General features: G+C 73.3%; 25 protein-coding genes and 1 pseudogene (1 of these 26 running past the window's edge). 9 read left to right on the top strand and 17 right to left on the bottom strand.

Annotation, left to right across the window (positions count from 1 at the left end):
• Positions 1-266: 266 nt before the first annotated feature.
• Positions 267-1,070: a DeoR/GlpR family DNA-binding transcription regulator gene (locus tag J5Y04_RS34700; protein ID WP_209416526.1), complete on the bottom strand. Its 804-nt coding sequence runs from the start codon at positions 1,068-1,070 to the stop codon at positions 267-269.
• Between the two features lie 662 nt (positions 1,071-1,732).
• Here J5Y04_RS34700 and J5Y04_RS42455 point away from each other — a divergent pair.
• The 3 genes and pseudogenes from J5Y04_RS42455 to J5Y04_RS34710 form a co-directional block, all read left to right on the top strand.
• Positions 1,733-1,840, top strand: a pseudogene (locus J5Y04_RS42455) (MerR family transcriptional regulator); the annotation flags it as partial.
• Positions 1,841-2,301: 461 nt separating this feature from the next.
• Entirely contained in the window at positions 2,302-2,484 is a 183-nt protein-coding gene (locus J5Y04_RS42460) for a GyrI-like domain-containing protein (RefSeq protein WP_307853457.1), read from the top strand.
• On the top strand, positions 2,481-3,494 hold the full coding sequence (locus tag J5Y04_RS34710) for a BtrH N-terminal domain-containing protein (RefSeq protein WP_209416527.1): 1,014 nt from the start codon (positions 2,481-2,483) through the stop codon (positions 3,492-3,494). Before J5Y04_RS42460 ends, J5Y04_RS34710 begins: the two co-directional genes overlap by 4 nt.
• 173 nt (positions 3,495-3,667) lie before the next feature.
• Here J5Y04_RS34710 and J5Y04_RS34715 read toward each other — a convergent pair whose 3' ends face one another.
• Complete coding sequence (locus J5Y04_RS34715; protein ID WP_209416528.1) at positions 3,668-4,738, bottom strand: LacI family DNA-binding transcriptional regulator; 1,071 nt, start codon at positions 4,736-4,738, stop codon at positions 3,668-3,670.
• Between the two features lie 69 nt (positions 4,739-4,807).
• Here J5Y04_RS34715 and J5Y04_RS34720 point away from each other — a divergent pair, with 69 nt between their 5' ends.
• The 4 genes from J5Y04_RS34720 to J5Y04_RS34735 all read left to right on the top strand — a co-directional run bounded on the left by J5Y04_RS34720 (position 4,808) and on the right by J5Y04_RS34735 (position 9,154).
• Positions 4,808-5,959 (top strand): Gfo/Idh/MocA family protein, encoded by a 1,152-nt coding sequence (locus J5Y04_RS34720; RefSeq protein ID WP_209416529.1) that lies wholly within the window; start codon positions 4,808-4,810, stop codon positions 5,957-5,959.
• A 61-nt stretch (positions 5,960-6,020) separates the two neighbouring features.
• Entirely contained in the window at positions 6,021-7,169 is a 1,149-nt protein-coding gene (locus J5Y04_RS34725; RefSeq protein ID WP_209416530.1) for a dihydrodipicolinate synthase family protein, read from the top strand.
• Positions 7,170-7,232: 63 nt separating this feature from the next.
• Positions 7,233-8,069, top strand: a complete 837-nt coding sequence (locus J5Y04_RS34730) for a sugar phosphate isomerase/epimerase (protein WP_209416531.1) — start codon at positions 7,233-7,235, stop codon at positions 8,067-8,069.
• Complete coding sequence (locus J5Y04_RS34735; RefSeq protein WP_307853458.1) at positions 8,066-9,154, top strand: glycerate kinase; 1,089 nt, start codon at positions 8,066-8,068, stop codon at positions 9,152-9,154. The genes J5Y04_RS34730 and J5Y04_RS34735 overlap by 4 nt, the downstream gene beginning before the upstream one ends.
• Before the next feature lie 64 nt (positions 9,155-9,218).
• On the opposite strand, the gene J5Y04_RS34740 is transcribed toward J5Y04_RS34735, so the two are convergent.
• Positions 9,219-10,529 carry a cytochrome P450 gene (locus tag J5Y04_RS34740; RefSeq protein WP_209416532.1) on the bottom strand — a complete coding sequence of 437 codons (1,311 nt, stop codon included), beginning with the start codon at positions 10,527-10,529 and terminating at the stop codon, positions 9,219-9,221.
• A 94-nt stretch (positions 10,530-10,623) separates the two neighbouring features.
• Between J5Y04_RS34740 and J5Y04_RS34745 the strand changes: the two genes are divergently transcribed.
• Both J5Y04_RS34745 and J5Y04_RS34750 read left to right on the top strand, forming a co-directional pair.
• A complete protein-coding gene (locus J5Y04_RS34745; RefSeq protein WP_209416533.1) occupies positions 10,624-11,244 on the top strand; it encodes an L-threonylcarbamoyladenylate synthase in 621 nt (206 codons plus the stop codon).
• Between the two features lie 160 nt (positions 11,245-11,404).
• Positions 11,405-12,079 (top strand): 4'-phosphopantetheinyl transferase superfamily protein, encoded by a 675-nt coding sequence (locus J5Y04_RS34750; RefSeq protein WP_209416534.1) that lies wholly within the window; start codon positions 11,405-11,407, stop codon positions 12,077-12,079.
• A gap of 182 nt (positions 12,080-12,261) precedes the next feature.
• Here J5Y04_RS34750 and J5Y04_RS34755 read toward each other — a convergent pair whose 3' ends face one another.
• The 14 genes from J5Y04_RS34755 to J5Y04_RS34820 form a co-directional block, all read right to left on the bottom strand.
• Positions 12,262-13,593 carry an acyltransferase family protein gene (locus tag J5Y04_RS34755; RefSeq protein ID WP_209416535.1) on the bottom strand — a complete coding sequence of 444 codons (1,332 nt, stop codon included), beginning with the start codon at positions 13,591-13,593 and terminating at the stop codon, positions 12,262-12,264.
• Positions 13,594-13,680: 87 nt separating this feature from the next.
• A complete protein-coding gene (locus tag J5Y04_RS34760) occupies positions 13,681-14,589 on the bottom strand; it encodes an SDR family oxidoreductase (protein ID WP_209416536.1) in 909 nt (302 codons plus the stop codon).
• Between the two features lie 49 nt (positions 14,590-14,638).
• Complete coding sequence (locus tag J5Y04_RS34765) at positions 14,639-15,604, bottom strand: acyltransferase domain-containing protein (protein WP_209416537.1); 966 nt, start codon at positions 15,602-15,604, stop codon at positions 14,639-14,641.
• Between the two features lie 67 nt (positions 15,605-15,671).
• Positions 15,672-16,928 carry a beta-ketoacyl synthase N-terminal-like domain-containing protein gene (locus J5Y04_RS34770; protein ID WP_209416538.1) on the bottom strand — a complete coding sequence of 419 codons (1,257 nt, stop codon included), beginning with the start codon at positions 16,926-16,928 and terminating at the stop codon, positions 15,672-15,674.
• Positions 16,909-17,157, bottom strand: a complete 249-nt coding sequence (locus J5Y04_RS34775; protein WP_148641266.1) for an acyl carrier protein — start codon at positions 17,155-17,157, stop codon at positions 16,909-16,911. The genes J5Y04_RS34770 and J5Y04_RS34775 overlap by 20 nt, the downstream gene beginning before the upstream one ends.
• Positions 17,158-17,169: 12 nt before the next feature.
• Positions 17,170-17,913 (bottom strand): polyketide synthase, encoded by a 744-nt coding sequence (locus J5Y04_RS34780; protein WP_209416539.1) that lies wholly within the window; start codon positions 17,911-17,913, stop codon positions 17,170-17,172.
• 3 nt (positions 17,914-17,916) lie between these two features.
• Positions 17,917-18,699: an enoyl-CoA hydratase/isomerase gene (locus J5Y04_RS34785; RefSeq protein ID WP_209416540.1), complete on the bottom strand. Its 783-nt coding sequence runs from the start codon at positions 18,697-18,699 to the stop codon at positions 17,917-17,919.
• Positions 18,687-19,946 carry a hydroxymethylglutaryl-CoA synthase family protein gene (locus J5Y04_RS34790; RefSeq protein ID WP_148641269.1) on the bottom strand — a complete coding sequence of 420 codons (1,260 nt, stop codon included), beginning with the start codon at positions 19,944-19,946 and terminating at the stop codon, positions 18,687-18,689. The genes J5Y04_RS34785 and J5Y04_RS34790 overlap by 13 nt, the downstream gene beginning before the upstream one ends.
• A 48-nt stretch (positions 19,947-19,994) precedes the next feature.
• The gene (gene fabD, locus J5Y04_RS34795) at positions 19,995-21,098 is read right to left on the bottom strand and encodes an ACP S-malonyltransferase (protein WP_245206065.1); all 1,104 of its coding nucleotides are present in this window, start codon (positions 21,096-21,098) and stop codon (positions 19,995-19,997) included.
• 475 nt (positions 21,099-21,573) lie between these two features.
• Positions 21,574-22,920, bottom strand: coding sequence for a PfaD family polyunsaturated fatty acid/polyketide biosynthesis protein (locus J5Y04_RS34800; RefSeq protein ID WP_209416542.1), 1,347 nt, complete (start codon positions 22,918-22,920; stop codon positions 21,574-21,576).
• 107 nt (positions 22,921-23,027) lie between these two features.
• Positions 23,028-32,417 carry an SDR family NAD(P)-dependent oxidoreductase gene (locus tag J5Y04_RS34805; protein WP_209416543.1) on the bottom strand — a complete coding sequence of 3,130 codons (9,390 nt, stop codon included), beginning with the start codon at positions 32,415-32,417 and terminating at the stop codon, positions 23,028-23,030.
• Position 32,418: 1 nt separating this feature from the next.
• On the bottom strand, positions 32,419-42,081 hold the full coding sequence (locus J5Y04_RS34810) for an SDR family NAD(P)-dependent oxidoreductase (protein ID WP_209416544.1): 9,663 nt from the start codon (positions 42,079-42,081) through the stop codon (positions 32,419-32,421).
• A complete protein-coding gene (locus tag J5Y04_RS34815; RefSeq protein ID WP_209416545.1) occupies positions 42,074-50,827 on the bottom strand; it encodes an SDR family NAD(P)-dependent oxidoreductase in 8,754 nt (2,917 codons plus the stop codon). Before J5Y04_RS34815 ends, J5Y04_RS34810 begins: the two co-directional genes overlap by 8 nt.
• Before the next feature lie 11 nt (positions 50,828-50,838).
• Positions 50,839-57,671, bottom strand: partial view of an SDR family NAD(P)-dependent oxidoreductase gene (locus J5Y04_RS34820; protein ID WP_209416546.1) — the 3' end only. The gene runs 7,291 nt beyond the window's last position; 6,833 of the gene's 14,124 nt are visible here — the last part of the coding sequence; its start codon lies off the right edge, out of view; the stop codon is at positions 50,839-50,841.

The raw sequence follows: 57,671 nt of genomic DNA on the forward strand, positions 1-57,671 counted from the left end.
GCCTCACCGTCCAGGGCATCAACTCCTTCTGGCAGAACGTCGCCCAGGGCGCCCTGCTCGTCATCGCCGTCGTCATCCAGCAGCGCCGCAGCGGAGAACGCGCCGTCGGCCTCCCCGCCTGACCCCGACGCCGGCCCCCGCGCTCCCGCGTCCGCTCCCGCCCGAGGCCGGAGCGGACGCGGGAGCGCGGCCACGTCCGGTCGGGGCCGCAGGCGATCGCCGGCCCCGGACGCCCGTCCGGCGCGCTGCGGCGGATGCCGGCGGTGCTACTTCGCCGGGGAGTCCACGACGACCAGCTCGCCGACGCTCTCCGCCAGGACCGACTGCGCGTCGGGCGGCATCCCGGCATCGGTGATGAAGCAGCCCACCTGGTCCAGTCGCGCGAAACTGCTCAGGCCGATCGCTCCCCATTTCGTGTGGTCGGCCACCACCACGACCTGGCGCGCCCTGGCGATGAATGCACGATTCGTCTGGGACTCGGCCAGACCGGGACTGGTGAGACCTTCCTCCTCGGTGACGCCGTGGGTTCCGAGAATCAGCTGATCGGCGTGGAGCGACATGATCGTGTGCTCGGCGACGGGCCCCACGAGAGCCTGGGAACGGGTCGAGGAGCCTCCGGTCAGGAGAACGACCGGGGCCTGTGCACCCGGTGCGGCGTGACTCCGGAAGAGCACCTCGATCGGAAGCGAATTGGTGAGAATCGTCAGATCGGGGATGCCGAGGAGCCGCTTGGCCACCGCATAGGTCGTCGTCCCGCCGCCGAGGGCCACGACGCTGCCCGGCCGGACGAGACCGGCGGCGGCAGCGGCGATCTCGGCCTTGGCCGTGGACTCCAGCGTCGACTTCGCGTCGAAGCCGGGTTCCTCCGTGCTCCTGGAGGCGGTGACCGCTCCCCCGTGCACCTTTTCCAGGAGGCCCTTCCCCGCCAGTACGTCGAGGTCGCGGCGAATGGTCATGTCCGAAACGTCGAAAGCCGCGACCAGGTCCGCCACCCGAACGGCGCCGTCGCGCTGAACCGATTCCACGATCAGTGCACGGCGCTGCTGGGCGAGCAATCCCTGATCCGCCACGGCACTCCCCGCATTCCCGATGCTCGTTCGACGGGCCGAATATAGCGCAGCGCCCGTAGGCGGTTCAGGGGTCGGCCGTCCGCAGTGCGACGTTCCGGAAACGCCCGGAACGCCGGCGGACACGCCCCTACCGCCCGCGCACCGTCCGAAGCGCGATGCCCCGGTCCCTGCACGTTCCGCCCCGGGCTCCAGCCCGACCGGGGCAGCCCGACTGATCGTTCCGGCCAAAGCGCCCCGTACAGGGTAACCGCTTTCCAGTTCTCCCGCCGTCCCGCGCCCACCGCCCCGCCCACGGGCGCCCCCGACGGCGGATCCACCACCGGCCCGGAGACGGCGACGCGACTGGCACCGAGCAGCCTGGGCACACCGTCCGAACCTCCCCCGGCGGTGACGACCGCACCGCCCGGGCGCGCAGGCCGGCCCCGGACGAGCAGACCCGGCCGACCGTGCTCCGTCCCGCTGCCGGTCCGGCACCGCCCCACGGTGCCCACGGTGCCCTGCCGGAGACCGCGCCCGAATGTTCGAGACGACGGCAGCGAGCAGGGCGTCCTTGAGTTCACCGACTCGGCGCTGGACTCTCCCACCGTGGGAGGGTCCACCATGATGGCGTGCGAGACGAACTCCTCACCATCGGGCGCTTCGCCCGCCTGTGCCGCCTCAGCGTGAAGCAGCTGCGGCACTACGACGAGTTGGGGCTGCTGCCTCCCCTCCGCGTGAACGCCGGCTCCGGCTACCGCTACTACGCACCCGAACAGGCCCGTGATGCCCTGACCATCGCCCTGCTGCGCGAGATGGATCTTCCCTTGGCCGTGATCGCCCGGGCACTGGCTGCCGGGCCTGAGCGCAGGGCCGCGATCCTGCGCGCCGAGCGGGATCGGCTGGCCGAGCGGATCAGCAGGGACCAGGCCCGCCTGGAGATGCTGGAGCGGCTGGCAGAGGGCGGTCTGCCCGGCTACGAGGTGACCCTGGGCAGAGAGCCGGAGCGACGGCTGGCGGTGGTGCGAGCGGTCTGCACCCCCGCGGAGATCGGGACCAGGGTCGAGGAGTGCGTAGGTCGACTGCTGCCCGTGCTCGGCAGGACGGGAACCGCGTGGGAGCCGCCGCTGTGGGGGCTGTACCCGCTCGACCTGGAGGAGCGGATGGAGATCGCCGTCGGGGTGCGGACCCCGCGGGGGAGGCCGTACCCGGCCTGGAATTCGAGGAGCTGCCGGGCGGACTCGTTGCCGAGACCGTGCACATCGGGCCCTACGCGCAACTTCCCCTGGCCTACAACGCACTCTTCGCCGCCGTCCACGAACGCGGACTGCGCCCGCAAGCACCCGTACGCGAGGCGTATCTCGTCGGACCGGCAGAGGCACCACAAGAAGAACTGATGACCCGACTGGTCATCCCCGTCCAGGAGAGCACGGCATGACCACGGTATTGGACATCGACGCCCGCGGCACGCAGCACTGCGAGACGACGGCCCTGGGCGTGCTGCTGCGGCACCAAGGGCTCGATCTGTCCGAGCCCATGCTGTTCGGCCTCGGCTCCGGCCTGTCCTTCATCTACTGGGACGGCAAGAACATGGGCTTCCCCTTCCTCGGGGGACGGGTCAAGCCCTTCGACCTCACCAGAGACCTCGCCACCAGGCTCGGGCTGGAACTCCTGACCCAGGAGACCACCTCCCCGCGCAAGGCATGGGACAACGTGGCGGCCGCCATCGACGCCGGCCACCCCGTCGGACTCCAGCTCGACAGCTACCACCTGGACTACTTCGACTCGAAGGTCCACTTCGGCGGCCACGTCGTCGCCATGTACGGCTACGACGACCACCGTGCCTACCTGGTGGACACCGACCGGCAGGGCGGAGCCGTCTCCACCAGCCTGACCAGCCTCGCCCGGGCCAGGGCCGCGCGTGGCCCGATGACTGCCAGACACCGGTCCTTCGCTCTCACCGCTCCAGGCAACCTGCCCGCCCCGCACGGACGGATCGTCCCCGCCATCACCGCGTGCGCCGACGCCTTCCTCGACCCGCCCATCGCCAACCTCGGCCACCGCGGAATCGAGAAGGCCGGCAGGCTGGTACGCACATGGCTCCAGCGCACCGACAACCCCCAGCGAGATCTGCCGCAGGCCGCCCTGTTGATGGAGAAGGCCGGCACCGGCGGCGCCCTGTTCCGCAACCTCTACCGCGACTTCCTCGCCGAATGCACCGATCTGCTCGACAGCAGCCACCTGCGCACCGGCCACACGCTGTACACCGAGGCGGCCATCCTCTGGACGGAGGTCTCGGCACTGATCAGGAAGGCTGGTGAATCGGGCGACGAGCAGTGCCTCGTCCAGGCCGGCTCGGTCCTCGGCGATCTCTCACGCGTGGAGCGCGAGGCCATGCAAGCACTGAGCCGCCTCGGGAACGAGCCCCCGAGCGTGATCCGGCCCTGAGAGCCTGCAAGAAAGCCTTCGTTTGTCGAAGACCGCCGATCCGACGGCCTGAAGGCCCCCGGAGCCTTCAAAGACTTCCTCGAAAACCCCGGTGGTTCGACAACTCCGGTCCGGCGCCCGCCGGGGGTGGTGGTGTCGCCGCCCGCCACTCCCCGTCCGCGACTCCCCGCCCGTCACTCCCCGCCCGCGCCACCCGCCGGCGCCGTGCTGCCGCGCGCCACCAGGGCCACGCCGAGCGGCGCCTGCCGGGCCGGTGAGGCGCCGTCCGCGATCAGCTGGACGGCGCGCTCGCCGGCCTCCTCCAGTGGCAGACGGACCGTGGTCAGCGACGGCCGGAGGTCCACCGCGAACGGCACGTCGTCGAAGCCGATGACGGACACCTCCTCCGGGACGGCCCGCCCGAGGTCGTCCTGCAGCGCCGTCAGCACTCCGGCCGCCATGACGTCGCTGAGGGCGAGCACCGCCGTGACACCGGCATCGGCGGCGAACAGCCCGAGCGTCGCCTCCCGCCCGCCCGACCGGGTGAAGTCGGTGAACACCACTCTGCTGTCGGGGAGTTCACCCCCGAGCCGGGCCCACGCCGCCCTGATCCCGGCCAGGCGCCGGTGGACGGTGAGCAGGCCCGCGGGGCCGGCGACCACGCCGATCCGGCGGTGGCCGAGCCGCCACAGCTCGGTCGCCGCGATCTCCGCCCCGCCGCCGTGGTCGAGCGGGACGAACGGCTCGATGCCGCGTTCCCCGATGCAGGCCACCTGGCCGCCGTCCGACCGGAACGCGTCCAGTTCCGCCGTGAACCGCTGCGTGAGGTCCCGGTCGACCGAGCCGCTGCCCGCGATCACCAGGGCGCGGGCGCGCTGGGCCCGGAGGCCCCGGACGTACTCGATCTCCAGCTCCGGGTCGCCGGCGGTCGCGGCGATCATGACCATCAGCCGGTGCCGTTTGGCGGCGCGCATGGCGCCGGCGGCGATGGCCGAGAAGTACGGGTCCGCGATGTCGTGCACGAGCAGGCCGACCACGGAGGTCGAGGAGCGGGCGAGGGCCTGCGCCGGGGCGTTGGACACGTAGCCGAGCTCGCGGGCGGCGCCCTCCACCTTGTGGCGCAGCTCCTCCCCCACCGTGCGGGGACCGCCGTGGAGCACCCGCGAGGCCGTGGCGATCGAGACCCCGGCGTGTTCGGCCACGCGCTGGAGGGTCACGGCTCCGGTGGATCGCTTGGCACGGGTGGTTGACCTCGGGTTCGACATGCTCGTAACGTACCGCGGTAAGCGCTTACCAAGAATTCCCCACCCCTCCCCCAGACCGAAGGAAGCCCCATGTCCCGCAGAGTGATCGGCATCGTCATGAACGGTGTCACCGGTCGGATGGGCTACCGCCAGCACCTCGTCCGCTCCGTCCTGGCCATCCGCCAGCAGGGCGGCCTGCCGCTCGGCGACGGCGAGGTCCTGTGGCCGGAGCCGATCCTGGTCGGCCGCAGTGCCCACAAGCTCAAGGAACTCGCCGATCGCCACGGCCTCACCCACTGGACCACCTCCCTCGACGAGGCCCTGGCCCACCCCCTGGCGGAGGTCTACTTCGACGCCCAGGTCACCCCGGCCCGCGAGGCCGCCCTGCGCGCCGCGATCGCCGCCGGCAAGCACGTCTACACCGAGAAGCCCACCGCGGAGTCCCTCGCCGGCGCGCTCGAACTCGCCGCCCTCGCCCGCGAGGCCGGGGTCTGCAACGGCGCCGTCCAGGACAAGCTGTTCCTGCCGGGCCTGCTCAAGCTCAAGCGGCTGGTCGACGGCGGATTCTTCGGCCGGATCCTCTCGGTGCGCGGCGAGTTCGGCTACTGGGTCTTCGAGGGCGACTGGCAGGACGCCCAGCGCCCGTCCTGGAACTACCGCGCCGAGGACGGCGGCGGCATGATCCTCGACATGTTCCCGCACTGGCGCTACGTGCTGGACCACGTCATCGCCCCCGTCCGGTCCGTGTACGCGCACACCGCCACCCACATCCCGCAGCGCGTCGACGAGCAGGGCCGGCCCTACCCGGCCACGGCCGACGACGCCGCCTACGGCATCTTCGAGCTGGAGGGCGGCATCACCGCCCAGATCAACTCCTCCTGGGCGGTGCGCGTCGACCGCGACGAACTGGTCGAGTTCCAGGTCGACGGCACCGAGGGCAGCGCCGTCGCCGGGCTGCGCAACTGCCGCGTCCAGCACCGCGCCACCACCCCCAAGCCGGTCTGGAACCCCGACCTGCCCGCCACCGAGCCCTTCCGCGACCAGTGGCAGCAGGTGCCCGACAACGGCGGGTTCGACAACGGCTTCAAGATCCAGTGGGAGCTGTTCCTCCGGCACGTCGTCACCGGCTCGCCCTACCAGTGGGACCTCCTGGAAGGCGCCAAGGGCGTTCAGCTCGCCGAACTCGGCCTGCGTTCCGCCCGCGAGGGCCGCCGCTTCCCCGTGCCCGACCTGACGCTCTGACCTCCGGCCCCGCACCCCGACACGCTCCGGCCCCGCACCCCGACACGATTGCGTTGACACCATGACCGTCATCGACCTGCCCGGCCTCGGCCGCCACCGGATGTCCGAGCCCACGCACCTGCCCGCCACCGCCGCGCCGGCCACCTCCCGGATCGCGTACGCCGCCGCCCACGTCGTCGCCGACCCGCTCGGCGGCAACGCCGCCGGCGCGCCCGCCGTCGTCGACTGGGACGCCACCCTCGCGTTCCGCCGTCACCTGTGGTCCCTCGGCCTCGGCATCGCCGACGCGATGGACACCGCCCAGCGCGGCATGGGCCTCGACTGGCCCGCCACCCGCGAGCTGATCATCCGCTCCGGCGCGGAGGCCCGCGCCACCGGCGGTCTGCTCGCCTGCGGCGTCGGCACCGACCAGCTCACCCCCGGCGACCACCGCCTCGACACGATCGCCCGCGCCTACGAGGAACAGCTCGCCGTGGTCGAGGACGCCGGCGCACAGACGATCCTGATGGCCAGCCGGGCCCTGGCCGCCAACGCCCGCACCCCCGACGACTACCTGCGCCTCTACTCCCACCTGATCGCCCAGTCCGAGCGGCCCGTCATCCTGCACTGGCTGGGCGAGATGTTCGACCCGGCCCTGGCCGGCTACTGGGGCTCGCCCGACCTCGACAGCGCCACCGCCACCGTCCTGGCACTGATCGAGGAGCACGCCGACCGGATCGACGGCATCAAGGTCTCCCTGCTGGACGCCGACCGGGAAGTCGCCCTGCGCCGGGCCCTGCCCCCCGGCGTGCGCCTCTACACCGGCGACGACTTCCACTACCCCGAGCTGATCAAGGGCGACGAACTCGGCCACAGCGACGCCCTGCTGGGCGTCTTCGACCCGATCGCCCCGGTCGCCGCCGCCGCACTCGGCGCCCTCGACGAAGGGGACCTCGACCGGTACGACGCGCTGTTCGCCCCGACGCTACCGCTCGCCCGGCACCTGTTCGCCGCGCCGACCTACCACTACAAGACCGGCATCGTCCTCCTCGCCTGGCTCGCCGGCCACCAGGAGCACTTCACCATGGTCGCCGGCGCGCAGAGCGGCCGTTCCGTCCCCCATCTGGTCGAGCTCTTCCGGCTCGCCGACGCGGCCGGCGTCCTGCCCGACCCGGACCTCGCCGCCGACCGCATGCGGCGGTTCCTCGCCGTCGCCGCACCGCTCGGCTGAGGAATCCCCCCTCCCGGCCGGTGGCCGCCCCTCCCTCCCCCTGCCCGAAAGGAGCCCGGCACCATGACCGGACTCAGCCGTCTGTCGCTCAACCAGATCACCACCAAGCGGTGGAGCCTGCCCGAGGCCGTCCGGGGCTGCGTGGACGCCGGCATCCCGGCGATCGGCCTCTGGCGCGACAAGGTCGCCGAAACCGGGCTCGCCCGCTCCGCCAGGCTCTGCCGCGACGCCGGCCTCACCGTCAGCACCCTGTGCCGCGGCGGCTTCCTCACCGCCACCGGCCCCGCCGAGCGCCGCGCCGCCCTCGCCGAGAACCTCCAGGCGATCGAGGAGGCCGCCGAACTCGGCACCGACACCCTGGTGACGGTCGTCGGCGGCCTGCCCGACGGCAGCCGCGACCTCGCCGGAGCGCGCCGGGCCGTCGCCGACATGATCGCCGAACTGGCCCCGCACGCCGGTGACTTCGGCGTCCGGCTGGCCCTGGAGCCGCTGCACCCGATGTTCTGCGCCGACCGCGCGGTCGTCTCCACCCTCGGCCAGGCCCTCGACCTCGCCGGGCCCCACCCCGCCGCCCAGGTCGGCGTCGTCGTCGACAGCTACCACGTCTGGTGGGACCCGGCCCTGCCGGAGCAGATCGCCCGCGCCGGACGCGAGGGCCGCATCGCCTCCTACCAGGTCTGCGACTGGACGCTGCCGCTGCCCGCCGACGCCCTGCTCGGCCGCGGCCACGTCGGCGACGGCCACATCGACTTCCGCACCCTCACCGACCAGGTCACGGCCGCCGGCTACACCGGCTGGATCGAGGTCGAGATCTTCAACGAGCGGATCTGGGACACCCCCGGCGAGCAGACCCTGCGCACCCTGGCCGAGCGCCACCTCACCCACGTGGCCGCGTCGTGAGGGTCGTCCTCGCACCGGACTCCTTCAAGGGCACCGCCACCGCCACCGAGGCCGCCCGGGCCCTGGCCGACGGCTGGCGCTCCGTGCGGCCCGGCGACGAACTCGTACCGCTCCCGATGGCCGACGGCGGCGAGGGCACCCTCGACGCGGTGAGCACCGCACACCCCGGCAGCACGCTCCACGAGGTGGCCGGCTGCACCGGGCCGGACGGCGCTCCGGTGACCGGGCGCTACGCCCTGCTCCCCGACGGCACCGCCCTCGTCGAACTCGCCACCGCCAGCGGGCTCCCGCTCCTCGGAGGCCGGCTCGCCCCGCTCACCGCCACCACCCGCGGCACCGGCGAGACCATCGCCGCCGCCCTGGACGCCGGTGCCACGGCAGTGACCGTGGCCCTCGGCGGCTCCGCGTCCACCGACGGCGGCGCCGGCCTCCTCGGCGCCCTCGGCCTGCACGTCCGCGGCCGCTCCGGCGCCCGGCTCCCCGACGGCGGGGGTGCACTCGCCGCACTCGGCAGCATCGACCTGAGTACGCTGCGGGCCGCCCCGCCGGGCGGCGTCCGGCTGCTGACCGACGTCACCAACCCACTGCTCGGCCCGGACGGCGCGGCGGCGGTGTACGGCCCGCAGAAGGGCGCCGGGGCCACCGACACCGCTCTCCTGGAACGCGGCCTGCGCCGGTTCGCGGAGCTCCTCGGAGGCGACCCGGACCAGCCCGGAGCCGGCGCGGCCGGCGGTACCGCGTACGGCCTGGCCGCGGCCTGGGGCGCCCGCATCACGCCCGGCGCGGCCGCCGTCGCCGACCTGCTCGGGCTGGACGCGGCCCTCGCCCGGGCCGACGTCGTCGTGACCGGCGAGGGCCGCTTCGACGCCACGAGCCTGCTCGGCAAGGCCGTCGGCGAGGTGATCGCCCGCGCGGAGCGTGCCGCCGTGCCGGTCCGCGTCGTCGCCGGCGACTCCGCCGACGAACGGGCGCTCACCCTCGTCTCCCTCGCCGGGGACGGCTCCGACGCCGCGCGGCGGGCCGCCCACTGGCTCCTCCGCGCCGGGGCCGCCCTCGCCCGCTCGTTCGATCCGGCGACGGACTGAGCGGGCCGATCCGCGTCCCCGTGGGTCGTGTCACCGGCCCGGCGCTTCGATCGCGGCCGGCTCCTCAGCCGCGCGGGTGCCACCGAACCGGCAGGTGCTTGAGACCGTTCTGGAAGTTCGACACCAGCCGGTCGGGCACCGCGCCGGGGACGAGCGCCAGCCCGGGCAGTTCCGCCAGTACGTGGCGGAGCATCGCCGTCATCTGCAGGCGCGCCAACCGGGCGCCGACGCAGAAGTGCGGGCCGTAGCCGAAACTGACGTGGTCGTTCGGGGTCCGTGTGACGTCGAAGCGGTCCGGGTCCGGAAAGACGGTCTCGTCCCGGTTCGCGGAGGCGTGGTAGACCACCACCTTCTCGCCTCGCCGGATCCGCCGGCCTCCCAGCCCGACGTCCCGTGTGGCGGTGCGCCGGAAGTCCACCACGGGCGGCCAGTGGCGCAGCATCTCCTCGACGGCCGAGGCGGTCGACTCCGGTCGCCGCAGGAGCAGCCGGTACTGGTCGCAGTGGGTGAGCAGGGTGTGCAGACCCCCTGGCAAGGCGTTGCGGACCGTCTCGTTGCCGGCCACCGCGAACAGGAAGAACATCGTCTCGAACTCCGTGGCACTCAGGCCGGCTTCCCGCATGCGGGCGACGATGCTGCCCGGCGGCGGATGTTCGGCGAGGGCGTGGGCGTACGCGAACATGTCGGCGAGGGCCGCGCGGGAGCGCGGGTTGAGCGGGCGGCCGTCGGGGGCGGTGAGGACGGTCGGGCGGTGGTCGAGCGCGGCGCGTCCCATGTCGGTGAGCCGGGACGGGTCGGCAGTACTGGACCGGGCGTAGTCCGGGTCCTGGTAGCCGATCACGCGGTTCGACCAGTCGACCAGCAGCTGCCGGTCCTGCTCCGGCACACCCAGGATCAGGGCCAGCGTCCATACGGGCAGATCGGCGGTGACAGACACGAAGTCGGCCTCGCCGAGCGGGCGGATCCCGGCGACGAGTTCGGCGGCGCGGCTCTCGACGGCGGTCGCCAGCGCGTGCAACGCCCGCGGGGTGAACGCAGCCGCGACGGCCCGGCGCAGCCGGGAGTGATCGGGAGGATCCTGGTTGAGCATCATCGTCCGGGCGAAGTCCAGATCGGCCGCCGAGTCCGGATCGCGGATCTGCGTCCCGCCCAGGTGCGAGGAGAACACCTCCGGCGTGCGCAGCACGTGCTTCACGTCCGCGTGCCGCAGCACCGCCCAGTATCCCGGCCCGGCCGGCCACTCCCCCACCGCCGGCTCCTCCACCCAGCAGACCGGTGCCTCGGCCCGCAGCTCACGGAACAGGTCGTACGGCACGCCCTCGGCGTACGTCCCGGGGAGGAAGAGCCGGTTCGCCCGCGCCTGATCGAAGCCCATACCGACCGACCGTACGCCGCACCCCGGCGGCCGGCCAGAACGCCGGACGCCGCGGCTGCGCCCATCGGTCGCCGGGATCCCGTAGGGTCGGCCAATGGCGAAGTACTTCGACGTTCATCCAGAGTCTCCCCAGCCGCGCACCATCAGCACCGTGGCCGCAAGTATCCGGTCCGGTTCCCTCATCGCGTACCCGACCGACTCCTGTTTCGCCCTGGGCTGCCGGTTGGACAACCGCGACGGCCTTGAGCGGATCCGGTCGATCCGGCGCCTCGACGAACGCCACCACTTCACCCTGATGTGCGTGGACTTCGCGCAGCTGGGGCAGTTCGTCCAACTCGACAACAACGTCTTCCGCGCCGTCAAGGCCGCGACGCCGGGCAGCTACACCTTCATCCTCCCCGCCACCAAGGAGGTTCCCCGCCGGCTGATGCACCCGAAGAAGAAGACGGTGGGTGTCAGGATCCCCGACCACACCGTCACCAGGGCCCTGCTCGCCGAACTCGGTGAACCCCTGGTCTCCAGCACCCTGATCCTCCCCGACGAGGACGAGCCGATGACCCAGGGCTGGGAGATCAAGGAGCGGCTCGACCACGTGCTGGACGCCGTGGTGGACTCCGGCGACTGCGGCACGGAGCCGACGACGGTCGTCGACTTCTCGGGCGGCGGGCCGGAAATCGTCCGGCGGGGGGCCGGCGACCCCACCCGCTTCGAGTGACGGGGGCGGGGCCGGACGGGGCCGGACGCGCCCGCCGGCCCCTGGCCACCGGGCCGCGCGGCCCCGGAACGGTGCCGTGCGGGCAGGAGGGCCGGGGTTGACGCCGTGTCACGCCGGACGGAAGACTCCTCCGGGCATACGAGGAGGCTGCGGAACCGCCGTGATCGAGGAACTGGTACCCCCGCCCGCCACGACGGCGCACGCGTTCACCGACCACGAGGCGGCCGTCACCGCGCTGTACCCGCAGGAGGCCGCCGCCGTCGCGCCGGCCGTGCCGAAGCGCCGGCGGGAGTACGCGACCGTCCGGATGTGCGCGCGGCGGGCGCTGAAAGGGCTGGGCGTGCCGCCGGCGCCGCTGGTGGCGGGCCGGCGGGGTGCACCGCGGTGGCCGGCGGGCGTCGTGGGCAGCATGACCCACTGTCCCGGGTACCGGGCGGCCGTCGTGGGCCGCTCCGGCGACTTCCTGGGGCTGGGTGCGGACGCCGAGCCCAACGAGCCGCTGCCGGACGACCTGCTGGACTTCGTCTCGCTGCCCGGGGAGCGTGCCCGGCTGCGCGAACTGGCGGCCGCCGCGCCGGAGGTCTGCTGGGACCGGCTGCTGTTCAGCGCCAAGGAGGCGGTGTTCAAGACCTGGTATCCGCTGGCCGAGCGCGAACTCGACTTCTCGGAGGCCGAGTTGGACTTCGATCCGGAGGCGGGAACGTTCTCCGCGCGGCTGCTCGTCCCGGGGGTGAGCGCCGGGGGCGTGCACATCGAGGGGTTCAGCGGCCGGTGGCTCTGCCGCGACGGCCTGGTGGTCACCGCGATCGCTCTGGAGCGGCCCGCCGGGCGCTGACGGCCCGACCCGCCCGGCCCCCGACGCGCCCGACCCGCCCGGCCCGCCCGGCCCGCAGTCGGCTCGGGCCCGCGAACGACTCGGCCTGCGAACGGCTCGGCCCGCGAACGGCTCCGGGCCGCTGCCCGTCGGCAGCGGCCCGGAGGACCGGCCGGGGGGACCGGCCGGAGGGAACGACGGGGTCAGCTCGCGCCGGCCGCCGGCCGCGCCGCCGGGTCGGCGGGCAGGGTCCGCGGGTAGCGGCGCCCGTTGAGCATCTTGCCGATCCAGGTCGAGCGGACCAGGTAGTGGTAGCTCAGGAAGAGGATCGGCAGCGCGATGGCCAGGATGAGCGGGTACTTGAGGGCCCAGTTCAGGGGCCAGTCCCGCATCAGGACCTGGAGGGCCATCACCAGGGGCATGTGGATGATGTAGATCCAGTACGACGCGTCCGCGATGTAGCGCCGGACCGGGCTGAAGCCCGAGAAGAAGTGCAGCGCGGCGCCGACGAGGCCGAGCGTCCAGAGCCAGCCCGCCAGACCGTAGCCCAGCGCGCAGAGCATCTTGGTCGAGCCGGTGAGCGCCTCCAGTTCGACGTGGCCGTCGACGGTGACCACCGAGGACTGCGGGTCGAACCCGCCGAGGGCGGCCGTCGCGGCGGTCACGGCGGCCGCGGCGGCGACGTAGCCGATCCAGCGCGTGCGCCAGCCCTGGAGGATCGCGGGGTTCTTCTGCAGGTACCAGCCGAAGGAGAAGGCGACGGCGTAGCCGACCGCGGTCGGCAGCTGGGGCACCAGGTCCGTGTTGGGGGTGGGGAGGCCCTCCCACAGGTGCCACTGGTCGAAGAAGTACAGGCAGAGCGCGACGGGCAGCGCGAGCACGGCCGGCTCGGCCCCCAGGGCGCAGACCCGGCCGAGGAACCGCTCCAGGACGTTGCCCCCGGGCGCGGAGGCCGACGGGGACTCGCCGCCCTTGCGGAACAGGCCGAGCACCTTGTGCCCGACGAGGACCGCCACGTACAGCCAGTACAGCACCCAGAGGAACCAGAGGTGGGCCAGCGGGATGGGCACGATCGCCCGCGTCGGGACCAGGCTGTCCACCGGGCCCTTGATGCCGAGCACCACGGCGACCAGGACCACGTTCGCCGGCAGCACCAGCAGGATGCCGAAGAGCAGCGGCAGCAGGATGCGCTTGCTGCGCTCCTTGAAGAAGCCGCGCGCCTTCAGCCGCCGGTACTGCATGCGGCCGAAGAAGCCCGCCAGCAGGAAGAAGACCGGCATCCGGAACAGGTGGATGACGAAGTAGGCCAGGGCGAGCGGGGAGCTCGGGGAGTTGTCGACGATCGGCCAGCCGGTGTAGTGGAAACCGGGGATGAAGGAGAGCGTCCCGTGCAGCACCACGCCGAGCAGCAGCGCGAACCCGCGGAGCGCGTCCAGGCCGTGGTACCGCTCGGAGGGTGCCTTGGCGGGGGCCGCGGCCTGCGCGGGTATCTTCTGGCCAAGGTCGACTGACGGGCTACCAGTCTTTTGTTTCATGATTTCCTCGCCGGGGGAATCGGTCGCGTCGGAGGATCGGTCGCGTCGGACGGTGGACGGGTGGTGCGTGCCGGTTCGGTCCCGGGGTCACTTCTCCTGCGCGGCCGCGGCGGCGCTCTCGTTCCGGCGCGGGCTGCCGGAGCCGGCGCTCCGCCCGAGGTCCTGGAAGTTCTTCGTCGCGATGTTCAGGCAGAACGAGGGCGAGATGCGGAAGAGCCACCAGAACAGCTTCCAGAATCCGGGGACGACGATGACGCCCTGGTTCTTGGCGACGGCGTCGAGCGCCTTCCTGGCGAACTCCTCCGGGGAGATCGGCTTCTTCTCCTCCCACATCGCCTTGGTCTGCTCGCCGCTCACGCCCTCGACCTGGCGGCCGTACGCGCCGCCCTCGATGAACGGGGTCCGGATGACGCCCGGGCAGAGCACGCTGACCCGCACGCCCAGCTGCGCGGCCTCGGCCCGCAGGTTGTGCGAGAGGCCGACGACGGCGTGCTTGGTGGTGACGTAGGAGGTGGTGCCGGGGCTCGGGACCAGGCCCGCCATGGAGGCGGTGTTCACGATGTGGCCGAAGCCCTGGTCGATCATCACGTTGTAGGCGGCCTGGACGCCGTTGACGGTGCCGCCGAGGTTGACGTCGATGACCCGCCGCCAGTCCTCGATGCGGTAGTGCCGGGCGCCCGCGCCCATGCCGTGGCTGATGCCGGCGTTGTTGAACAGGTAGTCCAGGCGGCCGGTCCGCGCGACCGTGCCCTTGACCAGCTGGGCGAACTCGGCGTGGTCGGTGACGTCCAGCCGCGCGGCGACGGCCTTGCCGCCGGTGGCCCGGATCGCGGCCGCCACCTCCTCGGCCTGCTCCAGCTGGAGGTCGGCGAGGACCACCTCGCAGCCGCGGGACGCGAGGTCCTGCGCCAGTGCGCGGCCGATGCCCGACGCGCCGCCCGTGATGATCGCGGTCGCGTCCTTGTAGATTCTGATTGCGCTGCTCTGCGCTGCCATGACCGGTTTTCCCTCCAGGACTCCGATGGTCGGCCCGGGTCCGAGGCCGTCAGCCTCGGACCGAAGCCGTCTGCTCCTGAAAATCGCTCATCGATTTCAGGTTGTTTCCGAAACGGTTGATGGTGCTGGTCTGCACAGAGCCGCTGCCCGGCGGAAGGAGGTACTTCACGAAGGTCGCGAGCGTGGCGCTGGGCCCGAGGTCGATGAAGGTCGCATCGGTCTCGGCGGTCATCGTCCCGATGGTCCGCGAGAACTCCACCGGGTTCCTCATGGCCGCCCAGATCCCGTCCGCCGTCACGGAGTCGACCGGGCCCGCCGTCGTCGAGGAGACGATCGGGATCTGCGGCGGCGCGAAGCCCAGGCCGCCGAGGAGGCTGCGGACCTCGGGCTCGACGGGGTCGATGAGCTCCGTGTGCACGCCCCAGTTGACGGGCAGCCGCTCGCAGAGCACGCCCTCCCCCCTCAGGGCGGCCTGGAGGTCGTCGATCCGCGCGGCGTGCCCGCTGACGACGAAGTTGCCGTCGAAGTTGCGGCCCGTCACCCAGGTGCCGGCGAACAGGGCCGCGTGGGTGTGCAGGAGTTCGGGCGGGCCGACGATCGCCAGCATGCCCGCGCGCGGCGTCCGGTCGGCGAGCAGCCGCGCGAAGTCCACCGCGAAGGAGATGCCGAGCTCCAGCGGGAAGACCTCGGCGACCACGGCCGCGGTGATCTCCCCCAGGCTGTAGCCGAGCAGGAAGTCCGGCCGGTAGCCCAGCTCCTGGACGACGCGGGTCAGGCTGTACTCGACGCAGAGCAGCGCGGCGTTGGAGTCCGCGAGCGAGTCGAAGGGATCGCTCTTCTGCCGGGCGGGGTCGAAGACCGTGTCCAGCAGCGACTTGCCGAGGACGGGCGAGGCGATGTCGTCGCAGTGGTCCAGCCAGAGCCGGTAGCGCGGGTGCTGCTCGTACAGCTCGCGCGTCATGTGGAAGTACTGGGAGCCCTGGCCCGAGTACATGAACACTATGGGTTTGGTCATCGCCGGTGCTTCCCAGGGGTGTCGGTCGTGGGCGGGCCCGCGGCGGCGTTCGGGGACGCCGCGGCGGTCAGCATTTCTGCAGGCAGATCGCCGAGCTGATCCCGCCGAACCCCATGCTGAGGCTGACGGCCGTCTCGAACGACCAGGGTTCCGCCTCCTCGCGCACCCAGGCGAACGACGGGTCCACCGGGTCGGCCAGGTTGCGGGTGGGGTGCAGCTTCTGCTCGCGCATCTGCAGCAGCGTGACCACGACCTCGACGGCGCCGGCGGCGGTCAGCCCGTGGCCGGTGATCGACTTCGTCGCGTTGATCCGCGCACGGGTGAGGCCGACCTCGCGCAGCGCCCGCAGCTCGGTGTCGTCGCCGGTGGGCGACCCGGTGCCGTGCGGGTTGACGTAGTCGACCGCGGAGGCCGGGATGCCCGCCTCCGCCAGCGCCGCCCGGACGACACCGACCTCGCCGTCGAACGACGGGTTGGGGTTGCGGTTGCCGTCCATCGCGGTCGCGCCGCCGCCGAACCGCGCGTACGGCGCGGGGTGCCGGCGGGCTCCCTCCCGCTCGACCACGACCGCGGCGCAGGCCTCGCCGAAGACGAAGCCGTCCCGCCCCCGGTCGAACGGGCGGCAGGCGGCGGCCGGGTCGTCGGCCCAGCGGGTCGAGCCCATGGCGCCCATCGCCCGGAACGCCAGGCACTCCCAGTACGAGAGGTCCATCAGCGCGCCCATCGCGATGCAGACGTCGACCTGGCCGGACTGCACCGCCCGGACCGCCTGGAGCACGGCGAGCAGGCCGCTGGCCGAGGCGCCGCCGAGCGTCTGGGCGAAGCCCCGGATCGGGAACGCCTCGGTGCAGAACCCGCACAGGTCGGTGTCCATGAAGGCCATGCCGTACGTCGGGCGCAGGAACTCGGGGCGGTCCGCGTGCCGGGCGTGGAGCTGCGTCAGCTCCCGCTGCTGGACGTTGGAGCCGCCGATGACCAGGCCGATGCGGCGCGGGTCGGCGTCGTCCAGCCCGGCCTCGCGCCACGCCTCGTCCAGGGTGGCCAGGGCCGCCCGCGAGGACAGCGAGGCCGTCCGCAGGGCCCGCGGCGGGATGGCCGCGGGCATGGTCAGCTCGGCGATCTCGGCGCCCAGGAAGGACGCCTCGGCGCCGTCCGGCGTCCCGGCCGGGGCAGGCGGCACCTGCCGGCCGGGACGCTTCAACGTGCCGAAGGCGTGGCGGCCGCCGAGGAGCGCGGCGGTGAAGTCGCCCTTGCCCTGGCCCACCGCGCTGGTGACGCCGAGGCCCGTGACGACGACGCGGGTGTCAGGAGTTCGACTTGCCATGGATGAGCTCCGCCAGTTCGCCGATGTTCTTCGCGTTCGCCAGCTCGGACAGCGGGATGCTGACCTCCAGCGACTCCAGCGTCATCATGAGGATCTCGGCCCGGTCGATGGAGTTGGCGCCGAGCTCCTTCAGCGAGTCGGCGGGGTCGAAGGCGTGCTCCTCCAGCTCCGGGAGCACCTCGCGGGTGTGCTCGACGATGAGCTTGAAGACGTCCTGGTTCGACGGCATGGTGTCGCTCTCCTAGTACTGGGAGGTGATGAGGTCGCGGACCTCGGGCTGGTGGAAGGTCTTGTCGTGCATGGCCACCTCGCGCTCGATGTAGCGCGGGAGCTCCGCGCGCAGCTCGGCCACCAGGTGGTCCTTGAGCGTGATCAGCGAGAGTCGCGGCTTCTCGGCCAGCGTCTCGGCCAACTCGACGGCGTAGGGCAGTACTTCGGCGCGCGGGAGGACGGGGAAGGGGATTCCCCGCTCCTTCAGGTCGCGGCCGTAGTACGTCTTCGCGGAGAGCAGCATTTCCTCGCCGAGGCTGAAGCCGAGCTTCTTCGGCAGGATCAGCGTCGCCCCCATGCCCGGCGTGAAACCGTAGCGCATGAAGTTGGTGGTGTAGATGCTTTCCTGACTGAGGATCACGAAGTCGGAGAAGAGCCCCATCGCGAAGCCGCCGCCGATGCCGTGGCCCTGCATCGCGGAGATGACGGGGACGGGGCAGTCCAGCGCCAGGCCGTAGATGTCGGAGTCGGTGAAGCTGATCTGCCGGTCCTGGATCTGGAGCAGGCTCTCCTTCCGGCCGCCGCTGGCGAAGTAGGTGCCGTAGCCCGTGAGGATGACCGCCTTGCAGCGCTCGTCGGCCTTGACCCTCTCGAAGGCCTCGCTCAGACCGATGATGAGCTGGTCGGAGAAGGTGTTCTTGTGCTCCTTGTCCTGCATGGTGATCTGGACCACGGAGGGTCCCAGCTGGGTGTAGTCGACGGCTGCGCCCGGCATGCCCTACTCCCCTTCCCAGGGAAACTTCCCTGTGTTCACGTAGCGCGCGATCTTCTGCAGGTTCTCCCGGTCGGAGAACACCTCACGGTTGGCCTCGACGGCCTTCTCCCGGGAGGGGATCAGGATGTCGTCGAGGTTGCGCAGGTACTTCTTGTAGCGGGCGACACCGGTCTTGGGCAGGTACCGCAGCCGCAGGATGTGCTTGCGCAGCAGGTTGCCGCTGTTCTCCTCGGCGGCGTCCACCAGCTGCCAGTCCACCGCCTGCCGCGCGGTGAACGGCTGGGTGGTGAGCGTGATGTAGTTGGCCCGGGCCGGGCCGACCTTCCTGATCAGGAAGGGCAGGACGCAGGCCGGCATCAGCCCGAAGAGCAGCTCCGAGAGGCTGAACACCGACCTGTCCTCGCACACGACGATGTCGCAGGCGGCCACGAAGCCCAGGCCGCCGGCGTTGACCTTGCCGCGGACGTGCGCGATGGAGACGAACGGGCCGAGGGCCAGCGAGAGCCAGAGGTCGTACAGGGCCTCGGCGTGCGACTTCTCGTGGCCGCCGCTCTCCTGGGAGCCGAGCTCCCGGAAGTCGGCGCCCCAGCAGAACACCTCGGGCAGGCCTTCCAGGACGAGGACCTTGGCGTGCTCCTCGCAGTGGCGCACCACGGCGGTGCACTCCTCGACCAGCCGGCGGTTGATCGCGTTGTCCGCGTCGGGCCGGTGGAGCTGGAGGAAGCAGATCTCGTCCTGGAACCTGACCTTGACGGTCTCGAACTCCGCGGTGTTCAGGACAGCCACTCGTACTCCCGGTGGAACTCGTTGATCCGCTTGAGGAAGAGGAGTTCCTTGCCGAGCGTCTTGCGCGCCTCGGGGACGATGCCGGTGTCGAGGACGGCGTTGCGGGTCCCGAACTTCACCGCGTGGTTGGTGCGCAGCAGCATGTCGTACTCCGGCATGCTCAGTTCGTAGCGCTTGTCGAGGTGCTTCTCGATCTCGAAGCGGCGCACGTGGTCCTGGCTCTCCTGGCGGACGACGCCGCTGAAGAACTCCGAGCAGCAGCCGGAGCCGTAGGAGAAGACGCCGACGCGCTGCGGGCTGGAGAGGTCCGCGTTGTCGATGGTGCTGGCGAGCGAGAGCATCGTGGTCGCGCCCATGACGTTGCCGACGCGCTGGCAGTACGTCAGGCCCGGGTGCATCCGGCGCTGGAAGTCCTCCTCGATCGCCGCCGGGCGCGCCTTGACGAACTTGCGCATCAGGTTGCGGTGCGCGCCCTTGATCATCCCGCCGAAGGGCGTGTGGAAGGCCAGGTAGCCGAAGCTGTTCACGAAGTCGACGTCGCCGACGCGCCGCTGGTACTCCAGGAAGGCGTTCTCGCAGCAGTCGAGGTAGGAGAGCAGCGACAGCTCCGCGTTGCCGGCCTCGCTGTCGGCCAGCGGGCGGCAGGTGTCCATGACCTCGTGGCCGTAGTAGCCGCTGGCGCCGACGTCGATCTGGAAGACGTTCGGGGTGTCGCTGATGAGCATCGCCACGGCGCCGGCGCCGCCGCTCGGCTCGGCGAATGACCAGTCCTCGGAGAGCGCGTCGCCGCCCTCCGCCACCATGAACCGCGTGATGTCGGTAGCGATGACCAGGGCCTTCGCGCCCGGGGAGGTCTGCGCGAGGATGAAATTGGCCGCCATCTGCAGGGCCGCCACGCCGGAGTAGCAGGCGTTCTTGATCTCGAAGAGGCGACAGTTGCGGTTGAGCCCGAGCAGGCTGTGGAAGTACGTGCTCATGGACTTGCCGAAGTCGAACGCCGACTCGGTCGCGGTGATGACGAGCTCGATGCGGTCCCGCTCCTCGGGGGACATCGCGTCGATGATGGGCTTGGCCGCGTTGACCCCGAAGGTCACCGGGTCCTCGTACGGCAGCGCGACGGTCTTCTCCTTCATGAGGAGGTTGTCGAACCTCGCGGTGTCGAGCCCGCGGTGGATCGCCAGCTTCTCCACGTTGACCTGGCAGGTGCCGGCGAAGACGTTCATCGCTTCGATTCCGACGGTCGTCATCTTTTCTCTCCCTGGGACTTACTGGTCGGCTCGGGCCGGTTCGCTGCGCTAGTTGATGGGCTCGATCTCGGTCAAGTCGAAGTAGCCCCGGTAGCCGTTCATGTAGACGGCCGGACGGTGCCCGAAGAGGACGGTCGCCTCGGTGGCGGTCTGCAGGTTCCCGTAGTCGCCGGTGGTGGACTTGACGAGGGTCCCGACCGGGTACGCGTCGTTCCACCGGCGGACCAGTTCCGCCGCCGACTGGCGGGGCTTCGCGGCGACCGCCGGGCGCGGCCTGGCGGCGGGCGCCGAGTGCCGGACAGGGTTCGGGATCTCGCGGCGGATCTTCTTCACCAGCTTGGTGAGGACGTCGCCGTGGCCGATCTCCTCGAACTCCATTCCCTCGTAGCCGAGGAGGTGTTCCACGGTGTCGGTCCACCGCACCGAGCTGACGATCTGCTTCGCCAGGTTCTCCTTGACGAGGTCGTTCTCGTAGGGCCTTCCGGTGACGTTCGAGACGACCGGGATCCGCAGTTCGGAGAAGGGGATCCCGGCGAGGAACTCCTCGAACTCGGCGCGGGCCGGCTCCATGTAGCGGGAGTGGAAGGCGCCGCTGGTGTTCAGTGCGACGAAGAGGTGGTTGCCCGTCTGGAAGTGCGGCTGTGCGGCCTTGATGTCCTCGACCAGGCCAGAAATCACGATCTGGGACGGCGTGTTGTAGTTCGCCAGGTCGACGGAGGTGAGGCCGTTCTGCTCCAGGACGGTTCTGATCTCCTTCTCCGAGGCGTTCAGCACGGCCGCCATGCCGCCGCCGGAGGCCTGGGCCATCAGCTCGCCGCGCTTCTTCACCAGCCGCAGGCCGGTCTCGAAGTCGAAGCACTCGGCGGCCAGCAGCGCGTTGAACTCGCCGAGGCTGTGGCCGGCGACGAAGTCCGGCACCTCGCCGCTCTCGCGGAGCTTGCGGTAGTAGGACAGGGCGTTGACCACGTACAACGCGGGCTGGGTGTACTCGGTCTGGTTGAGCAGGCCCTGGGGGTCCTCCAGGCAGAGGGTCTTGACCGAGTAGCCCAGGATCGAGTCGGCGGCCCGGGTGAGGTCCTCGAACTCGTCGAAGAGCGAGCCGCCCATTCCCTTCCGCTGCGATCCCTGACCGGGGAAGACGTACGTCCGCATGGAGAACCCTTTCTCGTCTTTCGGTGTGTTGGCGATGGCCGCCCGACCGCCCGGCTGCTCTGCCGCACGGTTGCCCGACCGCTCGTGCCGCACGACCTCTCGGCTGCTCTGCCGCTCGTGTCGCCCGACCGTTCGCATCTCTCGGCTGCGCGTACTGCCCGTCCGGTGCGCGTACTGCCCGTCCGCGCACGCCACGACGGACCGGATGAGGCCCGGGGGCGACCGCCCGCCCCCTTACCGGCCCGCCCCGGAAATACCCGCGGCTCTCCGCACTCCTCGCCCGCCGGCACCTCGTCGCGCCCTGCCGGGTCGTGTGGGACCGACCCGCAGTTGACGTGACATCAGCCTTTTGCGCCCCCCCTTGGTTACCGACGGTGACGGTTAATCAGATCATAGTGCCTGGCTGCACTGGGTGACCAGTGTGACAATTCCCATCGACCGTCAGGGCGGCACCGCCGCCCGCACCACGCCGGTTTCAAGCCAGGGCGTGCAGCCGCTCCGTCAGAATCCCGGCGGCCTCCCGCATGAGCCCGGCCGCGATCCGGTCCACGTGCCGGTTGCGCCAGTTCTCCTGCGGGGTCCCCTTCACCCACTGGTTGTACGAGCCGAGCGCCGGACCGGTGTGGACCTGCACGTTCGCCGGATCGCGCTCGGGATCCGTGAACGAGAGCCGGCTGGTGTACCCGTAGTACCAGCGGAAGATCAGCGCCATCCTGCGTTTCGGGCTGCGCTCGGCACGCCCGATCTCGGCCACCCGGCCCGTCCGTTCCAGGTGCTCCCTGGTCTCCCGCCAGACCTCCTCCACGCTCCGCTTGAAGTAGGTCTCCTGGATCTGCCGCCGGGTGCCCTCCGGAATCTCGTCCCAGGAGTCGTAGGACTTGTAGAGCGCGAACAGTTTGTTGGCCCGGGCGGGAAAGAGCACGCCCTTCCGCAACACCTGGACCAGCGCGCCGATCTCGAACATGTCACCGGCCGGGCAGTAGTCGGTGTCCTGGACGTCGATTTCCTGCAACCGGTCCTTCACCGCGTCGGTGATTCCGGCCTCCACCGTGCACTGGTTGACCGAACCCGTCATCACGAAGTCCGCACCCATGGTGAAGGCCGCGGCGACGGCCTGCGGGGTGCCGATCCCGCCCGCCGACCCCAGCCGGATCGCCTCGGTGTACCCGAACTCCCGGGTCAGATCGCGGCGCAGGCCCTGCATCGACGGCAGCAGCACGGTGGGCACGCCGCGGTCGGTGTGGCCCCCCGAGTCCGCCTCGATGCAGAGGTCCTGGGCCACCGGGACCCCCCTCGCCAGCTCGGCCTGCTCGGGGGTGACCCGGCCCTGCGCCAACAGCTGCGCGACGAGGGCCTGCGGCGCGGGCCGCATGAACTCCCGCGCCACCTCGGGGCGGGAGACCTTCGCCACGATCCGGTGACCCCGCACGACAGCGCCGTCGGGGCCCCGGCGCAGCCCGCTCAGGTGGAACAGCACCAGGGCCGGCGTGACCTTGACGAAGGCCGAGGCCTCGACGATGCGCACGCCCTCGGCGAGCAGCCGCTCGACGGCGGCCGTCTCGCGTGCCGGGTCCTGGAGGTCGCAGAGCAGGTTGACGCCGAACGGCTGGTGCGGCGCCAGGTTCCGCCGGATGTGGGCGATGTCGCCCCGCACCCGGTCCGGGCTGAGCCCCGCCGCCCCGAGGAAGCCCATGAAGCCGCCGCGCCCCATGGCGACCACCAGCTCCTTCGAGGCGATGCCCCGGTACATCGACCCCGACAGGTACGCGTAGTCGACGCCGAAGTCCCTGCGGAAGGACTCGCTCCCGAGCCTCCGTGCCACCCTGTCCAATGCAGCCCCCTGCTCGACGGGCCGGGGCCGGCCGCCCCCTTCCGGGAGGCGGCCGCCGGCCCACTGTTCCTGGTGTCCCTACGGGCGCGCCGCCCCGGTCACTTCTTGCTGCGCGGGCTCCGCCGGCGACGACCCACCCAGGTCTTGGCCGCCGCGATCCGCTTCTCCTCCCGGCTGCCGGAGTAGAACAGCTCGCAGAACGAGCGGATGGCGGAGAGCGACTTCGGTTCGCTGAGGATCACGAAGTGGTTCGAGGAGTCCACGTCGGTCCGGTGGAAGTCGGGCAGCTGCTGCTGCCACTCCTCCCAGTAGTTCACCTGGTCCAGCGCCGTGCCGTCCTCCTGGGTGGAGAAGACGGGTTCGAGCTCGCCGTAGAAGAGGCCGCTCTTGTTGCGGAAGTAGAAGCAGGTGACGGACTCCGGCCGGGCGAGCGGACGGACGTCGTACTCCAGGACCCCGTAGGCCTCCTGGACCCGGACGTTCTGCTCCACGAGGGCGCGCAGCGCCTCCGCGGATCCGCCCAGGCCGCGCTGCTGCGCGACGGCGATCAGCCGGTCGAGCAGCTCGTCGTCGCCCTGGCTCCAGTCGACCTCGGCGGCCGCGATGAACGCGTCCGCGAAGTTCTCCGGAGCCGGCCTGACGGCCGCGAACAGCAGGGCGTTGACCTGCTGGAGCACCATGTCCTTACGTGACATGGTCATTTCCTTCACCTTATCACCGTACATCGCGTCGACCATCACGATGGTCTCCACCGTCTCGCCCTGCTCCTGCAGTTGACGGGTCACCTCGTACGCCAGCAGGCCGCCGAGCGAGTAGCCGCCGAGGTCGTACGGGCCCTCGGGCTGGACGGTGCGGATGATGTGCGCGTAGTGCGCGGCCATGGCCGTGATGCCGTTCAGCGGGTCCGCGTCGGACATCCAGCCGCGTGCCTGGATGCCGTGGAAGGGCCGCCCGAAGGCGTCGGCGACCGCGGCGTAGACCTCCAGCCCGCCGAGCCCGCCGTGGAACCAGAAGACCGGCCGGCCCTCGGTGACGGCGTTGAGGCGGATCACCTCTTGGAAGCGCGCCTGCGGCTGCGCGGCCCCGCCGGCCGCGGCGGCGGACGGTACGGCGGAGCCGAAGCGGCGCACCAGGTCCCGGGTCGACCGGCAGTCGGCCAGGGCCTGGAGGTCGGCCGCGGGGTCGACCTCCGTCTGGATGCCCTTCACCAGCTGCATCGCCAGGATCGAGCTGAACCCGAGGTCCTGGAGCGACGCGTCGAGGTCCAACGCGTCCGCCGGCACGCCCAGCAGGTCGGCGACCAGGACGGTGAGCCGCTCCGCGGCGCCGGTCTGCGCCGGGGCGGCCTGACCGTTCCCGGCCGGGGCCGGAACCACCGGCGCGGGCGCGGGAACGGAAGCGGGCGCGGACGGCTCGCCCTGGGGCACCCAGTACCGCTTGCGGTCGAACGGGTAGGTCGGCAGCGTCCGCAGCATCCGCGGCGCCCGGCCCCCGCGCGGGAGGGCCTCCCACGGCACGTTCCCGCCCCGGGCCCAGAACAGGGCCACGTTCTCGGGCCGGTTCTCCGCGAGCAGCTCGCGGACCACCGCGTCCCCGACCCGTCCGCTCAGCAGGGCGCCGAGCTCCGAGTCCTCACGCCGCGCGTCGCCCGTGAAGAGCGGCACCGGGGCCTGGCCGGCGGTGCCGGCGAGGTAGTGGCCGAGGCCCGCGACGAGCTCGCGGGTGCTCCCCGCCACCAGCGCCAGCCGCGCGTCCATGGCCTCGCGCCCGCTCTGCAGCGTGTGGGCGAGGTCGGCGAGGGAGAGCCCGTCCTGCGCGTTCACGAACTCCAGCAGCCGCTCGGCGACGGCCTTCAGCCGGCCCTCGTTGCGCGCGGAGAGGACGACGACCTGCGGCGCCCCGTCGTCCTCGTGCCCGTGCCCGTCGGCGACGGGCTGCTCGGGGACGTACTCCTCGACGACCAGGTGGGCGTTGGACCCGCCGGCCCCGAAGGCGCTGATGGTCGCGCGCCTCGGGTACTCGCGCTCCTGCCCGTCGACGTCCACCACCGGCCGGTGCCAGGGCTGCGCCTCCCGCGGGAGGTAGAACGCCGTCCCGGCCGGCTGGACGCCGGGGTTGAGCCCGCCCTGCCCGACGAACGGGACGAGCCGGCGGTGCTTGAACTGGAGGGCGACCTTGCTCAGCTGGGCGATGCCGGAGGCCGCCTCGGCGTTGCCGAAGGTGGACTTGACCGTGCCCAGGGCGCAGAAGCCCTCGTCCTGCGTGTGCCGCCCGAACACCTTGCGCAGCGCCGCGAACTCGATGGCGTCGCCCAGCTGGGAGCCGTTCGCGGACGCCTCCACGTAGCCGACCGTGCGCGGGTGGACGCCGGCGCGCTCCAGGTTCTCCTCGATCAGCTCCGCCTGCCGGTCGGGGCTGGGCACCATCGGACCGTTGGTCCGGCCCTTGTGGTTGGTGGCGCTGGACCTGATGACGGCGAGGATCTCGTCCCCGTCGCTGACGGCCCGTGACAGCGGCTTCAGCAGGACGGCGCCCACGCCCTCGGCGGGCAGGAAGCCGTCACCGTCCAGGAAGGCCCGGCTGCCCGGATCGCTGCCGGTGAGGCCGGTCAGGCTCAGCCCGAGGAACTTCTTCGGGTGGAGCGTCAGGTTGACGCCGCCCGCGATCATCATGTCGCAGCCGCCGCGGCGGAGTTCCTCGCAGGCCAGGTGGATGGCGACGAGCGAGGAGGAGCACGTCGTGTCGACCGCGAGGCTCGGCCCCTGGAGGTCGAAGAAGTGCGACACCCGGTTGGCGATGGCGCTGTAGGACATCACCGAGGTGACGGACTCGTGGACGATGTCGGACGACAGCAGCTGGTACTGCTGGTACATCGCGCCGACGTAGACCCCGACCCGGCTGCCGTACGCGGTGCGCAGGCGCTCGCGGGTGTAGCCGGTGCCCTCCAGGAGGTTCCAGACGCACTCCAGGAAGAGGCGCGTCTGCGGGTCGGTGATCGCCGCCTCGCGCGGCGAGACGTTGAAGAACAGCGGGTCGAAGTCGGCGACGCCGTCGATGAACCCGCCCCACCTGGTGGGGGTCCGGCCGGGCTTGTTCGGCTCCGGGTCGTAGTAGAGCTCGTGGTCCCAGCGGTCCGCGGGGACCTCGGTGACGAGGTCGCGCCCGGCGACCATGGCCTCCCAGAGCTCGTCGAGGTCGTTCGCCCCGGGGTAGCGGCCGGAGAGGCCGACCACCGCGATGGCGTCCTCCTGCGGCGCGGACCGCCGCTGCGGCGCCTCGCCGGCCGGCTCCCGCCGTACGGGTGCCGCGGTGGCGACCGTGGCGGCGGGAGCGGACGGGACCGTGGCGGCGGGGGCGGGCGGCGCGGCGGGGACGGCGGGCGGCGCGGCGGGCGCGGCCGGCTCCGGCCGCTCGTCGCGGATGCCCAGCACCGACTCCAGCGCGCCCGCGTGGGCGCCGAGGAAGTAGCCGCTCAGGTCGTCGATGGTCTGGTGCTCGAAGAAGAGCGTCTTCGACAGCGAGCCGAATTCGGCCTCCAGCCGGTTGGTGACGGCGAGCGCCAGCACCGAATCGATGCCGAACCGCTCGAACGGCGCCCCGGGGTCGATCCGGTGCGCGGGCACCTGGATCACCTCGGCGAGCGTGTTCCTGAGGTACGTGACCAGCTCGGCGCGGACGGCCTTCCGTCCGGCGCCCGCGGAACCCGCGGCGGGCCCGGCCGGCGCGGGCACGGCGGCCGCGGCCGCGGGCCGGGGCTCCGGCTGCGGGGCCCCGTGCAGCACGGTCCGCCGGATCCTCTCCGTGTCCCCGGCGATCACCAGGACCTGGATCCGCGGCGCGCCGAGCGCGGCGTACAGCGCGGCGAGCCCGGTGGCGGTCGGCATGGGCACCATGCCCAGCCGCTCGCGCATCACCGTCTCGGTGGCGGCGTCGACGCGCATCCCGCCCTCGGCCCAGAGCGGCCAGTCGACGCAGACGGAGGCGCCGGAGCGCAGCCCGCGGGCCACCAGCTCCTGCCGGTGGTGCGTGTAGGCGTCCTGGAAGGCGTTGGCGGCGGCGTAGTCCGCCTGCCCGGTGTTGCCGAACACCCCGGCCGCGCCGGCGCAGACGACCAGGAAGTCCAGCGGGACGTCCTTGCTGGCCTCGTCCAGGTTGACCAGGCCCGCCACCTTCGGCGCGAGCACCTCCCGGCACTCCTCGGCGGTCTTGCGCCGCAGGAGGCCGTCACGCAGGACGCCGGCGCTGTGGACGATGCCGTGCAGGGCGCCGTGCTCCTGGACGATCCCCTCGACCAGCGCCCGCACCTCGGCCGCCCGGGCGACGTCCACGCGCTCGTAGCGGACGTCCGCCCCCTGCGCGCGCCAGCCGTCCAGGACGGCCTGCTGCGCGGGGCGCAGCGCCGAGCGTCCGGCCAGCACGACGGTGATGCCGTGCACCGTGGCCATGTCCTGGGCGAACAGGGTCGCGACCCCGCCGAGGCCGCCGGTGACGAGGTAGACCCCGCCGGTCCGCCAGGGCACCCGGGTCTCGGGCCGGTTGTCGTCCTCGGCCCAGGTCAGCGCCTCGGTGCGGCCGTCGCGGAAGCGCAGGCAGGCCTCGCCGGGGTGGCGGCGCCCGGCGGCGACCCGGCCGGCGAGCTGCGCGGCGGGCTCGTCCGGGTCGACCAGGACGGCCTGGGCCAGCAGCCGCGGGTCCTCGGCCTGGGCCGACTTCAGGAGGCCGAGCAGGCCCTGAACGGTCGCCGGCTCCTCCCGGTCGGGGACGACGAGCTGCACCAGCAGCCGCTCCCGGGCCGGGTCGTCCAGCAGGCGCCGGACGTGGGCGAGGGTCTGCTCGGTGTACTCGGTGAACCGCTCGGCGATCCCAGCGGCGGCGGAGGTCAGGGGCAGCACCCGCACCGCCGGGTCCTGGCCGGCCAGCGCGTCGGCGAGGGCGGGCAGGTCGGGCAGCAGGACGGCGTGCCGGTGCGGCTCGACCGCCGCGGCGCCCGGTGCGGGCTCCCGCCAGGCGGGGACGAAGGCGACCGACTCCACCCCGGCGGCCCGGGTCACGGGCGTCTCGGCGACGGCGCCGACCTCGCCGTCCAGGACGCGGTAGGACATGCCCCTGATCCGGGCGCGCACCCCGCCCTGCTCGTCGCAGAGGTCGATGTCGAGCTTGAAGACCTTGCCGCCCCGCTCGACGCCCGCGCTGTAGCGGATCCAGGCCCACATCGCCTCGGTGCAGGAGCCGAGGACCTCCAGCTCGTCCAGGGCGAACGGCAGCGAGGGCTTCATGCCGGACACGTCGAGGGTGTCCGCCTCGCCGCCCGCCAGCCCCATGCCGAGCGAGGCCTGGAGCGTGGAGTCGAGGAGGCTGGGGTGCAGGACGTAGGCGTCCCGGGTGGCGCGCACCGAGGCGGGCAGCTTCAGCTGCACCAGGACCTGGTCGCGGCCGATGTGCAGCCGTTCGATGCCGCGGTGCCCGTCCCCGTAGCCGAAGCCGATGGCCTCGTACGCCGGGTAGAGGCGGTCGGCGCCGATCTCGGTGCGGCCGCAGGACGCCCGCAGGCCGGGCAGGTCGAGCACGGCCGGGGCGAGGTCCTTGAGGACCACCTGCCCCTGGCTGTGCACCACCGCGGCGCCGGGGGCGTCGCCGGCCGTGCCGGCGATCTCGTAGTCGGCCTCGTCGTGGCCCCTGGGCACCAGCGAGGTGGTGAGGGTGACGGGCTCCGCGCCGGCGGTCACCGGGCGCGCCCAAACGACGTTGCGCAGGGCGAGGCCGCGGCCGTCCCGGGCCGGTCCGCCGAGGGTGAGGGCGGCGGCGGCCCGGGCCATCTCCAGGCAGGCGACGCCGGGCAGGACCTTGTGGCCCTTGACCACGTGGTCGCGGAGGAAGAACTCCTCGCCGGTGAACTCGGACCGGTAGCGCCGGGAGCGGAAGTCCGAGACGTCGGTGTGGAGCAGGGGGTGCGCGGCGGTGTGCGGGCCGGCCGCGGCCGGGAGCGCTGCGGTCTGCGGCGGCGCCTGCGGCACCCAGTACCGCTCGCGGGCGAACGGGTAGGTCGGCAGCGGGACGCGGGTGTACTGCCCGTCGGCGAACAGCGCGGCGTAGTCCAGGCCGTAGCCCTGGACGTAGAGGTCCGCGACGGTGGCGAGCAGTTCGGCGAGGGAGTCGGGGTCGGTGCCCGCCGCCGCCTGCCGGATGCACTCGTTGCCGAAGTTGCGCAGCGCGGCGCGCTCCTGGTTCCCCTGCGCGGGCACCTCGCCGGCGCAGACGCGCGGGCTCTGGCCCTTGGCCGTCCACAGCCGCAGGTTCTGGACCAGCTCGGCCTGGTCGCGCACGACCAGGGCCAGCCGGTGCGGCAGGTGCCTGCGGCCGACGAGCAGGGTGAAGCCGATGTCGCCCGGGTCGAGGCCGGGCTGCTGCTCGCAGTGCGCGAGGAGCCGTTCGGCCTGCTCCTCCAGCTGCTCGGCGGTGCCCGCGGACAGGGTGACGAGGTGCGCGGAGGGCCCGCCGGTGCGGTGGGCCCGGTACGGGGCCTCCTCGATCACCAGGTGGGCGTTGGTCCCGCTGACGCCGAAGGAGCTGACGGCGGCGCGGCGGGTGCCGTCTCCCCCGGCCTCCCAGGGGCGGTCCTCGGTGTTCACGTAGAACGGGCTGTCGGTGAAGTCGATGTGCGCGTTGCCCCGCTCGAAGTTGATCGAGGGCGGGATGCGCCGGTGGCGCAGCGAGAGCAGCACCTTGATGACGCCGGCGACGCCGGCGGCGGTGATGGTGTGGCCGAGGTTGGACTTGATCGAGCCCAGCGCGCAGTAGTCCCGCTGCTGGGTGTAGTGGCGGAAGGCCCGCTTGAGCGCCTGGTACTCGATCGGGTCGCCGAGCTTGGTGCCGGTGCCGTGGGCCTCCATCAGCTGGATGTGCTCGGGGTTGATCCCGAACGCGTCGTAGACCGAACGCTCCAGCCGCTCCTGGGACTTGGCGCTCGGCGCGGTGATCCCGTTCGACGCGCCGTCCTGGTTGATGCCGGAGCCGCTGATGACGCCGTGGATGTGGTCCCCGTCGGCGAGCGCGTCGCTGAGCCGCTTGAGGACGACGACGCCCGCGCCCTCGCCGGGGACGAAGCCGTCGGCGCGGTCGTCGAAGGTGTGGCAGCGGCCGCTCGCGGAGAGCATGCCAGCCTGTCCGGCGATCACCCAGAACTTGGGCGTGGTCTGGATGGCGACACCGCCGGCGATGGCCATCTCGGTCTCGCCGCCCCACAGGCCCTGGCAGGCGAGGTGGATGGCCACCAGCGAGCTGGAGCACGCGGTGTCGACGGAGATCGCCGGGCCCTGGAGGTCCAGGTAGTAGGAGATCCGCGCCGGCATCGCCGAGAGCGCGTTGCCCCACATGGACTGCGGCGGCGCCTCGCCGCCGAACAGCTGCGCGTAGCCGCTCTCCTGGCAGCCGACGTAGACGCCGACCTTGCGGCCCTGGGTGCCGGCGCCCGCGTAGCCGGCGTCCTCCAGCGCCTTCCAGGACTCCTCCAGGAACACCCGCTGCTGGGGGTCCATGTAGGTCGCCTCGACGCCGGAGATGTTGAAGAACGTCGGGTCGAAGCGGTCGATGTCGTCGATGAAGCTGCCGTGTTCGCAGCGCGGCGCGCCCTCAAGGTGGTAGCCCGACATGTCCCAGCGCGAGATCTTCTCGATCAGGTCGTGGCCCTGCGCCAGGTGCTCCCAGAGCTGCTCGACGCCGGGCGAGCCGCCGAACCGGCCGCTCATGCCGACGATGGCGATCGGCTCCTTGTGCAGCGTGCCCACGGGCTCGTGCGGTGCCCGCGCGGGAACCCGGGCCTGCTGGGCCTGCGGCGCGACGGCCGGCTGCGGGGCGGCGGGGTGGGCCGCCGGGAGCGCGGCGGGCTCGGCGGCCGGGGCGCGCAGCGCGGCCGGCAGCGAGGCGGTGGCCTCCGCGCGGTGGGCGCCGGCGATGTAGCGGGCCAGCCGGTTCACCGAGCCGTGGTCGAAGAGGTCGGTGGTGGCCAGGTCGATGCCGATCTTCCGGTTGATCTCCTGGATGAGCTGCACGCCGATGATCGAGTCGATGCCGTAGTCCATGAAGGCGTCGTCCGCGGAGATCTGCGTCCGGTCGACCTTCAGGGAGAGCTTCAGCTGCTCGAAGATGACGTCCTTGACGTGCTGTTCCAGCACCTCGTCCGTGACCGCCGGTGTGCGGGGCCCGGTCCGCGCGGGGCGGTGCGCGGGGGCCTCGGCGCGGGCCGGGGCGTCCTGCGCGCCGGCGGCCCGCGCGGGCTCGGCGCCCCCGTCGGCGACGGCGCCCGCGAGCTCCTGGCGGATCAGCCCGTCGCTGTCGGCCGCGATCACCTGGTGGCCCAGGTCGTGCAGCCGCTGCGCGGGGAACGACACCGCGCCGAAGCCCTCCTCGTCGAGCACCTCCTCCCAGGACTCGGGGGTCAGGCCCGGGCAGCCCGGGATGCGCAGCTCGGTGTCCTCGTACAGCCACCAGCCTTCGAGCAGGCCGAACGTCAGGTGGGTGAAGAGCGAGTGCGAGGAGAGCTCGTTGGCGAGCAGGACGCCGTTCTCCTTCAGCGCGCCCTTGGCGTTGCGCAGCGTCCGGCGGATGTCCTTGGTGGCGTGCAGCACGTTGGTGGCGAGCACGATGTCGTAGGAGCCGGGCTCGACGTCCTGGCCGGCCAGCGGCGCCTCGACGTTGAAGATCCGGTAGTCGAGGTACGGGTACCTGGGCCCGTACTCCTTCTCCGCGTACATCAGGAAGGACTTGGAGAGGTCGGTGTAGCAGTACGTCTCGACGTGGGCGGCGAAGGGTTCGAGCCGCTCGAAGACCTTCACGCTCCCGCCGCCGGTGCCCGCGCCGATCTCCAGCAGGCGGATCCGCGCCGACGGGTCGCAGCGCACGATCTCCCGCACGATGCCGGCCACCGCGTCGGCCATGACGCCGTTGAAGGTGTCGGTGACGGGGTTGTTCTTGTAGATCCCCTCGACCAGCTCCATCGAGGAGTTGGGGAACATGACGTCGGTGGCGAGCACCTCGCCGGTCAGGATCCGCGGCAGGGCGCGCAGCATGGCGTCGAGGAGCACGACCTGCGCGCGCAGGTCGGCGTTGCGCGACCACTGCGCGCTGCGCTCCTCCCACTCCGCCCAGACGTCGCGGCTGCTGACCGCGTGCACCGGGCGGGCCTGCGCGGCGTCGCCGTGCAGGTAGCCGCGGTCGAGGAGCTGGCGGACGGACTCGTCCAGCCAGCGCCGCAGCTCCTCGCCGAGCGGCAGGCGGGGGGCGGCGTCCGAGAACAGGCCCACGCTCTGCAGCTGGCTGAGCAGCAGCCGGCTCAGCAGGTCGTCGTCGACCAGGGTGTCCGCGGTGCCGTCGGCGGCCTCGACGGCCGGGGCCGCCGTGCCGTCCGCGATCTCCCGGCAGAGGCGGGCCAGGGGAACCCGTGTACCACTGCGGGCGGTGGTGATGGCTTCGCGCCGGATGATGTGCTGCATGTTACGAGTTACCCCCCTGAGCCTTGACCAGGCCGAGCTGGTCGAACGTGCCGGAAAGAAGGACGTCGAGGGCCGCCATGCCGTCGGCGGGCTCGATCGAGGCTGCGCCGGCCCTGCTCATCCGCTCCTGGTACTCCTGCGAGGCGACGATGCCGACGCTGCCCCAGTAACCCCAGTTCATGGTCTTCACGGGGGCGGAGAGAGCGGAGCCGAGCCGGTGGGCGTAGGCGTCCTTGAAGACGGAGCCGGCCACGTAGTTGCACTGCCCGGGTGCCTTGAGGAACGAGTTCATCGAGGAGAAGAACAGGACGAAGTCCAGCGGCTCGGTCCGGAAGACCTGCACCAGCCGCACGCTGACGTCGACCTTGGCGCTGACGGCGGCGCGGAAGCGCCCCTCGTCCATCCGCTCCAGGCTCTGGTCGAGCAGGACGATCGCCGAGTGGATCACGCCGTGGATGACGGGGTGGCTCTGCTTGATGCGCTCGTAGGCGCCCTGCAGTGACTCCCGGTCGGCGGCGTCGGCCTGCACGTAGCGGGGCTCCGGGCCCAGCCGGCCCAGCCGCTCCAGCTTCTCGCGGATCGCCGCGTCCTCGGCCCGGCGGCCGATCCAGACGACCTGCGCGCCGTAGGTGCGGATCATGTGCTCGGTCCACGCCTCGCCGATGCCGCCGGCGCCGCCGATCACCACGTACGTGCCGCCCTGCCGGTACACCGGGTTGCCACCCTGCGCGGCGTCCCCGGCGGTGTCCCGGGCGGTCTCCCGGATCGGGAGGAGCGCCTGCTGGTACCAGCGCCTGCGGCGGTATGCCCGGACGCTGCCGCGGTCCTCGCAGGGCAGCGCGAACAGCTCCGCGAGCGGCCAGTCGTACCCCTTGTCGAGGTCGGCCAGGCGCACGTTCCAGCCCGGGTACTCCTTGGCCACCGAGCCGAGCAGGCCGTGCAGGCCGGCGTGGGTCGGGTCGACGGTGTCGCCGCGCCGCACCGGCAGGCTCTGCTCGGTGACGACGGTCAGGTCGAGCGTGCGGCGGCCGTAACCGAGGCTCAGCAGCGCCTTCAGCGTGCGGAAGCAGGCGTACAGCCCGCCCTCCTGTGCCTCGACCAGCGCGTCGTCCGTGACGGCCGCCGGGGTCTGCGGCTGGGGTGCCAGCCAGACCAGGTGGGCGACGGGGTCGCCGGCGGCGTCGAGCCGGGCGGCGATCGTCTCCACGGTGTCCGCGGGTGAGACGGCCAGGCGCTCGGCGCCCGGGTGGACGGTGCGGATCCGCTCCCAGTGCTCCTGCTCGCCGCCGACCACCAGGACGCGGCCGGCCGGGGTGCCGGGGGCCTGCGCGGCGGGGGTCTGCGGGGCGGGCTTCGGGACGACGTCCCAGACCGGCTTCAGCAGGATGTTCGCCGCGGCCGACGGGTCGGCGGCGGGGACGGGTGCGGCTGCGGGCGCCGGGGTGGGCGCAGGCGCGGCGGGCACCTCGGCGGGCGCGGCGGGTGCGGGCGCGGCGGCAGGAGCCGGGGTGCCCGCGTCGGCGGGAGCCGGGGTGAACCAGTAGCTCTCGCGGGCGAAGGGGTACGTGGGCAGCGGGACCCTGCGGGGCCGCTCGTCCGCGTACAGCTGCGCCCAGTCGACGGCCGTCCCGGTCACCCAGAGCCCGGCCAGCCGCTCGCTCTCCGCCGCGGACGGCGCACCGCCAGGGGCCGGCTGGGGGACGTGCACGGCGCCCCTCCCCCGGCCCTTGGCGGCCTGACCGGTGAGGACACCGTCCGCCCGACCCTGCGTGGAGTACCGCGTCAGCTTCTCCGCCAGCTCCCCGAGGGTGGCGGCGACCAGCGCCAGCCGCCGCGTCATGGCCTCGCGGCCCACCTGGAGCGAGAACGCGAGGTCCCGCGGGTCCACCGACGGGTGCGCCCGGACGTGGTCGCCGAGTCGTGCGGCGGCGGTCCTGAGCTGCTCCTCGCTCCTCGCCGAGAGGACGAAGACGCGGGGGACCTGCGCCGGCTCCGGCGCGGCGGACCCGGCGCCCTCGTCGTACTCCTCCAGCACGAGGTGGGCGTTGGTGCCGCTGAAGCCGAAGGAGCTCACGGCCGCGCGCCGCGCGGTGCCGGCCTCCGTCTTCCAGGGCGTCAGGGCGGTGTTGACGTAGAACGGCGAGCGCTCGAAGTCGAAGTGCTCGTTGTGGCGCTCGAAGTTGAGCGTCGGCACCAGGTGCTTCTGCTGCATGCAGAGCACGGCCTTCTGGATGGAGGCGATGCCCGCGGCCGCGGAGGTGTGCCCGAGGTTGCTCTTCACCGAGCCGATGGCGCAGTAGCCGACCTTGTCGGTGTGCTCGCGGTAGACCGTGCCCAGCGCTTCCAGCTCGATGGGGTCGCCCAGCTTGGTACCGGTGCCGTGCATCTCGACGTAGCCGATCCCGGCCGGGTCGATGCCGTGGCGCCCGTAGACGTCGCGCTCCAGCTCCATCTGGCTCATCACGCTCGGCGCGGTGATGCCGTTGGTCTTGCCGTCCTGGTTGATGCCCGAGCCGAGGATGACGCCGTGGACGTGGTCCCCGTCGCGCACCGCGTCGTCGAGCCGCTTCAGGACGAGGGCACCCACGCCCTCCCCCGGCACGAAGCCGTCGGCGCCGTTGTCGAAGGTCTTGCAGCGGCCGTCCGGCGAGAGCATCCCGGCGCCGCACATGCTGATGTACGCCTCGGGGCTCAGGTAGAGGGTGACGCCGCCGACCAGGGCCATGTCGATCTCGCCGCCCTTGAGCGCCTGGGAGGCCAGGTGGGTCGCGACGAGCGAGGAGGAGCAGGCCGTGTCCAGGGCGATGGCCGGGCCCTTGAGGTTGAGGAAGTAGGCGATCCGGCCGGCCGTGATGGCGTTGCTGTTGCTGGTGGCCGAACTGGCGTCCGCACCCTGCTTCTGCATGAGCATGCTGTACTCGTTGCTCATGATCCCCAGGTAGACGCCGCACTTCTCACCGCTCAGCGCCCGCGGGTCGTACCCCGCGTCCTCGAAGGCGTGGTACGCCTCCTGGAGGAAGAGGCGCTGCTGCGGGTCCATCGCCTCGGCCTCGGCCGGCGGGATGTTGAAGAACAGCGGGTCGAAGACCTCGATGTCGTCGAGGTCGCCCATCGACCGGCAGTAGACCTTGCCCTTCTGGCTCGGGCGGGGGTCGTAGTACTCGTCGACGTCCCAGCGGGACTTGGGGATCTCCCGGACGCAGTCGCGCCCGTTCGCCAGGTTGTCCCAGTACTCGGCCAGGTTCTCCGAGCGGGGGTAGCGGCCGGCCATGCCGACGATCGCGATCGCGTCACCGCGGCGCGGGCCGGCGGCCGCCGGGGCGGGTGCGGCGACGGTGACGGGGGCAGGGGCGGGGGCGGGGGCGGGGGCGGGTGCGACGACGGGGGCGGGCTCCGGCTTCGGCTCGGGCTTCGGGACGACCGGGGCGGACGGGGCGGCGTCGACGGGCTCCGCGACGGGCGCGGCCTCGGCGGCGGGGGCGTCGGCGGGGGCGGTCAGCCCGCGAAAGGGACGCCCCTGAGGGGCGCCTCCCTTCCCCAGCTCCCGGAGGATGCAGGCCGTCAGCTCCTGGATCGTCGGGTGGTCGTAGAGCCTCGTGGCGGGGAGGTCCAGCCCGTACTGCTTGTTGATCGCCTTGATCCACTCCACGCCGATGATGGAGTCGAGGCCGAAGTCGGTGAAGCTCCGGTCGAGGTCGAGCTCGTCCTCCGACACGTACAGGGCTGCGGCCAGGCTGCTCAGCAGGTCCGCCTGGACCTCGTCCTCCGAGAGGGCCGGCTGCGGGGCCTCGGCCGTCACCGGAGCGGTCACCGGAGCGGTCACCGGCGCCGGAGCGGCGACCGGCTCGGCCACCGGCGCGACGGCGGCCGGCGGAGCGGCCGGAGCCGCGGCCGGGGCGGGCGCCGCGGTGCGCAGCAGGTTGTGCAGGTAGGCCGCCAACTGGCGGACGGTGGGCGTGTCGTAGAGCCTGGTCGCGGCCAGTTCGAGGCCGTACTGCTTGTTGATCGCCTTGATCCACTCGACCCCGACGATGGAGTCCAGCCCGAGGTCGGTGAAGTTGGTGTCGGTGTCGACCTCCTCCTCCGCCATGTACAGGGCCTGGGCGAGGCTCGCCGCCAGCTCGTCGACGAGGGTCTCCTCGTCCGGGCCGGCGTAGACCGTGACCGCCGCGGCCGGAGCCTGCGGGGCGGGGGCCTGCGGGGCGGGGGCCGCCGCCGGGGCGGCGACGGGGGCCGACGGAGCAGGAGTGGACACCGGCGCGAGGGTCACCGCGGCGGCCGGACGACGCACGGGTGCCGGAGCCGCCGGTGCGGCCGGCCCGCCGCCGAGCGGGGCGAGGCCGATGCCGCGCGGCTTCGCGACGGCGCGGGCGCCGCCGGACGGCACGGGCACCGTGGCGGGCCGCACCGGCGGGATCGGCTTCAGCTGGGTGGGCTCGGGCGCGGTCACCACCGCCGCGGGCGCCGGCGCAGCAGCGGCCGGAGCAGCAGTGGCAACGGCGGCGGGCGCAGTGGCGACGGCGGCGGGCACAGGGGTGGCCGGCGCGGCCGCCTGGCCCGCCGGGGCCCAGAACCGCTTGCGCGCGAACGGGTAGGTCGGCAGCGAGACCCTGGCCGGCTGCGGGGCGGGGTAGAAGCTCCGCCAGTCCAGGCCCAGACCGCTGACCCAGAGTTCGAGCAGCTTGCCGAACTTGCGCTTGCGCACCCACGCCTCGATGGTGTGCGCCATGTCCTCGTCCTCGGCGAGGAACGACACGGCGTCCTTCGCGCGCTTCACCCGGCCCCGGTAGACCTCGCCGACGGCGTCCTTGCCGTCCAGGTGGTCGCGCAGGCGGGCGAGCAGCTCTTCGGCGGAGCCGGCCAGGAACGCCAGCCGCTCGTCCAGGTGCTCTCGGCCCGTCTGGAGCGTGAAGGCGATCCCGGGCAGGTCGGCGTCGCCGATCCGCTCCTCCTGCGCCCAGTCGAGGAGCCGCTGCGCCTGCTCGCGGAGCTGCTCCGTGGTGCGCGCGGAGAGCACGACGACGGTGGCCAGCGGCTGCTGCGCCGGGTCGGTGTCCGCCGGGCGCCCGGCGGGGACGTACTCCTCGACGACGACGTGCGCGTTGGAGCCGCCCGCGCCGAAGGAGGAGATGCCGGCGATCCGCGGGTACTCGCGGGGGCCGTCGGCGGTGTCGATCACCGGCCGGTCCCAGTCCGCCAGCTCCCGCTGCACCCGGAAGGGCGTCTCCTCGAAGTCGATGTGCGGGTTGAGCACCTCGGAGTGGAGCGAGGGCGCCAGCTTGCCGTGCTTGAGCTGGAGCAGCACCTTCGTCAGGGCCGAGATGCCGGCGGCGCTCTCGGCGTGCCCGATGTTGCTCTTCACCGAGCCGATCGCGCAGAACTGCCGGTCGTCCGTGTGCCGGGAGAAGGCCTTGGTGAGGCCGGCGATCTCGATCGGGTCGCCGAGGGACGTACCGGTGCCGTGCGCCTCGATGTAGCTGACCGTGCGCGCGTCGACGCCCGCCTTGTCCAGGGCGTGCGCGATCACGCCGCTCTGGGCGTTCGGGTTCGGCACCGTGTAGCCGTTGGTCCGGCCGCCGTGGTTGACCGCGGTGGCCTTGATGACGCCGTAGATCCGGTCGCCGTCGGCGATCGCCCGGTCCAGCGGCTTCAGCAGCACCGCGCCCACGCCCTCGCCGGGCACGTAGCCGTCGCCGCCCTCCCCGAAGCTCTCGCAACGGCCCTTGCTCGACGCGAAGCCGGTCTGGCCCAGCAGCCGGTACTTGTTCGGGTGGAGCGACAGGTTGACGCCGCCGGCGACGGCGACCTCGCAGTCGCCGAGCTGCAGGCTCTGGCAGGCGAGGTGGAGCGCCGTCAGGGACGAGGAGCACATGGTCTTGAGCGTGATGCTCGGGCCCTGCCAGTTGCAGTAGTACGAGACGCGGTTGGCGATGTTCGCCGCGTTGCCGGGGATCACCCGGCCCTCGGCCTGCGCCTGCTCGGTCGCACCGTACAGCTGGTACTCGTCGTACATCGCGCCGACGAAGACGCCGACGTTGCCCTCGACGCCGTTCGAGCGGTGCCGGTTGAGGTCCTGGCGCGTGTAGCCGGCGTCCTCCAGCGTCTCGTGGACGCACTCCAGGAACAGGCGCTCCTGCGGGTCGGTGAACTCGGCCTCGCGGGGCGACATGTTGAAGAAGAGCGGGTCGAACCGGTCGACGTCGTCCAGGAACCCGCCCCACTTGCCGTGGGCGGTGCCGGGCCTGGACGGGTCCTCGACGGAGTGGGCGCGGTGGTCCCAGCGGTCCGCGGGCACCTCGGTGACGCTGTCCCGGCCCTCGGCCAGGTTGCGCCAGAACTCGCGGAGGTTGCGGGCCTGCGGGTAGCGGCCGCCGAGGCCGATGACGGCGATGTCGGCGCTGCGCGGCGCGACCGCCGCACGCGGCTCCGGCACGACGGCGGGCGCCGGGGCCGGGGCCGGGGCCGGGGCGGGGGCCGCCGGGGCGGGCGCCTGAACCACGGGCGCCGGGGCCACGGGAGCCGCGGGGGCGGGGGCGGGGGCGGGGGCGGGGACCGCGGGCCGCACGCCCAGCAGCTCCGCCAGCTTCTCCCGGTGCGCCTCGACCAGGTAGCCGGTGAGCTGCCTGATGTCGCGGTACTCGAAGAAGAGCGTCTTCGGCAGCCGGCCGAAGACCGCCTCCAGCTTGGCGGTCAGGTTCATCGCCATCACCGAGTCGATGCCGTAGCGCTCCAGCGGGAGGTCGGCCTCGATGCGGTGCGCGGGCACCTTGAGCGCGCCCGCCAGCAGCGCGGTGACGTACCCGACGGCCCTGTCCTCCAGGCCGTCGTCCTGCCGCTCCACTGCCGCGCCGGGAATGTCGGTGCTCACTGGTCCTGTGTCCTCACCGGCCTGCTGCATCGTCAGCGCCTGCCTGATTCGGGCCACGTCGCCTGCGGCGACGAGCACTTGGTGGTGGTTCGTCTGGAGGCTGCGGGAGAGCGCCTCGATCCCGGCCGCGCGCTCCAGCAGGGAGATCCCGAAGCGGTCGCGGAGCTCGGCCTCGGTGCCCGCGTCCGGGCGCATGCCGCCGTCCGCCCAGAGCGGCCAGTCGACGGAGAGGGTGCGGCCGCGGCGCAGTCCGGCCGAGACCAGGCCCTGCCGGTACTCGGCGAAGCCGTCCATGAACGCGTTGGCCGCCGCGTAGTCGGCCTGGCCGGCGTTGCCGGTGACGGCGGCACCCGAGGAGAACGTGACGAAGAAGTCCAGGTCCGCGTCCTTGGTCGCCTCGTCCAGGTGCACCAGGCCGTCGACCTTCGGCGCCAGGACGGCGCGGAACTCGCCGGCCGGCTTCCTCAGGATGAAGTTGTCCTCGATCACGCCGGCGCTGTGGACGACGCCGTGGAGGTGGCCCGCCGTGCGCACGATCCGGTCGACCAGGGCCGCGACGGCGTCCCGGTCGGCGACGTCGAGGCTCGCGTAGGAGACGTCGGCCCCCGACGCCCGCAGCCGCTCCACGGTCCGCCGCGTCGCGGCCGTCTCCGGGGAGCGGCCGGCGAGGACGAGCGTGGCGTCCTTCACCTGGCCGGCGATCTCCTCCGCGAAGATCAGCCCGAGGCCGCCGAGGCCGCCGGTGACCAGGTAGACGCCGCCGGCCCGCCAGGGCGCGCCGGGGCGGTCCGCCGCGGGCTCCTCGGCCCAGGCAGGCACCTCGCGCCGGCCGTTCCGGTACCGGACGGTGCTGTGAGCGCTGCCGGCCTCGTCGGTGCCCGCCGGGTTGCGGCGCTCGGCCGCGAGGAGCGCGCGCAGCGCGTCCGCTCCCGTGGCGGAGTCCACGAGGACGACCTGGCCGGTGATCCGCGGGTTCTCCAGCCGGGCCGTCCGCAGCAGCGCGCCGAGGCCGGAGAGCGCCGGCGACTCGGGCCGGTCCGCCAGCAGGATCTGGACGAACACCTCGGACTGCGTGCCGTCCGCCAGCAGCGCCTTCGTCCGCTCGAACACCTGGAGCGCGTAGTCGCTGTAGCGGCCCGCGAGGTCGGCGGCCTCGGAGCCGAGCACCCCGACCTCGCAGCCGGCGTCCGGCGCGACCGCGACCGCGTCCGCGAGGACGCCCGCCTCGGCGAGGACCACGGTGCGCCGCGCGGTGTCGGCCGCCGGTGCGGGCAGCGCACGCTCGCGCCACTGCGGGAAGGCCAGGACGGTGCCGGCCGCGGGCTCCCGGGGCAGGGCCAGGGCAGTACCGGCCGCGGGCTCCCGGGCTGGTTCCTGGGGCAGCGCCCGGACCGCGAAGCCCGTCAGGCGCACCCGGACCTCCCCCGCGTCGTCGCAGAGGTCCAGGTCGAGGCGGCGGACGGAGCCGTCCTGCGGGCCGGTCCCGCTCGGGCGGATCCAGACCCAGAGGCCGGGCGTCAGCGCGCCGAACACCTCGACCCGGTCGACGGCGAACGGCAGCAGGGTCTGCGGCGCGGCGTCCGGGCCGTCCGCCGGCATCCCCAGGCAGGCCTGGAGCGCCGCGTCGGTGAGGCCCGGGTGCAGACGGGTGGCGTCGAAGCCGGGCTGGGCGGCGGCGGGGAGCACGAGGCGCGCCAGCAGCTGGCCCTCGCCGACGAGCAGGTACTCGATGCCGCGCAGCGACGCGCCGTACTCGATCCCGGCGGCCGCGAACGCCGCGTAGACCTCGTCGGCGTCCAGCCGGCGGGCGGTGCACTCCGCCCGCAGCCGTGGCAGGTCGACCGGTCCGGGTGCGGCGCCGACCGGCACGACCGTGCCGGTGCTGTGCAGGACCTGCGCCGTGCCCGGCCCGTCCGCGTCCTCGTCCGCGGCGAAGACCTCGAACCGGACGCCCTGCGCGCCCTCGGGCCCCTGCGCGTCCCCGGTGCGCAGCGCGTCCTCGGGCCGCAGCGCGACGTGGAGGTCGCGGGGGCGGTCGCCCACCCGGAACGGGCGGGCCCAGACCACGTCGGCGAGGGCCGAGCCCGGCCGGGGCGTCCGCCCGCCGGCCGCAGCCGCGAGCGCCATCTCCAACTGGGCGACGCCGGGCAGGATCCGCTCACCGCGGACCCGGTGGTCACGGAGGAACGCCTCCTCACCGGTGAAGGTCGAGGTGTAGCGCTGCCGCCCGAACTGGGAGGTGTCGCGGTGCACCAGCGGGTGCGGCGCCGCCGCGGCGGACGGGCCGGGACCGGCCTGCGCACCCGGCTGCTCCTCGACCCAGTACCGCTCCTTCGCGAACGGGTAGGTGGGCAGCGGGATCCGGAACGGCCGGGCCGGCGCGTACAGCAGCGGCCAGTCGACGGCGCAGCCGCCGGCCCAGGCCTTCGCGACGGCGGCGTGGTCCCCGGCCGCGATCCAGGAACGGACCAGCGCCTTGCGCTCCTCGTCCTCCTCGTCCCAGGTCAACTGCTCGGGCGCCCGGCCCCGGAAGAGGGCGGTCCCGCCGCCCTGCCCCAGGTGGGTCCGCAGGCCGGCCGCGACCGCGGCGGTGGAGTCGGCCACGAAGGCCAGCCGGTGGTCCATCGCCTCCCGGCCGGCCTGGAGCGAGAAGGCCAGGTCGGTCAGGTCGAGCCGCGGCTCGTCCGCCAGGAAGGCGAGCAGGTTCTCGGCCGCGCTGTCCAGCTGCGCCTCGGTCTTGGCCGACAGGGTGACGACGACGGCCGCCGAAGCGGTCCGCACACTGCTGTCACGCATTGCGATACTCCTCCAGCACGACGTGGGCATTCGTTCCGCTGAATCCGAACGAGCTCACGGCAGCGCGCCTCGGCGCCCGGCCGGCCTGGGGCTCCCAGGGTTCGAGGCGGGTGTTGACACGGAAAGGGGAATGGGCGAAGTCGAAGTGCTCGTTGGGCGTCTCGAAGTTCAGCGACGGCACGAGCAGACCGTGACGCATGCTCAGCAGCGCCTTGTGCACCCCGGCCACCCCGGCGGCCGCCGAGGTGTGCCCGATGTTGCTCTTCACCGAGCCGATCGCGCAGGAGTTGGCCGGCACGCCCCGCTCGCGGTAGACGGTGCCCAGCGCGTCGAGCTCGATCGGGTCGCCGAGCTTGGTTCCGGTGCCGTGCATCTCGACGTAGCCGATGGACGCCGCGTCGATGCCGTGCCGGTCGTAGACCGAACGGACCAGGTCCATCTGGCTGTTGGCGCTGGGAGCGGTGATGCCGTTGGTCTTGCCGTCCTGGTTGGTGCCCGAGGCCGCGACGACGCCGTAGACGTGGTCGTGGTCGGCCTCGGCGTCGCCCAGGCGCTTCAGCACCAGGGCGCCGACGCCCTCGCCCGGCACGAACCCGTCCGCGCCGTTGTCGAAGGACCGGCACTGCCCGTGCGGCGAGAGCATGCCCGCCTCGGACATCCCGACGTAGGTGTCCGGGAGCAGGTAGAGCGAGACGCCGCCGACCAGCGCGATGTCGATCTCGTGGCTCGCCAGCGCCTGCTGGGCGAGGTGCAGCGCCACCAGCGAGGAGGAGCACGCGGTGTCGATCGCGATCGCCGGGCCCTTGAGGTTGAGGAAGTAGGCGATGCGCGAGGCGGCGATGGCGTTGCTGCTGCTGGTCGCCGCGTTGGTCTCCGCGCCGTTGCGGAACACCAGGAAGCTGTACTCGTTGCCGCTGATCCCCAGGAAGACGCCGCACTTCTTGCGGCTCAGGGACTGCGGGTCGTACCCCGCGTCCTCGAACGCCCGGTAGGCCTCCTGGAGGAAGATGCGCTGCTGCGGGTCGAGCCCCTCCGCCTCCAGCGGCGAGATGTTGAAGAACAGCGGGTCGAAGCAGTCCGCGTCCTCCAGGTAGCCCAGCCACTTGCAGTTCGTCTTGCCCTTCTGGCCGGGGCGCGGGTCGTAGTACCGCGCCACGTCCCAGCGGGACGGGGGCACCTCGCGCACGGAGTTGCGGCCGTTGCTGAGGTTGTCCCAGTACTGGCGGAGGTTCTCCGAGCCCGGGTAGCGGCCGGACATGCCGATGACGGCGGCCCGGTCACCGGTCCGGAGGGCGGACGGCGCGGCCTCCCGCGCGACGGGGGCCGGGGCGGGCGTCGTGGTGGCGGGCGCCGCCGCAGCGGGCACCGGGGCAACCGGGGCCGGAACGACGGGGGCGGCGGGCGCGGGAACGGGGGCCGGGGCCGGCGTGACCGCAGCCACCGGGGCCACCGGGGCCGCGGCAACCGGGGCGACCGGCTGCGCGGCGGCGACCGGCCCGGCCTCGGCCGGCATCTGCGTCTCCAGGTACCCGGCCAGCTCGCGCAGCGTCGCGTAGTCGTACAGCCGCGTCGCCGTCAGCGACGTGCCGTACAGCCGGTTGATCGTCTTCACCCACTCGACGCCGATGATGGAGTCCATGCCCAGCTCCACGAAGTTGCGGCCGGCGTCGACCTCCCCCGGCTCCAGGAACAGGGCCTCGGCCAGGCTGCCCCGCAGTTCGTCGATCAGGACGGACCTCGGTCGGCCCGGCCGGGCCGCGACGGGCGCGGGCGCCGGCACGGGCTGGACGGCGGGCGCGGGCTCCGGCGTCGGCACGGGCTGGACGGCGGGCTCCGGCGCGGGCACGGCGGCCGGCGCGGGCACGGCGGCCGCCATCTCACCCTGGAGGAACTCCGCGAACTCCCGCACCGTCGGGTAGTCGTAGAGCCGAGCGGCCGTCAGCGCGGTGCCGTACTTCTTGTTGAGGGTCTTGATCCACTCCACCCCGACGATGGAGTCCAGGCCCAGCTCGATGAAGTTGCGGCCGAGGTCGATGTCGCTCTCCGGCAGGTACAGCGCCTCCGCGAGACCGGCCCGCAGCTCCTGCCGCAGCACGCTCGTGGACCGCACCGGCGCGGCCGGGGCCTGCGGCACGGGCGCCGGGCCGGCGACAACGGCGTCGGGCGCGGCCAGGGGCCGTGCGCCGGGCACCGGGGTCACGACCGGCGCGGGCCGCCCGGACGGAGCGCCCAGCTCGCCCAGCCGGACGTTGCGCGGCTTGCCGGCCGGCGAGGCCGGTGCGGCGGGCGCCGCACCCGGGCTCCGCAGCACGATCTTCGCCCGTCCGGCTGCGGGCCCACCCGTCGCGGGGGCCGCCACGGCCGACGGAGCAGCGGCCGGAGCCGAAGCCGGGGCCGGAGCAGCAGCCGGAGCGGCAGCCACCGCAGCCGGGGCCGGAGCGGGCGCGGCCACCGGGGCAGCCGGGGCCGGGGCGGGCCGCTGCTGCGTGGCCCAGTAGCGCTTGCGCGAGAACGGGTAGCCGGGCAGCGCGGTCAGGTGCGGCTGCTCGCCCGCGAAGAGCTTCTGCCAGTCCGGCGTAGCGCCCTGGCAGTAGAGCGCGGCCAGGGCCGAGAGCACGTCCCGGTACTTGGCCGCCGGGATGCCGGGCACCGCCAGCTCGGCGAGCAGCGCCTGCGCCTGGATGTCGAGCAGCGAGCGGTCCTTGCGGTCCCGCGGCACCTCGCCGCGGCGGACCGCTGGCGCCTCCTCGCCGCGCGCCGCGGCGTCCAGTGCGGCGAGGGCGTCGGCGGCGTCGCCGACGACGAGCGCGCAGCGGTGGGCGAAGTGCTGCCTGCCCTCCAGCAGGGTGTACGCGGCGTCACCGAGGCGGGCGGCGTCGAAGTCCCCGGCCCGCAGGGCCTCCCGCAGCTCCCGGACCCGCTCGTCCAGCGCCTCGGGGGTCTTCGCGGAGAGCACCAGCAGCCGCGCCGGTGCCTCGCCGGACGGCGCCGTGCGCTCGGCCGCGCGGTGACTCTCCACGACCATGTGGACGTTGGTCCCGCTCATGCCGAACGAGCTGACCGCGCCGAGGCGCGTGCCCCGCGCGCCGGCCGGCCACGCCTTGGCCGCCTTGTTGACGTAGAAGGGGCTGTCCTTCCACGCGATGTAGTCGCTGTCCTGCTCGCAGTGGAGGCTGGCGGGGATGACGCCGTGCCGCAGCGACTGGACGAGGGCGATCAGGCTGACCACGCCGGAGGCGGCCAGCGTGTGGCCGACGTTGGTCTTCGTCGAGGTCAGCGCGCAGTGACCGGCCCGGCCGGTGCGCTCCTTGAAGACCTCGTTGAGCGCGTTGACCTCCACGGGGTCGCCGAGCCTGGTGCCGGTGCCGTGGGCGACGATGTGCTCGATGCGCCCGGCGTCGATCCCGAAGCGCCGGTGGACGCTGCGGTAGAGGTTCGCCTGGGCCGCGCCGTTCGGGGCGGTGATGCCGTTGGTCCGGCCGTCGTAGTTCATGCCGCTGCCGCGGATGACGGCGAGGACGGTGTCACCGTCGGCCTCCGCCTGCGACAGGCGCTTCAGGACGACGACCGCGACGGCCTCGCCGAGCACCATGCCGTCCGCGCGCGAGTCGAACGCGTGGCAGACACCGCTCTCGGAGAGCATGCCAGCCTTGCTCGTCTCGGCGAACACCTTGGAGGTGGTCGCCAGGTTGACCCCGGCCACCACCGCGGCGTCGCACTCACCGCTGCGCAGGCTCGCGCACGCCTGGTGGGCGGCGGCCAGCCCGGAGGAGCAGGCGGTGTTGATGGCGAGCACGGGACCGGAGAAGTCGAGCAGGTAGGCCAGGCGCGAGGCCATGATCGCCTCGTGCTGCGCCGTGATGCTGCCCTCGCCCTGGGTCAGGTGCAGGTAGTCGCCCTGCTCCGCGCCGACGAACATGCCGATCTGCTCGTCCCGGAGCCGGCGCTCGCCGTAGCCGGCGTCCTCCAGCGCGTGCCAGGCCTCCTGGAGCAGCAGCCGCTGGCGCGGGTCCATGCTCTGCGCCTCGCGCGGCGAGATCTCGAAGAAGGCGGGGTCGAACTCGGCGATGCCGGGGACGAATCCGCACCGGGTGCGCTCCGGGTCCTGTGCCTCCGGGTCGCTCCAGTCGGCGCGGCGGTCCTCCGGCACGGGCGAGAGGACGTCCCGACCCTGCTCCAGGATCTTCCAGAACTCGTCGACCGACCGGGCGGCGGGGAAGCGGCCGCTCATGCCGATGACGGCGATCGCCTCGGGTGCGCCGCCCGCGCTCCTCCCCCGGGCCGACCCGGCGGTCTCGGTGACCTCGGTGACCGCGACGGGCTCGGAAGCCGCGGTGGCCTCCGGGGCCTCGGCGGCCGGGCGCCCGGCCTGCTTCGTGTAGCGCTCGCGCAGGGCGTCCTGCTGCTCCGCCACCAGGTGCGCCACCAGCCGCTGCGGGGTGGGGTGCGAGAAGAAGACCGAGGGCAGCACCTCGAAGCCGAAGTGCCGGCTCATGGCCCCGGCGAGCTTCGCCAGGTTGACGGAGTCGAATCCGAGGTGTGAGAGGTTCTCGTCGGCGTGGATCTGCTCACGGGGCACCCTGAGCGTCTCACCGATCATCGTTTCCAGTTCCGAAAGAACCAGGGCGTCGAGGTCCACGTGCTCCGTTCCCGGGACGAGCGCGCTGTGCGCAGCGTTGTTGACGGCAGGTGCGGCGGGTGTTTCTGGTACGGCCGGTGTGACCGGTTCGGCAGGTGCGGCGGGTGCGGCGGGTGTTTCTGGCAGGACAGGTGCGGTCGGTGCGGGGGTCGGCCGGTCCACGCCGAGCAGGCGCCGGACGCGGTCCGGCTCCCCGGCCAGGACGAGCTGCTGGGTCCGGCCCTGCCCCAGGAGCCGTTCGAAGAGCGCGATGCCCTCCTCCCGGTCGAGCAGCCGCAGCCCGCTGGAGGCGAGGTACAGCTCGGCGCCCTGTGCGTCGTCGAAGCCCATGCCGCCCTCGCGCCACAGCGGCCAGTTGACGGCGACGGTCGCCCCGGAGAGCGAACCGTGCCGCACCCGCTCCTCGCGGTGCCGGGCGTAGGCGGTCTGGAAGCGGTTGCCGACGGCGTAGTCGCAGCTGCCGAAGTCCCCGAGGACGGCCGAGGTGGACGAGAAGTAGCAGGCGAAGCCGAGGGGTTCACCGGCGAGGACCTCGTCCAGGACGAGCGTGCCGGCCACCTTGGAGGAGAGCCGGTCCTCGAACGCCGGGGCGTCGGTGGTGAGGACGCTGCCCTGCCCTGCGACGCCGGCGGCGTGGATGACGCCGTCGATCGCCCCGAAGCGCTCGTGCGCCGCGCTCACGACCGCGCGCATGGCCTCCCGGTCGGCGGCGTCGGCCCGCCCGTACAGGACCTCGCCGCCGAGCGCCTCGATCCCGGCGATCAGCCGCTCCCGGCCGGCGTCGAGGGGCGAGCGGCCGGTCAGCACCAGGCGCGCGGAGCGGGTCCGGGCGAGGTGCTCGGCGAAGAGCAGGCCCAGGCCGCCGAGACCGCCGGTGATCAGGTAGGTGCCGCGCTGCTTGAGCAGGTCCGTCCCGGCGCCGGGCGTGCTCGGCCGGACCCTGCCGACGTGGCGGGTCCCGCCGCGGTACAGCGCGCTCGCCGGCTCGGCGGCGGCCAGCTCGTCGCGGAGGCGTGCGAACCAGACCGCGGGAGCCGTCCGGCCCTCGGCGTCCCGGCCCTCGGCGTCCCGGGCGTCCTCCAGTACGGCGGTGAACGCCACCCCCGGGAGCACCCGGCCGAGCGAACGCTCGAAGCCGAGCCACGACTCCAGGTACGCCTGCTCCACGCCGTCGCGGAACTCCCCGGCCTGGACGATCCGGCGGACCGTCAGCTTCGCCGCCGCGACCGCCTGGAGGAGGTGGAGGGTGGTGCGGTAGGAGGCCGGGCCGGCGCCGTCCTCCAGCGTCCACAGGTTGAGCAGGCCGTCGACCGGGCCGTACCGCGCCCGGATCTCCTCGAAGGCGCGGACGCAGTCGCCGGGCTCCCGGGCGTCGACCTGGTAGGAGTGCTCCGAGGTCTTCCGGTAGCCCTCGCCGCGGGTCAGGAGGACCAGCGTGGTCGCGGGGTCGAGGGCACGCGCGGCGCGGGTGAGCTCGTCCAGGCCGGCGGGGTCGGTGCCGAGGCAGACCAGGGTCCGCGCCGCGCCGGCCGGCGCGGCGGGCAGCGCCTCGGGCTCCCAGTCCTCCGTGAAGACCAGCGCCTCGTGGGCCGGGCCGGCCGCAGCGGTTCCGACCGCGGCAGCGGCGGCGAGGGCCGGGGCGGTGCCGGCGACGGCCGGGGCACCGGCGGCGACGGCCGGGGCGGTGCCGGCGACGGTGCCCGCCAGGGCCGCGGCCGTGCGCGTGGTGTCGATCCAGTAGCGGTCCCGGCGGAACGGGTAGGCGGGCAGCGCGATGCGCGCCGGCGCCACGCCGTCGTAGAGCCCGGCCCAGTCGACGGTGACGCCCTTGACCCACAGCTCCAGCAGCCTCGCGAGGTCCCGGCCGGCGAGCGCGTCGTCCGGCCGCTCCTCGGCGGCGAGCCGCGCGAGGGCCTCGGTGTCACCGCCCGCCCGCCCGCGGACCAGGCCGCCGGCCTCCTCGCCGGCCGCGAAGCCCTTCAGCCGTGCGACCAGCTCCGGCATGGTCCCCACCACGAGGCCGAGCCGCTCCCGCATGGCCTCGCGCCCCACCTGGAGCGTCCGGGCGACCGAGGGCAGATCGGCGTCGGCGAGGCCCTTCGCCTCGATCCAGTCGGCGAGTTGGCGTGCCTTCTCGGTCAGGCGGTCGGCGCTGCGGGCGGAGAGCACGACGAGGACGGGCGCCCCGGGCGCGACCGCGGGCGCGGGCTCCGCCCGGTACTCCTCGACGACCAGGTGGGCGTTGGACCCGCCGGCTCCGAAGGAGGAGATGCCCGCGATCCGGGGCAGTTCCCGCTCGGCCCCGTCGACCGTCACCACGGGCCGCCGCCAGTCCGCCAGGGTCTGCTGGACGGTGAAGGGCGTGCGGTCGAAGTCGATGTACGGGTTGAGCTCCGCGGAGTGCAGCGACGGGGCGAGCTTGCCGTGCCGCAGCTGCAGCAGGACCTTGGTCAGGCCGGAGATGCCGGCGGCGCTCTCGCAGTGCCCGATGTTGCTCTTGACCGAGCCGATCGCGCAGAACCGCTCGTCCTGGGTGTGCCGGCGGAACGCCTTGGTGAGCCCGGAGATCTCGATCGGGTCCCCGAGCGCCGTGCCGGTGCCGTGCGCCTCGATGTAGCTGACGGCGCGGGGGTCCACCCCGGACTGCCGCCACGCGTCGGTGATCGACTGGGCCTGGGCCAGCGGGCTGGGGACGGCGTACCCGTTGGTCCGCCCGCCGTGGTTGACGGCGATGCCCCGGATGACGCCGTGTATTCGGTCGCCGTCCGCCACGGCCCTGGCCAGCGGCTTCAGCAGGACGGCGCCCACGCCCTCGCCGGGCACGTAGCCGTCGCCGCCCTTGCCGAAGCTCTCGCACCGGCCCTTGCCGGAGACGAACTTGCCCTGACCGAGCATCAGGTACTTGTTGGGGTGCACCGAGAGGTTGACGCCGCCGGCCAGCGCCACGTCGCAGACGCCCGCGCCGATGCTCTGGCAGGCGAGCTGGATGGCGCTGAGCGAGGAGGAGCACATCGTGTCCACGCTCATGCTCGGGCCGCGGAAGTCGAAGTAGTAGGAGACCCGGTTGGCGACGGCCGAGGGGTTCCCGGAGAGCGCCACCGGGCGCCCGAGGACCTGCTCCTGGGCCCCGTAGAGCTGGTACTCCTCGTACATGACGCCGACGTAGACGCCGACGCTGGGCGGCGTGCCGTCGGCCGAGGGCGCATTCAGGCCCGCCGGGGTGTAGCCGGCGTCCTCGACGGTCTCGTAGGCGCACTGCAGGAAGAGCCGTTCCTGAGGGTCCATCAACTCGGCCTCGGAGGGCGAGATGTGGAAGAACAGCGGGTCGAACTCGGCGACGCCGTCGACGAATCCGCCCCACTTGCTGTACGTCTTCCCCGGCGTGTCCTTGTCGGGGTCGAAGTACACGCCGTGGTCCCAGCGGTCGGCCGGGATCTCGGTGACGCTGTCGCGGCCGGCGGCCAGGTTGGCCCAGAACTCGTCCAGCGTGCGGGCCTGCGGGTAGCGCCCGGACAGGCCGATGATCGCGATGTCGAGCCCCCGCGTCCCCTCCGACGTCCCCTCCAGCACCCCCTCCGGCGTCTCCGACCGCACGGGCTGGACGGACGGCACGGTCTGCACGGTCTGCACCGGCTGCACGGGCTCGGTCGGCCGGGCCGGCCCGGCCGCGCCCGCCGGCTGCGGCGCCGCCGGCCGCGTGCCCCACCGGCTCGACGCCAGGGGCTTGCGCGGCACCGCCTTGCGCGGCACGGGCCTGCGCGGCCGGTCGGCCCCGCGCGGCGCCGCCCCGGGCTCCCGGCCGGCCGGGGCCTCCTCCTCACCGGCGGTGCCGAGGTGACGCAGCAGCGCCGGGCGGTGGTCGGCGAGGAGGTGCTGCGCCAGCCCGTGGAGGTCGCGGAACTCGAAGAAGAGGGTCTTCGGCAGCGACCCGAGGACGGTTTCGAGCTCGGCCGTCATGGTCATCGCCATGACCGAGTCGACGCCGAAGCTCTCGAACGCCCGGTGGGCGTCGACCCGGCCGACCGGCACCTTGGTGGCCCGGGAGAGCAGGCCCTTGAGGTACGCGGTCGCCTTCGCCGCGAGCTCGTCGCTGTCGTGGTGTGTCACGGGGTTGTGCGTCACGGATTCGTCCCGACGGCAGAGGTGACAGGGGAGGTCTGGTGCGGGGCAGGCGTTTCAGGTGGGCCGGACGGCGCGTCCGCGGTGACCATCACCTGGCTGTGCGGGGAGTTGAGGATCCGGTAGAACGCCTCGATCCCTTCGGCCGTCCCCAGCGGGACGACGCCGTAGCGCGAGCGCAGCAGGGCCGCCGTCTCCGGCGTGACGTGCATTCCGCCGTCGGCCCAGAGCGGCCAGTTGACGGACTGGCTGTGTCCGCTGCGCTCGCCGCGGGCGACGAGGTCCTGGCGGTGCCAGGCGTAGGCGTCGAGGAAGGCGTTGGCCGCCGCGTAATCGACCTGGCCGACGTTGCCGGAGGCCCCGGAGGTGGAGGAGAAGGTCACGAAGAAGTCGAGCGGGAGGGCGGCGGTGGCGCCGTCGAGGTTCACCACGCCCGACACCTTGGGTGCCAGGACGCCGCGGAACTCCGCCTCCTGCTTGCGCAGGATGAAGCCGTCGTGCGTGACGCCGGCGCTGTGGACGACGCCGTCGATCCGGCCGCACCGCTCCAGCGTCCGCGCGACCAGCGCGTCGACGGCGGCGCGGTCCGCCGTGTCGGCCTGCTCGTAGTGCGCGGCGCGGGCGCCGAGGGCGACCAGCTCGTCGAGGACGCGGAGCTTGTCCGGGTCGGACGGGGAGCGCCCGGTCAGGACGAGGGTGGCGTTCCCGGTGCGGGCGGCGATCTCCCGGGCGAGGACGAGGCCGAGCGCGCCCGTCCCGCCGGTGATCAGGTACACCCCGTTCTCCTTCCACGGGAGCGGGGCGGCGGTCGCCGTGGCGTCCTCGGCCCAGGCCTGCACCTCGCGCCGGCCGTCCCGGTAGCGGACGAGGGTGTCCTCCGGGTGGGCCCGGTTCTCCAGGATCCGTTCGACGGCCGTCGCCGGGGTGTCGTCCGGGTCGAGGAGAAGCAGCTGCCCGGTGACGTTCGGGTTCTCCAGCGCGGCCGTGCGGAGCATCGCGACGAGGCCGGTGAGCGGGAGCGCGTCCGGGCCGCCGGCGATCGCCAGTTGGAGGTGGGCCTTGCCGGCGGTGCCGCGCACCTCGGACTTCAGCCGTTCCAGGAGCTGCACCCCGTAGCCGGCGTACCGGCCGTCGAGAGTCCCGACCTCGTCGGCCAGGACGACGACGTCACCGTCGTCGCAGCTCCTGAGCAGCTCGGCCGCCTCGGGCAGGCCCGCGAGGAGGACGGTCCGCCGTGCGCCGTCGACGCTGGAGAGCCCGCCCTGCACGGGCCTCCCCTGCCACTGCGGGTAGGAGAGTGCCGCTGCGCCGGGGGTCCCCGCGGGGTTGACCGGATCATGATGCACCGTCACTTGACGAGACGTTACATGATCACCAGTCGACTCCGTGGTGGAAATCGGATCATGATTCTTATTTGGATTCAGGACCCGGAACGAGAGCCCGGCGATGCGTACACGGACGCGTCCCCGCTGGTCGGCCAGGTCGACGTCGAGCTTGCGGATCGCCGCGTCGGCGCTCTCCTCCCCGCTCGGGCGCACCCACGCCCACATGGCGTCCGTGCAGGCGTCGAGGACGAGGACGTCGTCCACCGCGAACGGCACGGCGAGGCCGGAACCGCTGCGCGCCGCCCCCTCGGCGCCCGGCCGGCCGAGGACGCCGACGCAGGCCTGGAGCGCCGCGTCGAGCAGGCTCGGGTGCAGCGTGAAGTCGCCCTCGGTGCCCCGGACCGGGTCCGGCAGCGCCAGTTCGGCCAGCGCCTGCCCCGGCCCGGTCCAGATGTGCCGGACACCCCGGTGCGAGGGCCCGTACGCGATGCCGGCCGCGCGGTAGAGCTCGTAGCACTCCGCGGCGGTCAGCCCGGGGAGGTCGCAGGCGGCCCGCAGGGCGTCCAGGTCGAGGACGGTGTCCTCGGCGCCCTCCATGAAGTAGAGGGCCCCCTCGCCGTGCAGGACGGGCTCCTCGTCGTCCGGGGCGCTGTAGACGCGGAACCGGATGTCGCCGTCCGCCTCGGGGTGCAGGCCGACGTGCAGCTCCTGCGGCCGGTCGCCCACCCGCAACGGCTGCGCCAGCACGATGTTCCTCAGCGCCACCGGCGCGGACGGCTCGACGGCCGTGCGGCAGGTGAGGCAGGCGGCCGCGACGGCCATCTCCAGGAACGCCGTGCCCGGCATCGTCCGGGAGCCCTGCACGACGTGGTCGCGCAGGAAGAACTCCTCGCCGGTGAAGACCGAGCTGAACCGCTGCTCGGAGAAGTCCGAGGTGTTGGCCTGCACCAGCGGGTGCAGCCGGCCCGGCCCCGGCGCCGGCCGCGGTCCCTGCGGCGCCCGCGCCACCAGGGGCTCGGCGTCGAACGGGAAGCAGCGCTCGCGCGCGAACGGGTAGGTCGGCAGCGCGATCCGCCGGGGGGTGGCGGCGCCGTGCAGCAGGCGCCAGTCCAGCGGCACGCCGTTGGCCCACAGTTCGAGCAGCTTCTCGTACTTCCCCTTCCCGGCCCAGGCCCCGATCATCGCGTCGAGGTCGGTGTCGGGGGCGAACAGCGTCAGCACGGCGCTGTCCCGGGTGACCGTGCTCCGCACGACCTCGTCACCGGCGCCGCCGGAACCACTGCCCGGACCGTCGTCGAGGAAGTGCCGCAGCTTGGCCAGCAGGTCCGGCACCGACCCGGCGATGACGCCGAGGCGCTCCTCCATCGCCTCGCGGCCCACCTGCAACGTGTAGGCGATGTCCGCGAGGGCGGCGCCGGCGTTCTCCGGGCGCTCCAGCCAGTCCGCCAGGTTGGCGGCCTGCGCCTGCAGCTGCTCCGCCGTCCGCGCCGAGAGCGGCACCACGGCGGGCTGCGCGTCGTCGGCCGCGGCCGGCCCGGCCGCCTCCCCGGGCAGGTACTCCGCGATGACGACGTGGGCGTTGGAGCCCCCGGCGCCGAAGGACGAGACGCCGGCGACCCGCGGGACCGCGGTGTCCGAACCGTCGGCCGGCGCCGGGCTGGGCCAGTCGGCCAGCTCCCGCTGCACGACGAACGGCGTCCCCGCGAAGTCGATGTGCGGGTTGAGCGTCCGCGCGTGCAGCGAGGGAGCGAGCTTGCCGTGCTGGAGCTGGAGCAGGACCTTGGTGATGCCGGCGATGCCCGCCGCGCTCTCGGCGTGCCCGATGTTGCTCTTCACCGAGCCGATCGCGCAGAACTGCCGGTCCTCGGTGTGCTCGCCGAACGCCTTCGCCAGCCCGGCGATCTCGATCGGGTCGCCCAGCGCCGTCCCGGTGCCGTGCGCCTCGACGTAGCCGACGGCGCGCGCGTCCACGCCCGCCGTCGCCAGCGCCCGGCCGACGACGTCGGCCTGGGCCTGCGGGTTCGGCACCGAGTAGCCGTTGGTCTTCCCGCCGTGGTTCACGGCCGTGCCCTTGATGACGCCGTAGATCCGGTCGCCGTCCGCCACGGCCTTCGCCAGCGGCTTGAGCAGCACGGCGCCCACGCCCTCGCCCGGCACGTAGCCGTCACCGCCGGCCCCGAAGCTCTCGCAGCGGCCGTTGGTCGAGGCGAACCTGCCCTGACTGAGCAGCAGGTACTTGTTCGGGTGCAGCGAGAGGTTCACCCCGCCGGCGACCGCCACCTCGCAGTCGCCCCACTTCAGGCTCTGGCAGGCCAGGTGGACGGCCGACAGCGACGACGAGCACATCGAGTCGACGCTCATGCTCGGGCCCTGCAGGTTGAAGTAGTACGACACCCGGTTCGCGATGGACGCGGGGTTGCCGGCCACCGCCAGCGGCGTGCCCCCGAGCTGCGCCTGGGCGCCGAGGAGCTGGTACTCCTCGTACATGACGCCGACGAAGACGCCCACCCGGCCGTCGAGGACGTTGCCGGTCCGGCCCTTCGCGGTGTCCCGGGTGTAGCCGGCGTCCTCCAGGGTGTCGTGGACGCACTGGAGGAACAGCCGCTCCTGCGGGTCCATGATCTCCGCCTCGCGGGGGGAGATGTTGAAGAACATCGGGTCGAAGTCGTAGGCGCCGTCGAGGAATCCGCCCCACTTGCTGTACGTCTTCCCGGGGGCGTTCGGGTCGGGGTCGAAGAAGCCGCCGACGTCCCAGCGCGAGGCCGGCACCTCGGTCACGCAGTCCCGGCCGGCCGCGAGGTTCTGCCAGAACTCGCGGACGTCGGCGGCCTGCGGGTAGCGCCCGGCCAGGCCGATGATCGCGACGTCACCGACGCCCGCGGGGGCCTGCGTCCGCTCCTGCGCCTGTGCCGGTGCCTGCCCGGATCCGAGGGTGCGCCAGGCGCGGGCGGGAACGGTCCGCTCCGCGGCGGCCGGCCCGGCGGACGGGGACGGGGCCGGCTGCGGACGGGCGGCCGCCGTGGGCAGCAGCTCGCGCATCCGCCCCGGGTGGGTCTCCAGGAAGTGCCGCGTCAGAGCAGCGATGGTCCGGTGCTCGAAGAAGAGCGTCTTCGGCAGCGAGCCGAAGACCGTCTCCAGCGTGCGGGTCATGTCCATCGTCATGACGGAGTCGACGCCGTAGTCCTCCAGCGGCGCCTCCGGGTCGATCTTGGCGGCGGGAAGGTCGATGACCGACGCCAGGAGCTTCTTGAAGTACGCCGCAGCCTTCTGGGCGGTGGTCTCGTCCGGAACGGTCACGCCCGCGCCGGTCACCTCCGGAACGGCCACCTCCGGAACGGTCGCGTCCGGAACGGTCACGCCCGCGCCGGTCACGCCCGCGCCGGTCACGTCCCGGCCGGCCGCCGACTCATCCGGGCGGTCCGCCGCCGGGGCCGGGCCGGCCGGGAGCCGGTCGGACGGGAGCCGGTCGGACGGCGCGTCGGCGAGGAGGCCCGCGAGGAGGGTCTCGCGCAGCCTCGGCCGGTCGCCCTCCAGCACCAGCACCTGGCCGTGCTGCGAGGCCAGCGCCCGGTAGAGGGCCCGGACGCCGGTCTCCGTGCGCAGCGGGACGAGCCCGAACCGCTCGCGCAGCGACTGCTCGGTGCCCGCGTCGACGTGCATGCCGCCGTCGGCCCACAGGGGCCAGCCGAGCGACACCGTCCGGCCGTGCCGCTCCCCCGCCGCCACCAGCGTGTTGCGGTGGTGCGCGTAGGCGTCCATGAAGGAGTTGGCCGCGGCGTAGTCGGACTGGCCGACGTTGCCGAGGGCCCCGGCCACGGAGGAGAAGGCGACCAGGAAGTCCAGGTCGTCGCCCCGGGTGGCCTCGTCCAGGTGCACCAGCCCGGCGACCTTCGGCGCCAGCACGCGCGCGAAGTCGGCCTCGTCCTTGCGCAGGATGAAGGCGTCCTTGATGAACCCGGCGCTGTGCAGGATGCCGTCGATCCGGCCGTGCGCCTCGCGGAGCCGGCCGACCAGCGCCTCGACGTCGTCCCGGACGGCCACGTCGGCCTGCTCGTAGGCGGCGTGGGCGCCGAGGCCCGTCAGCTCCGCCAAGAGCGCGTCCTTGTGCCCGTCGCGCGGCGCGCGGCCGGCGAGGACGATCCGGGGCTCCCGCACCCGGGCGGCGATGTCCCGGGCGAAGACGGCGCCCAGCCCGCCGGCGCCACCGGTGATCAGGTAGACGCCGCCGTCCTTCCACGGCACCCCGGCCGGGGTGCCGTCCGCCTCCTCACGCCACCGCAGGACCTCGCGCGTCCCGCCCCGGTGGCGGACGGCGGTGTCCGACGGTGCGGCGCGGTCGGCGGCGACCTGGGCGGCCACCTGCTCCGGGCCGTCCTGCGGGTCGACCAGGACGAGCTGGCCGAGCACCTTCGGGTTCTCCAGCCGGGCCGACCTCAGGACGGCGGCCAGCCCCGCCCACAGGGACGGCTCCTGCGCCGACGGCGCGACCAGTTGGACGGGCACGCCCTGCTGCCCGCGCTCGCCCAGCAGTTCCTTGACGGCCGCGAGGACGGTCAGCGCGTCCTCGGTGTAGCGGGCGTCGACGCCCGGCGCGGCGGAGTCCAGGCGCACGACCCGGGCCGTGCCCCGGGCCTCCAGCGCCGCCGCGACCTCGGGCAGACCCGCGACCAGCACCAGGCCGGCCCCGGTCGCCCCGGTCGCCCCGGCCTCCCCAGCTCGGTCCGCGCGCTCGGCGGGGACCCAGCAGGGCGCGGCGAGCAGCTCCGCGGTGCCCGACGGCGACCCGGCGGCGGCCGGCTGCGCACCGGTGGCCGGCTGCGCCGTGTAGGCGCGCAGCGAGACGCCCTTGAGGCGGACGCTCACCCGGCCCTCGTCGTCGCAGAGGTCGATGTCGAGGCGGCGGACGGCGTCGCCCGGCCGGCCGCCGCCCTCGCGCACCCAGGCCCACATCACGGGGGCACAGGGGCCGGTGATCTCCACCTCGTCCAGCGCGAAGGGCAGCAGGAGCGGCCCGCCCTCGTCCGCCAGGGGCAGCAGGCCGACACAGGCCTGGAGGGCGGAGTCCAGCAGGGCGGGGTGCAGGCCGTAGTCGTCCAGCGTCCCCCGCACGGCGTCCGGCAGGACGAGCCGGGCGAGCACCTGGCCGTCGCCGGTCAGGAGGCGGTCGAGGCCGCGGTGGCCGGGGCCGTAGGCGATGCCCCGGGCGCCGAAGGCCCGGTAGGCCTGCTCCGCGTCGAACTGCGCACCGTCGCAGGCGGCCTGCAGCCGGGCCAGGTCGAGGCCGGCGGGGTCCGCCGGACCGGTCTCCGGGGCCACCCGGACGAGGCCCTCGCTGTGGATGACCGGCTGCGCGTCCGGGCCGTCCTCGTCGGCGGTGCTGTGGATCTCGAAGCCGACCTCGTCCGGGCCCTTCGGCAGCAGGCGGACCTGGACGGTCCGGGCCCTCCCGGTCACGGTCACGGGCCGCGACCAGACGACGTTGCGGATCCGCAGGCCGCCGTGCGGCC

The sequence above is a fragment of the Kitasatospora sp. RG8 genome (genome assembly GCF_017813315.1).
In the GTDB taxonomy this organism is placed as follows: Bacteria; Actinomycetota; Actinomycetes; order Streptomycetales; family Streptomycetaceae; genus Kitasatospora.

Bases quoted from the DNA above. Each gene is read 5' to 3' on its own strand.
- J5Y04_RS34710 (WP_209416527.1), top strand. From the start codon at position 2,481: ATGACCACGGTATTGGACATCGACGCCCGCGGCACGCAGCACTGCGAG.
- J5Y04_RS34715 (WP_209416528.1), bottom strand. From the start codon at position 4,738: ATGTCGAACCCGAGGTCAACCACCCGTGCCAAGCGATCCACCGGAGCC.
- J5Y04_RS34720 (WP_209416529.1), top strand. From the start codon at position 4,808: ATGTCCCGCAGAGTGATCGGCATCGTCATGAACGGTGTCACCGGTCGG.
- J5Y04_RS34725 (WP_209416530.1), top strand. From the start codon at position 6,021: ATGACCGTCATCGACCTGCCCGGCCTCGGCCGCCACCGGATGTCCGAG.
- J5Y04_RS34730 (WP_209416531.1), top strand. From the start codon at position 7,233: ATGACCGGACTCAGCCGTCTGTCGCTCAACCAGATCACCACCAAGCGG.
- J5Y04_RS34740 (WP_209416532.1), bottom strand. From the start codon at position 10,529: ATGGGCTTCGATCAGGCGCGGGCGAACCGGCTCTTCCTCCCCGGGACG.
- J5Y04_RS34745 (WP_209416533.1), top strand. From the start codon at position 10,624: ATGGCGAAGTACTTCGACGTTCATCCAGAGTCTCCCCAGCCGCGCACC.
- J5Y04_RS34755 (WP_209416535.1), bottom strand. From the start codon at position 13,593: ATGAAACAAAAGACTGGTAGCCCGTCAGTCGACCTTGGCCAGAAGATA.
- J5Y04_RS34760 (WP_209416536.1), bottom strand. From the start codon at position 14,589: ATGGCAGCGCAGAGCAGCGCAATCAGAATCTACAAGGACGCGACCGCG.
- J5Y04_RS34765 (WP_209416537.1), bottom strand. From the start codon at position 15,604: ATGACCAAACCCATAGTGTTCATGTACTCGGGCCAGGGCTCCCAGTAC.
- J5Y04_RS34770 (WP_209416538.1), bottom strand. From the start codon at position 16,928: ATGGCAAGTCGAACTCCTGACACCCGCGTCGTCGTCACGGGCCTCGGC.
- J5Y04_RS34775 (WP_148641266.1), bottom strand. From the start codon at position 17,157: ATGCCGTCGAACCAGGACGTCTTCAAGCTCATCGTCGAGCACACCCGC.
- J5Y04_RS34780 (WP_209416539.1), bottom strand. From the start codon at position 17,913: ATGCCGGGCGCAGCCGTCGACTACACCCAGCTGGGACCCTCCGTGGTC.
- J5Y04_RS34790 (WP_148641269.1), bottom strand. From the start codon at position 19,946: ATGACGACCGTCGGAATCGAAGCGATGAACGTCTTCGCCGGCACCTGC.
- fabD (WP_245206065.1), bottom strand. From the start codon at position 21,098: ATGCGGACGTACGTCTTCCCCGGTCAGGGATCGCAGCGGAAGGGAATG.
- J5Y04_RS34805 (WP_209416543.1), bottom strand. From the start codon at position 32,417: ATGCAGCACATCATCCGGCGCGAAGCCATCACCACCGCCCGCAGTGGT.
- J5Y04_RS34810 (WP_209416544.1), bottom strand. From the start codon at position 42,081: ATGCGTGACAGCAGTGTGCGGACCGCTTCGGCGGCCGTCGTCGTCACC.